General features: G+C 37.9%; 25 protein-coding genes and 2 pseudogenes. 3 read left to right on the top strand and 24 right to left on the bottom strand.

Annotated features, from left to right (window positions below):
- Positions 1-239 (top strand): cation transporter dimerization domain-containing protein (locus tag D7V20_RS20010; protein WP_456236586.1); only part of this gene is annotated, 239 nt, incomplete at its 5' end.
- 186 nt (positions 240-425) lie between these two features.
- On the opposite strand, the gene D7V20_RS11820 is transcribed toward D7V20_RS20010, so the two are convergent.
- The 7 genes from D7V20_RS11820 to D7V20_RS11790 form a co-directional block, all read right to left on the bottom strand.
- Entirely contained in the window at positions 426-2,291 is a 1,866-nt protein-coding gene (locus tag D7V20_RS11820) for a hypothetical protein (RefSeq protein ID WP_087527708.1), read from the bottom strand.
- A gap of 44 nt (positions 2,292-2,335) precedes the next feature.
- Complete coding sequence (gene cap4 / locus D7V20_RS11815) at positions 2,336-3,730, bottom strand: CD-NTase-associated endodeoxyribonuclease Cap4 (protein WP_087527707.1); 1,395 nt, start codon at positions 3,728-3,730, stop codon at positions 2,336-2,338.
- A 2-nt stretch (positions 3,731-3,732) separates the two neighbouring features.
- The gene (locus D7V20_RS11810) at positions 3,733-4,194 is read right to left on the bottom strand and encodes a Mov34/MPN/PAD-1 family protein (RefSeq protein WP_058952365.1); all 462 of its coding nucleotides are present in this window, start codon (positions 4,192-4,194) and stop codon (positions 3,733-3,735) included.
- 5 nt (positions 4,195-4,199) lie between these two features.
- A complete protein-coding gene (locus tag D7V20_RS11805) occupies positions 4,200-5,912 on the bottom strand; it encodes a ThiF family adenylyltransferase (RefSeq protein ID WP_087527706.1) in 1,713 nt (570 codons plus the stop codon).
- Positions 5,912-6,925, bottom strand: a complete 1,014-nt coding sequence (locus tag D7V20_RS11800; protein WP_087527705.1) for an SMODS domain-containing nucleotidyltransferase — start codon at positions 6,923-6,925, stop codon at positions 5,912-5,914. The genes D7V20_RS11805 and D7V20_RS11800 overlap by 1 nt, the downstream gene beginning before the upstream one ends.
- A gap of 114 nt (positions 6,926-7,039) precedes the next feature.
- Positions 7,040-7,219, bottom strand: a complete 180-nt coding sequence (locus tag D7V20_RS11795) for a hypothetical protein (protein ID WP_001141890.1) — start codon at positions 7,217-7,219, stop codon at positions 7,040-7,042.
- A 205-nt stretch (positions 7,220-7,424) separates the two neighbouring features.
- Positions 7,425-8,507 (bottom strand): helix-turn-helix domain-containing protein, encoded by a 1,083-nt coding sequence (locus D7V20_RS11790; protein WP_087527704.1) that lies wholly within the window; start codon positions 8,505-8,507, stop codon positions 7,425-7,427.
- A gap of 428 nt (positions 8,508-8,935) precedes the next feature.
- On the opposite strand from D7V20_RS11790, the gene D7V20_RS11785 reads away from it, so the two are divergent.
- Together D7V20_RS11785 and tnpC are read left to right on the top strand one after the other, a co-directional pair.
- Positions 8,936-10,000 carry a hypothetical protein gene (locus D7V20_RS11785; protein ID WP_087527703.1) on the top strand — a complete coding sequence of 355 codons (1,065 nt, stop codon included), beginning with the start codon at positions 8,936-8,938 and terminating at the stop codon, positions 9,998-10,000.
- A 172-nt stretch (positions 10,001-10,172) separates the two neighbouring features.
- Positions 10,173-10,742: pseudogene (tnpC, locus tag D7V20_RS11780) on the top strand (IS66 family transposase); the annotation flags it as partial.
- A gap of 32 nt (positions 10,743-10,774) precedes the next feature.
- Here tnpC and D7V20_RS11775 read toward each other — a convergent pair.
- From D7V20_RS11775 to D7V20_RS11695, 17 genes and pseudogenes are all read right to left on the bottom strand, one after another.
- Positions 10,775-12,631, bottom strand: coding sequence for a phosphohexomutase domain-containing protein (locus D7V20_RS11775; RefSeq protein WP_005028670.1), 1,857 nt, complete (start codon positions 12,629-12,631; stop codon positions 10,775-10,777).
- Positions 12,632-12,728: 97 nt separating this feature from the next.
- The gene (locus D7V20_RS11770) at positions 12,729-13,211 is read right to left on the bottom strand and encodes a hypothetical protein (RefSeq protein ID WP_005028671.1); all 483 of its coding nucleotides are present in this window, start codon (positions 13,209-13,211) and stop codon (positions 12,729-12,731) included.
- Between the two features lie 8 nt (positions 13,212-13,219).
- The gene (locus D7V20_RS11765) at positions 13,220-14,008 is read right to left on the bottom strand and encodes a hypothetical protein (RefSeq protein WP_005028672.1); all 789 of its coding nucleotides are present in this window, start codon (positions 14,006-14,008) and stop codon (positions 13,220-13,222) included.
- Positions 13,962-14,534: a hypothetical protein gene (locus D7V20_RS11760; RefSeq protein ID WP_005028673.1), complete on the bottom strand. Its 573-nt coding sequence runs from the start codon at positions 14,532-14,534 to the stop codon at positions 13,962-13,964. Before D7V20_RS11760 ends, D7V20_RS11765 begins: the two co-directional genes overlap by 47 nt.
- A 272-nt stretch (positions 14,535-14,806) precedes the next feature.
- Positions 14,807-15,238, bottom strand: a complete 432-nt coding sequence (locus D7V20_RS11755; RefSeq protein ID WP_005005806.1) for a hypothetical protein — start codon at positions 15,236-15,238, stop codon at positions 14,807-14,809.
- Between the two features lie 9 nt (positions 15,239-15,247).
- Entirely contained in the window at positions 15,248-22,474 is a 7,227-nt protein-coding gene (locus D7V20_RS11750; protein WP_227504984.1) for an LPD1 domain-containing protein, read from the bottom strand.
- A gap of 265 nt (positions 22,475-22,739) precedes the next feature.
- Positions 22,740-23,399, bottom strand: a complete 660-nt coding sequence (locus D7V20_RS11745) for a hypothetical protein (protein WP_005028677.1) — start codon at positions 23,397-23,399, stop codon at positions 22,740-22,742.
- A gap of 83 nt (positions 23,400-23,482) precedes the next feature.
- The gene (locus D7V20_RS11740) at positions 23,483-30,769 is read right to left on the bottom strand and encodes an LPD1 domain-containing protein (protein ID WP_087527702.1); all 7,287 of its coding nucleotides are present in this window, start codon (positions 30,767-30,769) and stop codon (positions 23,483-23,485) included.
- Positions 30,770-30,977: 208 nt separating this feature from the next.
- The gene (locus tag D7V20_RS11735; protein ID WP_087527701.1) at positions 30,978-32,219 is read right to left on the bottom strand and encodes a hypothetical protein; all 1,242 of its coding nucleotides are present in this window, start codon (positions 32,217-32,219) and stop codon (positions 30,978-30,980) included.
- Between the two features lie 12 nt (positions 32,220-32,231).
- The gene (locus D7V20_RS11730; protein WP_005028684.1) at positions 32,232-33,422 is read right to left on the bottom strand and encodes a hypothetical protein; all 1,191 of its coding nucleotides are present in this window, start codon (positions 33,420-33,422) and stop codon (positions 32,232-32,234) included.
- A 5-nt stretch (positions 33,423-33,427) separates the two neighbouring features.
- Positions 33,428-34,264: a hypothetical protein gene (locus D7V20_RS11725; protein ID WP_087527700.1), complete on the bottom strand. Its 837-nt coding sequence runs from the start codon at positions 34,262-34,264 to the stop codon at positions 33,428-33,430.
- A 12-nt stretch (positions 34,265-34,276) separates the two neighbouring features.
- A complete protein-coding gene (locus tag D7V20_RS11720) occupies positions 34,277-35,239 on the bottom strand; it encodes a hypothetical protein (RefSeq protein ID WP_005028689.1) in 963 nt (320 codons plus the stop codon).
- A gap of 25 nt (positions 35,240-35,264) precedes the next feature.
- Positions 35,265-36,065, bottom strand: a complete 801-nt coding sequence (locus D7V20_RS11715) for a hypothetical protein (protein WP_024160804.1) — start codon at positions 36,063-36,065, stop codon at positions 35,265-35,267.
- A gap of 9 nt (positions 36,066-36,074) precedes the next feature.
- Complete coding sequence (locus D7V20_RS11710; RefSeq protein WP_005028693.1) at positions 36,075-36,503, bottom strand: hypothetical protein; 429 nt, start codon at positions 36,501-36,503, stop codon at positions 36,075-36,077.
- Between the two features lie 68 nt (positions 36,504-36,571).
- Complete coding sequence (locus D7V20_RS11705; protein WP_005028694.1) at positions 36,572-37,465, bottom strand: hypothetical protein; 894 nt, start codon at positions 37,463-37,465, stop codon at positions 36,572-36,574.
- 2 nt (positions 37,466-37,467) lie between these two features.
- Positions 37,468-41,910 (bottom strand): hypothetical protein, encoded by a 4,443-nt coding sequence (locus D7V20_RS11700; protein WP_087527699.1) that lies wholly within the window; start codon positions 41,908-41,910, stop codon positions 37,468-37,470.
- A gap of 312 nt (positions 41,911-42,222) precedes the next feature.
- Positions 42,223-44,086, bottom strand: a pseudogene (locus tag D7V20_RS11695) (strawberry notch C-terminal domain-containing protein); the annotation flags it as partial.

Genomic DNA, 44,086 nt, shown 5'->3' with positions numbered 1-44,086 from the left:
GTGTACATGATTTACATATATGGAGTCTGACAAGTAAACGTTATATTTTATCCTGCCATATTGTTGTGAGTGAAGAAATGAGTATGCAGGAAGTGCAGATACTCTTACATGATCTGGAGAATGTCATACAAAATCTAGGTATTGAGCATGTCACTATTCAGGCTGAAACATCACTCAACAATCACGATGATATTCATCATTGCATTATTGAAAATATACCAAAGGATTCAGAACACTGAGTTTAAAAAGGTTAAATATTCCTAATATAGGTGCTTATCTAGTCACACAAGTGGTACCCAAGTTTAATGGCACTTAAAAGTGCCATTAAACTATATATAATTCAATTTGATATGTAAAAAATTACCCATAGGAAAGAATTATGGACTAGGCTAAAAGAAGATGGTCACAATTGTAAGATTCGAAAATTATTTTTCCTCCTTTTCCTCCTTTTCCTCCTTTAACTTGATATTCGTAATTCCAATTTTTCTTAGAGCATTCAATAACGTTGATTCACCCTCTGACAAGCCAGCAGATTTTGAATGTCTAAAAACAAATAATTGAGTAACCAAATTGGAACCTAGGAGAGTTGTCGTATAAGAACCCTCTGACGAAGGCAGGTTCTCCATGAGCCCAGAAATATACTGCTCAAATTGTTCTACGGTTCTTGACCTAAATATTAGACCAGCATGCCCACGCTCCTTGAGAACACTATCCCCATCTACAGTGGAAACGTAAGTCGCTGGTTGTATATCGAAAAGATAAACTGGAGGGCAATTTACAAGAGATAATCGGATGATCAATGCTCCACGAAGTGCTGTTTTATTTGAGTTTGCATAACACCAATTTTTATAAGCTTGTTTTTCTCCATCTGTAATATCTTTATTATTTAATGTTTCTGAATTAACGAAAAAGGCCATGAGAGTGGGTTTATCGTTGTAATCAAACTCTTCCTCAAAAGTATAATAGTGGACTGCATTGACAATACTGGGATTTAACAAACGTGCCTTTAAACATGCATTCCATAGGCCCATGATTCTTCCATGATCTGGAGCTTCAAACTCTGTATCTCCATTAGTGGTCGGGTTAATTTGGACATTTAGAACTTCCTTAGAGCTATCAGGTTCTCCTGTACCAACTGTATTGGTTTCTTTAGTATTTTTCTTTCTCTGTGGCTGGGTGATGGTTCTTTCATACTTTGTTTTACTTTTTTCCCCGATAGGGCCTGAACCTAACCATGTAAATTCATGACCTAAAATAACCGATTGTAATAATGGTTTGCGCCCTCCTTGATCTTCAGATACGTTAATCTGACCAGGACCTAGTTGCAACTGAGGAGGATTAGGTGAGTTGACATCTACAGGTTTCTTAATGCGGTGAATTACCTTTGGAACACGTCTGATAAGTGTTTGATCAGGTAGTTCTATTCCAAGAACTGTCAAGGCTAAAAAAGCATTGGTGTCAGGAATACAAAAACCTGAAACCCTAATTTTTCTCGTTTCCTCATGCCATGGCATTACTTTAGGGTATATATGGTTTCTTTGAGTAAAATCATCATGTTTTGCAATACTGCTAAATAATATCCTTACGGCATCCTGGGTATATTCGCTGTATTTATAGTAGGCAATAAATACATGATCATCTGATGTGAGGCTATCACCAATAAGGATCGTCCAGGTATTTTCTTCTTCTGGATGAGGTGTGTAGAGCCGTTCATGTCTTTCGGCCTCATCATATGTTGTCAGAATTCTAGGAAGTTCTGTAGAGAGACCATATCCTCTTACCAGAAACTCAAAACAAGGTACGAGAAGCTCCTTATATTCCTGATCCTTTAAAGAAAAAGAAATACAATTCTCACGTTGGCCTGGGTTAATATAAAATTTATTCCTATCTGAGAAGAAATGATCTATTTTCCCTGTCTTTTCGTCTCGCTTATATGTTTGAATATAGGTATGTTTAAAATCCGTATGGTCAATATCAAACTCCCGTATTTCTAAGGGAAGATAATCAACCAATCGTTCATGATGCCAAACTGTGCCAATGGGCCAAGACACCAAATCTGTCATATTGGCATCAATAAAAATAAAATTATCTGTGGGTGTGTAATCTTCCAGAAGTTCCCTAAAAGCAACATGAACTTTAGGTTGGGTATTTCTACGTTCAGCTTTTGCTAACGCCCCATACCACCACACCATTAAGAACTTTTCAGCATTGGATTCAAGAACTTTGAATGCGGGTGATTTTTTTTTATCTGAAGAGTTATCAGTATTTTCTTCATTAGAATGATTGTTCATGATCAACCTCTCTATTGGTAATATTATCGACTAGTCAATTCTTCTTATAAGTTCAGTTCGGCTGTAGGGATATATTGTCCATCTACCCAATCGTAAAGCTGGATATCGCAAATACCATTCAAGCGATGTCCCAAGACCATTGCAAAAACTGAGGGTGCTTTAATAAAGAGGTGTAATTTAGATAACTTATTTTCGGATTTAAATGAAACTAAAGCAGATTTTGCCTCTCTCACAGCAAGATTTAGAGTCTCCATATTATCAATGGCATGGGAGCTTTCTAAATTCAATCTAGGCAAGTTCTTTACTTCATTAATCGTAGAGTCAATGTCGTTACCTATAGCTGTAGGAAATCCGATAGTGACTATGGCTTCAGTTTCACCCTGTCGTTCAACAGCGTCGATTTTAGTAAAAAATTGTCCCTCTTTTTGCTTATGGTCATCAGTGCGATATGCGAGGCCATTATGTTCTATTTCAAGTAGGAAATTACGTGTGGCACTAAAAACATAGCCAAGCATACATGCGGTGGACATTCTTTGTTTGCCATCTATAAGGAGGGTTCTACGGTCACCACTGCTATGAATGAAATCCCCAATCGATACTGCTTTTTTGATTAGGTTGTTCCAGTCGCTGGAGGTTTTTTGAGCACGATCAGGACCATTGAAATCACTAATATCTAAGTTTAAGTCTTGATACTGACTGGATGATGCTGAAAGATTAATTTTAATAGGATCTAATAGCCACTGGCTTCTATCTTCTTCAAGAGCATGGCAAATAAAATTTTCAAAGTCTTTGCGATATATTGGACCAAAAGAAGAACGAGAAATCAGGTTTTTAAACTGATCTCTTAACTGTTTGGCTTTACGTGTAGTGAGTTCAATATTGGATAATTTCTCTTCAATTTCACCTATAAATACAGAGTCACTATCTTCAGCATTGAAAGACAGGAAATCAACATGATCAAGTGCGAACTCAGCAAGTGAGGTTTCGAATCCTTTATCGCTACACCACTGAATAATATCCTGACGACTTTTTTGTAAAATCACAGAATCTGCACTGTATGAAGAACCAACACCTCTAATTCTCTCAATTTGGGCAAGAAATGGGTGAAGTGTAGAGGTATAGAGTGGGCATACTAAACCAAAGCGAGTATATTCACCTGATGGAATATCAAAAGCCTCCTTGAAGCGCTTAATTTCTTTCCAAAAATCTGTAGAAGTCAGCGGATGATTTTTGGCTTCATACATGACACGCTGTAACTCGTTTTCTGAAGAGAAGTAGCAAACCTCGACATCACCTATTGATTCACTCACAATGTGGCTAAAAGCACTTTCAGATAGCCAGAGAGGCAAGTTCTTTAATACAAAAGCATCCTGATACTCAAACCCTACTCGTGCAATTGCACCACCAGTTGATTGTTTTTCTAACAGACTTGCACTCATTATTATCTCTCTAAATTTAGGGTGGATGGGTAACAGGAACCATCTGGTAGGTAGGTGTGGGCACTGCCCTCAAGATGATTGTTTTTTAAATGAAAAATCAGTAAGACTACGAAATTTGCACCCACTTTTGGGTCGGACACCAATTCCCTCATGGTGTGATGGTCTTTACTGCTGGGTTGTACACTAAAGAGAGGATGGCTATGCCATTCACCTAAATAGTTAAATTTTTGATAATTATTGTTTGTTGATTTATGAAAAAGGCGAATTGCTTTAATAGCATCCGTAATTCCACGTACAAAGGATGCTATCGTTCCACTCTTTTGAACAGTTAATGAGCTAACTCTAAAATGGTTTGTACCTATATGCTCACCCATTAAAACACCGCCACATTCGTGGGTTCCAGACTTCAACAGGGCTTTTATCAGTAAAATTTGTATATCAGTAGGAATGGATATTTTCAGCATTAGTATTAACCTTTCATCGGTTCAGGTTCTTCAATAGAATTGCCATTTTCACTTTCAGATATCTGTTTATCCGTAGGAGATTCTGTTACTAACGCACCTGAACAATCGATAGGATGGGTATCAAAAGGACATTGAAATATCCAATATTTACGGAACCCTATTAAATATGCTGAATATGGATAAGAGGATTGCTCATCAATTGTACATAAAGTATCTAATATGAACTGAGTCATAGACGCTGCAAGAGCCGTTACATCTGCATCTGATGCAATATATGTTTGGTTTTGTGTTTGAAAGCCGTAATTATTAACTTTGCCTTCTGGGATTGGTTCCAACGTTTGTAAGACACCATAAATATGATTGCGAAGCTCTAAAGGTGAGGCATCTAACGTTGGGCGACTACGGGCCATCATTGCTCCACCACCGCCACCAAAGATTTCACCCCATACCATTGGTATATGTTTTCTTTTAGCAATCGCAGCTAAGGTTAGAAATGTATGTGAGCTTGCTGTGGCATCAATAATCAGATTACATGTACTAATGGCATTAGCAATATTGGAATTTAAATGAGGATTTTCCTGTCCACCAATTTGCATTTCATACGTTTCAACCTGCATGTCTAATGCAGTTCGTTTTAATGCTCTTTCAACAGCATGGGTTTTAGCAAAGCCAACATCTAACCAGTTGAGTTCATTACGGACAAGATTCTGGGGTGCCAGAATATCATCATCAATAAGTAGAAAGTTTTTACAGCCAGACCGTGCCAGTGAAATTGCAATTTTACTTCCTAACGATCCAAGACCAATAATTACTATCTTTGCATCATTGATATTGCTAAATTGTGCTGGCAATCTTTGATTCTGATCATCATGTAGATTAATAGCTGGATAACTTACGAAAAGTGGTGCTGTATTATTAATTAAGAATAGTTCCAAGTTACCTTTTAAGTCATATAACAATAGAGGCTTTATGGAACTTGTGAATTCCTCCTGAGTAGGCCATAAATTGCCTAAAAAGGATTCTAACGAAAGTCGATCATTTACAGATTCCTTTAATAAATGAACAGAATCAACTCTTATTGCCCATCCAGACAATTCAAATCTTTCATTAGAAAATGATGGGACGATGTCAGGTAGAGGTTTGTTCTGAATATTTGTTGGAACAATAACAGTCTTGTCCCGAAAGCTTGAGATGGCAACCTTAAAGTCCATTTTTTCAGGGTCACTATTTAAGAGTATGTGACGTAACATTGGTGTTTCAATGAACCTTTCTGAAATACCTCTTAATTTTTGACCTATTGTTTCAGAATGCCTAGAGGGCACAGGTTCTACATCCATCTCCAATACAGTCATTGCGTCTGTTAATAAAAGAATCTGGGCACTTCTAATTAGTTCCACTCCACTGATATTGGTATTCCAATTATCTGGACCGTATTCTAGACACAGCACTCCTGAGCCACCGTACTGGTGCAAGATACTCCATCTTTCACCAGAGTTTTGTGGGCGTATATATGCTGGTAGCTCTGGGAAAAGCTCTGGATATACTAAAACACCATTAAAATCTATAGTTCCTATCTTGAGAGAGAAGTTTAAATGCAGTTCATTAGTGTCTGTTGAGTTCCACTCCTGAATCTTAAAACTGTTTTCCTCATTTTCAAGATCGGTCAATAACTGCCGTTCTTGAATCAAGCGTTCTAATGGTGTTTTTAGCAGTTCCATTACGCAAAGCCTCCTGGTTTATTTGGATAAACAGGGGTTGATGGAAATGTTAATCCTGCACCTAAAGCTGAACGGATTAAAGAGCTGGCCATATCAGCAGAATTTGCACTTTTGTGTGATGCCGAACGAGGAAAACGATTACCCAAGACCTGCCGCCATAGAGCTAATGCTTTATCATCATCTGTTTCATTTAAGGCATTTCGTGCAATAGCAGCTTGTTCTTTTACCTTTTCATAAAAGGTTTTGAACTCATCTGCTGTGACCGCAGAAAAAACATTATTGCCTGCAACACCAGGATCTTCTAAATGTGGAATTATGCCTAGTGACGCATAAATCCCATAAGAATCCCTGATTGTTTCTAAAAGATAAACAAACAACTTTTCATAGTTGGATTCGTAGTAATTCATATGCTTGGCAACCAGGCATTCTAAAATGAATCCTTTTGGTCGTTTTAAATCAGATAAGTTCTCACGACGCCACCATTTAAATAGCTTCACAAGAGGCTTAAATCGACCATTTGCATTTTTATTCACCTCAACAGTCCACTCGGTATGGGCTGGAGGGTTGGTAACTAGCCATTCTTCAAGATGAATGTCTGGAATCAGATAGCCACCATATCCATCTGAAATGATAGGGACAACATCCATATCAACTTTTTTCAACTTAACATTTACTGAACGACGGTTAACGGTAAGATCGGTATATCCAATATCCTTTAATGCTGTATGGACTGCATCTAAGACAATTTGGGGATCATCGTTAATTGTATGGTTGGTGCGAGCAATAATATCTACATCTGGTCTTTGTGTAATCCCGCCTATGGTGGTCGGACGTACTGCCGTATTTCTTTTATAAGAACCTGATAAGAACGTATGCACATGTACTTTGCTGAATTCATTATGCACTTTTAAAGCATCACGAAGCGTATTATGTGCGCTTGAACAATCATTAACCGTTGTTGTAGATGGTTCAATATCGGAAAGTAGGTCAAGAAACTGCTGTTGAGTTGTCATAATTCTCTCTGAGCCCATGTACTAAAATGGGGCATAAAATTAAGTGCGATCAGAAAAATTAAGTAACCTACTGCTGTGAACTTTGTTGCACAGCAGTAGGTTATTTAACCTCGTTTACGATATTGAGTTTGAGTTATCAGGATCATCCGATTTTTTATTACGGATAGCATCCTTTTCTTCTTTCAATGGCCGAGTTCTAGGAAATTTAAAATATCCAGTTGGATGGACAATAATTTTTCCAGATTTATGGCGATAAGATTTACAAAACACGAAGTCTTGATTTTCGGTAGGCATTGTTAGCCCTCCTATTTTGGCGGCTCGTTTTTCAGGACGCATACCAAAATAAGCGGGTAAATCTTGAGATTTACGGGCCTAAATGTTAGAATGGGGTTCTGACAGCCAGATCTAACATGAGGTATGCGTAGGGCTTAGAGCCATATGCCTTTCCTGTGTGAAAATCTATCAAGCCGACTCTACCCAATAGAGTCGGCTTTTTAATTTATGAAACCATCTCGATGGTCTCCATTGAATCTAGGTCAAAATAATATAGTTTTTTAAAGTCATCTTCATATAAGTCAAATAATTGAGATAACTCACTAATGACAGATGTTGATGTTTTTTTTGCGTCTATTGCGTAGTCAAAGAGCATTGAAGCTACTCTATATGTCGCTTCTCGATCCAATTCATTTGGTTCAACTTTACGATAACCACGCATAGCCATTTGCCGCCATAAATTGGCACTTTGACTTGAAGTTATAGTTCCTAACTCTGACGCCCTATAGATTAAGGCCGCCATTGAGGTTTTCCATTCCTTTTTAAGTCTTAGATAATGAGCTAAATTGGTTGAACCTAATTGGTCAATAATTTTTTCTTCTGGCATTAAGAATTCGGCAGCAAAGTCATTTGCTTCTTTTTCCATGAACTCAGATGGCTCTTCATGGAGGACCAAATGCCCAAGCTCATGTGCTAATGTGAAGCGTATTCTGTCATTTGGCTGGTTTGCATTTAGAAATACGCATGGAGACACACCATGAATTTTTAAGGATACGCCATCAACATTGTTATCTTTAAAGTCGCATAAAAAGACTAAAACCCCTGCATCTTCCACAGTGGCAGTTAGGTTTTCAAGAGGTTCATTTCCTAACGCCCACAATGATCTAAGCTTTTTAGCCGCTTCTTGAGGAGTGTTTACATCTAGGCCAATTTTAAAAGTTGGTAAGGAATTTTTTCTTTTTGGCACATTTGTGAACAATTCTAATGTTTGTACATGGCCCATTTTTAACATCATTTCAGCATTCATGCGGCTCAATGCTTTAGCTGTGGTAGAGCTTTTTTTTCTATATGCATGCAAACTAATTGGTAGTGCATTTAGCTTTTCAATATGTTCGAAAAATCGTATAGGGAAATGTAGGGCATTGGATAGATTTTGGATAACTTCATCGGAGGGTTTTAAGTCCCCACTTTCAATTTTAGATAATGAAGCCTGGGTAATAGACTGTCCCATTACAGCAATTAGTTCAGTTTGACTAAGACCACGAAAGTTTCGTGCAATACTAAGCATGTCAGGATTGAAATGAGTCATATTCACCTCCAAGATCATTGACTTACAGATCAAGTTAATCGAATAATAACTGAACAAAAAAGCATATGCAAATTTTTCTTCAAATTATTCCTAAAATGTTTCATTTTTATCTAATCTTGCTTTATGTAGTAGTAGTTTTTTATTCAGGCACAATATATAGTGTTTTTGATTTTACATTTTATTTGATTTTTTTAAATTTACTTGAAATCTTATATCAAAATTTGAGCATGAGAATATTATGGCAAAGATAGAAAATGATCAGTGTTCTTGTGAGAGGTAGCTTAACTTTTGAGTATTTAGAAAAGGCCACTTTATTAAATCTTTGATCATTTTTTGGGAATGTTAAAGTGATTTATTCTTATAAAAATCAGGTTTAAGGGCGATTGGGTTTTTTGGGTAAGTTAATTTTGATTGTTTGAGGCGAGATAATGACTGAAGATGCGAAATGTAAGATTCTAGATATTCTGTTGGAAAAGTGGAAGAAAATTTTACTTGGGCGTTATCCTGGCTGTGAAGAGTTAATTGAATTAGCACTTAAAAGTCTTGAAGCATTAACAGAACGCTTTTATGGTTATGAACTTAATGATACCCAATTCGACACGGCTATTTTATTAGAACAACAATATCATCAAAGATTGGGTGAATTAATTGTTGCTGACCGTCTTTTAAGAGATGGATTTGAATTGAGTAGTAAAGATTTCGGACCTGATTTCAAAGCTACAAAAAACGGGAAAACAGTTTGGTTTGAAGTTGTTACTCCGAATCCAAATGATGAAATGGTGCAAATCTTGGAAGATGTGCAAGGACGGTTATTTCCAAAACATGAAACTAATTGTCGAGAGAATTCTTTAGCATTGTTGAAAATGACAGGGGTTATAGAAACTAAGGCTAATATTATAAAAGGTTATATTGAGAAGAAAATTATTCCTGAAGATGAGCCAGTTGTAATTGTTGTAAATGACTCATTGTTTTATCCACTAGATGTCTATATGGTTGGGGTAACTGAAGAGGTACAAAAAGGGTCAAGTGGTTTACCACTTGTTATAGAAGCTTTATTAGGTTTAGACAGGCCTTATTGGCAGCCTCCAGAATCCCCAACTGAGCCTTATCAACTTAAATGGAATACAAGAACTGATGTATTTAAAGATAATGGCAGCCCTGTATCAACAGATAGATTTCAATCGGACGAATATAAACATATATCTGGTGTGTTTGTAATGACTGCACGAGAAGATTACGGAATTAGCCTTTCTGTATATGGTGATGAAAAAAATGTAGGCTTATTGGTTAAGAACTTAAATAGTAATAATATTCTGCCAGATGGCCTACTTAAGACACGCACTTATGATAGTAATGAATTGCGTAAGTTAATAGATCCAACTATGCGTAAGCCAATAACTAGTTTAGTTACCCGCACTTTACATGGGCAGTATTTCTTCATGGTTCAGCATCTGAACAAACTTTCCCAAGAACATGTAATAGAGGAATCGTAGTAGAAAATAAATTTAATGAAAAATATAAATACAAAAGATATGGCTGAAGTTTTTTAAAAGTTAGGAATACATTTGACTATTTTGAAGCAATTTACTCTTCTTTTAGGTGTTATTAACTTTTTTAATTTTGTCGCACAGTTCTTTGTAATGTCGCATAGTTCATTGGAAATGACAGGTGGGCTGCATGGCGCATGCGCGTCGTAAATTCCATGAACTGCATGTGACCAAAAAAAGTCAGGTCGCTGAACAGGCATTAGTGCTGATTCAGAAACTGTATGCGATAGAAGCAGAACTCAGGAAAAAGACCGATGGTACAGCAGAACACCGCCGCGAATACCGACAACAGCATAGTCAACCGGTGATGCAACAACTGTATGAATGGCTCAACCAACATCATCTGACAGTGCCATCGAGTTCTCCAACCGCCAAGGCCATCAATTACACTCTGAAGCGTTGGCCAGCCTTAAGCCGCTATCTGGATGATGGCAATCTACCGATTTGCAATAACTGGGTAGAGAACCAGATGCGTCCCTGGGCGTTGGGGCGTAAGAACTGGTTGTTTGCAGGTTCGCTGCGCAGTGGTCAGCGAGCGGCAAATATCATGACTTTAATCCAGTCAGCAAAGCTGAATGGGTTGGATCCGTATGCCTATTTAAGTGATGTGCTGAAAAGGCTGCCGACACATAAAGTGACCCAGATTGAAGAATTACTACCACACCGCTGGAAACCTGAACCGAATTAAAAAATAGGCATGGGGTTCAGCGGACGCTTACTCTACGTAATATCTAGCTTCAAAAGTTCAGATGGATCTATGCGCTGACGGAATGAACATGCGAGTTCTTTTACAATTTGATTTTGATATTGTTTGCGGTCGAATGTGTCAAAAGCTGAAACCTCAATTTCAGGATCAGTGATTGCATTTAGAAGATCCTTGGTTGCATTGAGTGATGCTGTAGGACAAACATAGATAAGGTTAAGCACTGAAGTACGAAGCAAAATATCTAATAAGTGATATTTGGGCGGTTCCAGTTCCTTATCTACATTAGAAAAGTAGTTCACAAGATAAATGTCATTTGATAAATGCAGATTGATATTGTCAATGAGATCTTTGGTAACACCGTCAAGAATGCCATTCACCTTCAACAAAAGTTCAGTGTTTTCTATGTCTTTAATTTTTTGCGTATCGACACGTTCATTAAATAAGTTGTTTAGATTTCTCAAAAACTTTGGTTGTGGCGCCGTAGTTTCAAAATACATCTGATTTTTAATACGGTTCTTCATGTAAGTTTGGATCATCTTAGCTTCAGAAGAAAGAAACTCAATCTTAAACGTGTCGTATGACACTAGATCAATAAATACTTGCTGGCCAGCACCCGACTTAATATCAAACCAGTTCATAAAAATACTGGCTTTGAGTGATTTCAATTGTTTAAGAATAGCCGTCTTCTCAAAATCATTCATATTGAAGTAGCTACTTGAAAAAGTATCGAGATAAAACTTCCATTTATCTTGCACTATATTCCACGCTTGATTAATAGAAATGATTGGAGCATCTATAATTTCATCTTTGATGAATTTTGACAGCTCATATAATTCATTTAAACGTGCTTGGTAGTTGAAGTCTTGAGTAATCACATTCTTTTCTGATGTTGTGGACTCAGAATCCTCAAGATCCGCACCAACCAATAAATAAGCATCGGTTACTTTTGGTGTTTCCTTATTTGACGGTGCTGGTACTGGAGCACTAGAAAGTTCAGTGGAAAAAGTTTCATCATCTTCCGCTGGCGTATACGGCGGTGTAGTCTCTTCATTAGGAGAACGTGCGTCTGTACGTTCAGCAAAAAAGTAAAACAATTCTTCTTGCGGTGCAACTTTAAACGGCGTCACATTATTATTGATGATTGCTTTTACAATATGGTTTGCCAGTTTAAGCGTGTAGGATAGGGCATGTATATAAAGCTCTAATGTTGCAAAGTTACTGGTATCAACTTCATTAGCACCAAACCAAGATAGGTTACGCAGTTCAAGCCAGCTCGTGAAAGAAGCGTGAGAGCTATTAAAACTTAGATCTACGGTCTTGGACAAATAGATAAAAACGCAAAACAAAAACCTATTTTTGTACTCATACTTAAATACATCAGAATCGGTCCAGATCTTATTCTCAATGAGAGCAAGAATGTAATTTAAAAGCTCATGGTGTTTAATCGAATCGATTAAGTTGTCTGGTAATACTTTTAGTTTATTAAGGTGTGGTTTTACAGGTGCATCATTGGATGGTTTAAGGAAGTGGTAGAACAAGTTAAATGTTTGCGTATCATCTATATCAATTACAGGTTCATAATCATCTTCATCTACGTTATTTAGATCCTGTTGAATATCGACTATTTGCCCGGTGTGACCTTCTGAACGGTCAATCTGGCAGATACTAAAAAGAACAGGCAAAACCCCGACAATATTACGGTTGTCAATTGTTTGATAGTGGGTATCAAAAAATATCGTATCAGCTAAAAACGTACCTTTATGATAGTTGAGAAAGAAGAATAGTACGTTATTTAAAGAACGGTGATTTTCACCAGAAGAGGTGTTAGAAGTAGCGTTAAAGTCATCGAAAAAAACTAAATTTGTATCCATCTAAAAATACTTTAAACCACACCCTTAAACTATTACTAATAAGCATATAAGTTTTAAGAGAGGGTTTAAAGTTAATTTTAAATATATTTAATGGAGTTTAAGACATGGGGCTTTGTAAGCGCTCTACATTTGATGAAAGGTCAGAAACATCTTGCTCTAAAGTCATTGCCTGGTCTATCGCACGTTTCATTAAATATTCTTGATTAATTTCTTTAGGCTCTTTACGAGTAGCATTCTTTTGTTCTTCTTCTAATTTGAAACGTTCAAAAGCGAAAATAGAACGAATAATACATAAGCTATCTTCAAGTAGGTCTGAATGCACTTTAGGAAAAATTAGATCAGGATCTAAATCAGATGCGACTTGGTTAAACAGCATAAATTGATCGCGATGTTCGATAAGAAATTCATCATATGTACCGAACTCAGATTCGATCATATCTGGACAATTTGCGAGAGTAGAGACTTTCGTATCTTGTGATAACAGAATTGAATCACCTGATGGCGCAACTAAAGCATGAATAGGTTGTTCTGCAATAGGAGCCAACAACACTACAGTAAATGGGCGTGTTTGGTTTTTCATGGTTAGTCCTAATTAATATAAAAAAAGCTTTGGCCAAAAAGTCTATTTTGAAATTTTGGTAGGTTAATGGAATCGAATAGAAGGTCCGTCTCTTTAGTACACTTCTGATTAATTAGATAAATGATATTTTGAAGAAGTGCAATTAATTTAAATGGACTGTTGTATTCATTGAATATGGGTGCAGCAATGCAAAGAGTCTTTTTTCTATCGGTTGATAATGCCCATGGGTTCACCAGGGTAAAGCTCACCTTGGCATTATTATGTTCAATTGGTCGTGCATAAATATCAAGAACATCGGATAAAGTAGATACCTTTAATTCTTTTGAAATGTCAGTAAGAATCTCACTGACTTGAAGCGCTGTTTTATCATGAATATCGCTTATAGTGATGCAAACACCACTATTACTATTCATTAAATTTGCATAAAGAACTTCAATAACCATGGACTCGTCTTTGGATAAATCCTTTAAATTGGCATTGACTAAATCTATGATCCGATCTGATTTTTGTTCAAGTTTAATTTGAAGCAAAAGCGGTTCATTCTTTTTTGAAACAGGGAGTACTTTATAATCGCTAAGATTGTAATTTAACCGCTTCATTTCAGTAATCAGTGTTTCTTTGGCATTATCAAAAAGCTTCTGATCTCTCTTGGTTAAACCAATAACAAAATTTGTAGACATGAGTATATTCATGATCCACAAAGCAGTAGATAAGGATAAAACACTATCCTTAACAACTTCTGAATCTGAATCAGAAAACCCAGATATTTGCTTGATTTTGTCGGTTATCGAAATCATGTGAACCCTTGTTTAATTCGGCATTTTCATCTGAAACTTTGTCAAAAAGATTAGTTTGATTAAGTACGTCTTGGATATTTTTTTGTGGATCATCACTGAGTAAACATTGGAATAGGGCGCTAATTAAAGTAGCAAGTGATGTTCCATAGTCATTGGTACACTTGATTAACTGGCCAGCATCTAAGCAAATTGGTGTTTCATCATCATAAAGCAAGTGTAATTCTGGTGATTCAGCATAAACCAACTTTACATGAGTATCCGTGATGATTAACTCAACTTCTAAGTACTCATTATTTTCAACAAAATATTTAAAGCGCAACATCAATGCATCATCGCCACGTTCTATATATACAATTTGTCGATCGGTCGTATTGGTATGGCTGACGAATCTATTCTCTTTTGTGATCTGATCAATGTAGTTCAAAAAGATGGTTTTGAGTGACGCACTTAAAATACCTTTGGCAGCGAGTTCACTTTTCAAGTAAGGCAGAAAGTTTTCAAGATTTTCATGCAATGGTTTTTGCATTCGATCATCTCCAATGGGATTAATAAAAGGGCATACACATCAAATGTACAGCGACTCAGTTATGACTATTTCGTTACAACAGTTACTTAAAAGACTGCAGACTGTTTGACTTATAAAACTGATACTTTCGCCACACTTTTAATTCAGAAATATCTAACTTGTTTCTAAATCAATATGGATTTATTTGATTATAAAGCCACATTGAAAGTTTAAATATTTAAAAATTATTTTTAGTATATACCTAAATCTAAGATTTAAAATGGATCTAACTTTTAACTGGCAAACTTTGTTGCTTTGGTTAAAAGGGTTAAGTCTTCATGGAATTGATTTTTTAAAAACCCATAGTTAAAAACGTAACTAATAAAGGTGAAAAACTCTAATTGGTTCGGTATTTTGTCTTCAAGAATACTGACCTCTAATTGCAATGTTCCTGTTGCACGTTTCTTAGAATGAAACTTAAGACCATCAAATGTTTGACCGTAATAAGTTGATATTTCCAAGAAAACTAAACGGAAAAAATAAGGGAAGATTTGAGAAACAACACGCTCAGGATCATCAATTTGAGTTAAACGTCTACCGTTGTGATATTTAAACTTAATACCATCAGCCATACTTTTTTCTACCAACAGGCGAATATAGGCATGACTACGAGTAATCATGCTTTTAAGTGGCGTTTTTGCTTCATGAATATTTTCGTATTGCATTTAGTTATCTCACATCTCAAGTCTTAATTGGTCAGCTTCATTTTCTTTTTCAATCGAAACTTCAGCAATAATTTTTTGGGTATTTTCGTTTTGCAGATCTTGATCAAATATTTCATTCACACAAGTTTCGACTAATTGTTCAGTCAAGTTTCTGCAGATCTCAAACTCTAAACCTTTAGGTTGTACGGTAGGGTAGCCGTCAATTAAAAATGAGTTTTTCATTTCATTTTCATTTGAAACTTTAGAGTACAAATAAGTCTCAAAATAACGAGCAAACATTTCGGTACTGGTCGCGTAATACGGCGTTGCACGATTTTCAGCACTGTCGATATTTAAACAGTCCTTTTTATAACGCGATAGATTGTCACTAAAACGAATATCACCTACGTTAACTTCAACGTCTTGCGACTTATCAAAGAAGTTTTGCATTTGAGTATGAGGATTTTTAACTCCCTCAGGCATGTACTTCTCTACCAGGTTATAGAACTTGTATTTAGATGACTCTATCAAGTATTCAGATAGGTTTTGCGATAGTGTTTTTAAATCCACATTCGCTGCGTTCGCAACACCTGTAATTTTTTCTTCCAAACCGGTTGTAGGTAAATGATGTTCTGGCTGGCGCATATCATTAAGTTTTTGCTGATAGCGCTCAAACGACTTAAAGCTTATAGCATTAATGTCAGTGTTAATTTTAGAGACAATGACATCCACCTTGTCTTGAACTGTACTGAAGAAAGATAGGTTTGTATCAGCTTTATATTCACGCTCATACTTCTTCAAGTACTCTTCAATTTTCTCAAACTGACGGCGAATGAGATCTTCATAGTGCTTTTGGTGCCAGTCAAAGAAGCTGTTTAAGGTTTTGCGCGTAGAATTAGGATAATTCTCTTTATTCTTAATCACTTCATCATGCATTGAATCAGCAACAGTGTGGTACGCCTTGATTGCAGTCTCAGCATTCTCATGAAGTACTTGACCGTAATTTTTCATTGGCTGAACTGGCTCATTCATCATCGCACGATGTACCTTTTCAAAAGCACGACCGGACTCAGTAACAGGGGAGTATCCAGCATCCAACATATTTGATAAGAAGTGTCGTGCACCTGGTATCTCAAAATTAGGGATGTCTTCATAATAGTCCTGAAGTACAGAACGATTCATTTGAGCGTGATTTTTATATACTTCCGCTTTTTCCAACATTCCCAAGTGTGCATCTAGCGCATGGCCATACTCATGAGCCAAACTTCCAGATCCGCTATCACGAGTTAAGTTAACCACGTTCTTAGACAGTTCAAAATGCGCTGCAGATCCTTTAATTCCGCGTGAAGCCAAAGCAACACCCAAGTTCAATAAACCATTGTTTGATTTAAAGCCCATGAGTTGTTTTAAGTCAGCCAATGAGTCATACACGGCATTAACCAACTGTTGAGCCACAGGACTAACTTTATTGCCTACTTCAACACCACGGATAGAAAAGTCATCTTTAAGCTTGAATGAATCCACATCGGCACCTTGGCGATGATCAGGACCAGTACGAGAGTAATTTAACAATCCGTAAATACTTGATTGGACTTTTTCAGTCACAAAGCCATTTTCAAGTTTTTTCACTTCACTGGTAAATGACGGCAAACGTGGTGCTTTAGGTGTATTCACAGCTTCAGTCGTTGCTTCTATAACTGGTGCAACAGGATCTTTAACATAAATAGGTGCAGATTCAGCTTTAACTAAACCACTTTCAATCGCACTTTTCAGAACGTATGGTTCAAGCACAGTTGAATATAAGCCAGTACGTTGCATGTTGCTGATCGCATCGCTCACATCTTTAGTGACTTTCGACTTACCGTAAAAATCAAAGATCTTACCTGTTGATAGAATCTCACTGAGTTCTTTATCAATCGTTTTTTCGATGATTTTCTCAAGCTGAACACTGATACCGCCTGTATGTTCTGGCATAATGTAGTACTCATTCAAATTGCTAAGCAATTCGAAGTAGTTTTTGTAGTTGTTCTTGGTACCTTTACTATAAAGCCCGATATAGTCTTTACGTTGGCGATCAGTCATACCAAGACTTTCAGCAGATAAGCTTTTATTGTTTCTTACCGCATGAATCAACTCTTCTTGAGTATCTACCATCAAATTTCTGATGTTAGAAACAACAGCCACATACGCACGTAATTCTGTCGCTCGTTGGCTATCAAGCATCAACGCATTTTTAGAGAATAACGGTTTAGTTGGGCAGTAGTCATACATTGCCTTTACGAATATTTTGTCATCAATACCGAGTGGCGTATTGGTGTACCAAGCTTGGAATTCTTTATTTGCAACGATTTTTGCTTTTCGATAGTCCGTAGCTGTTTGATCGGCTGATGTCGCTGAAATATATTCCAATGAAATGTATTCACCGTAGCGATCTTTATGTGCACCGCCAAACTTGGCACCTACATCACCTAAGTACATAGCAGGGGAGTCACTTGGCTCTACCTTTACATCAACAGGCACATATTTGTCTTTTGGTACCAATTGATCGATAAACGTGAAGTCAGTAAACACACGGTTTTGAAGTTGTAAGACATCTTCAACTGAGCGCATACTTTTAACAGGAAAAACGCACAGAGACTTGTAATCACCGTGAATATCGGACTTATCACCAAAAAGTTTAACCGATGCATATTCATTGTCGGTCGATGGCTTGATGGCCAAAAACAATTTGTGATTTTCAGTTTTGATATACGGCTTTATGTGTGCGGTTTGATCGTATAGAGCACCAAGCGTATTCGTAATCAAAGTTTGGAAATGCAAACTTGCTAACTGTTTATTCTCAAAGTCAGTTTTGTGTTTAATCTGAATTTCAGGCAAGTTAGATAGTGCTAATTGCTCTAAAGTGGTACCGAAATTAACCTTAGATTCGATAGCATTTAAGATTTCGTGACTAAACTGGTCTACATCATCAAAACCAGTAATCAATTGATACTGATAGTCATGAGACGGTATACGAAGAAGCACGGCAGTTAATTGAGGCTCATAGTCCGTATCAACCATAAACAATTGCGGTGTTTCATCTTGTTGAGATGATTTGTTTAGCAACTTGTATTGGTGAACTTTAGGGTTGGAACCTACAAAATGCTCAGCATAAGCCTGTTTAATCGTATCTTGTAATGCTTTGACATGCTCAAGCATGACGGCATTGACTTCATTTAAAGCGGTTAAGGTTTTATATTTTTCTGCAAACGCCTCATTCACGGCGATCTGCTCTAACATAAATCTAGGCTGAATATCCTCAAGTTCTGGATTACCTACACGGTTTAATACAACACTAAATTTGAGCTTATTAATGAACGGATCAGGTTCACCATTGATACCATTGCTAAAAAGTTCTTTAAGATCACTTTTCTGAAGTTTAGAGTTCACCAAATCAAACGGATGAACTTCTTCAAATGCCTGAACATCAAAAACTTTGGTTAAGTTTTTAGGCATGATTGCTGTCTGGCCATCTACATGAGCGATAACATAGGTGTACGCTGGAGAGATGTTGCTCAGAAGCTCAGTGACTTCATTCGGTTTTTTATCGTAGCTAAGATCCTCAAACTTTTCGTATGTTGCAGAATTAAGATTGCTGATGAAATCTAATTTAGAGTTGAAATTAGATGGATGATCAGAAATGTACTGGAACATCTTGTTTGGTAAAGACGTAAACACTTTATTGATTAAAGTTTGCTGACTATCTTTAGCTTTGAAGAAGTTGAGATCTGACTCGTAATATTTTTCAAAAGTGAACTTAGCTGGAGGCATAAACGTCATGCTGTTGCGTGAAGTCGATAACTTAAACAAAGCATTCGCAGACGTTTTAACCGCATCTCTATCATTAAAGCCAGTAGCCTTATGTATATTGGCATCTAGGGAAACTGAATGCCCAATAAACGGCGCATTTTTGTCTTTATGATTGTAGAGGCGTATATACTGAAGATCATTCTTTTGAAACACAGTTATAAACAAATCATGATCAGGGATCTTGATTGCGCCGTGGTGATCTTCATAGTGCTTTACAGCATTTTCTAGCTGAGTGTTAAAGTATTCAGATTCACTATTGAACTGTACGTTCTCTTCTTCAGCTGTTAGAGAAAAATATTTAACGTTATTCTGAAAAGCTACATTAGGTTTGAGAAGATCCTTAATCACCTCAAATTCTTTTTGTACTTCAACATCAAATTTGCCAAAAACTGTACGCTGATTAATATCAATCAGGTTCAGATAGTTGAATAGCTGAATGTTGTTGTAGTTGTGGTTCGGTAGGGCAGTTTTGTTTAACTGGAGCTTACCATCTTCTAACTGCATGCTTTGGACTTGCTTCAAGTCATCTGCAGTCAGCTCTACACCAAAGACTTTCTTAGTTTCTTGTTTGAGCTCTTTATCTTCACCAGCAATCACTAAGGCAGCTAGTTTTTGTGCCTTGTCATAATCGCCATCTTCTAGATATAGGGTTTTTTCAACAAAATACTTGGCAATGTTCGCATACGCTTGATTTGTTGCTTTGTAGCCATCGGTAGACAATGAAAAATGTTTGTTTTCATCAAATTCATTTGATTTAACGGTTTTAACTTTTAAATCGTCAATGTCACCCGTTGGTTTAATCTGAACATAGATTTCATCTGCAGCGAGATCCATGTTCGAGACAAATAAGGTCGAATTTTTAGAATAAAACTGACGTTCGATACTCGACAACAGATCCTTTGCATCTTTACGGTCTTCTTCCATGTCAGACTGCATATCTTCAGCAATCGACTTGATGTTTTCGCCACGGTCATCCTTTGTGATAAATGACCAGTCTTGTTGCGGATATTTGGCTGTTAATGCCTTTTGGAAGCTTTGAACTTCAACAAAGCGATTGAACTGACGGTCCAGACTAAACCCATCTGTATGTGATGAAGTTTTAGCAAGAATATCCTCAGGAACAGAATCAGATTTAGTCTTACGATTGAAGTTTTCACTTGCATTTGGCACCAATAAATTACGGAATAAAATCTCATTTACACCGTTCTTTAAGAATGACGCACTTTTAGTTTGTGATAGAGATTGTTTTAAAAATGCTTCATCAAAGTTTGATTCATCAAGAAGCCGAGTAAACTCTTCAAAATACGCTGAAGCTAATTTATCGTTATTAGCAAGATCAGCCGTGCACAGATCGCTTAACTCTAAACGCTGTACATCTTGCTCTAGCTCTAAAGGCGCAGAAAAATCACCAGCAACAAAATCATTGATATTTTGCTCAACATAATTGTTCGTGCGTGACATCAACATATCAACTGCAGTTTCATTATTCACAAATTCCTGAAGCTCAGGCGTGTTAATTGAAACCAATTGATTGTCGAATTGCTTAGATAGTAATTTGAACAGATCCGCTTTATGTTGATTGCTTTCTACTTCAGATTCAAAACCTACAAATTTGCCGTTTTCATCTTTAGCGTAGTAGAAGCTGTTTTTATTAAACAAAAAGGTATTTGTTGCAGACGTAATGCCAGATACCAAAGTTTCACTTTGCCATAAGACTTTTTTAACTTCATTGTACTGTTTTGAGATCTCAACATTGTGTGTGTCGATTTCGTCAGAGATCGCTTGAATATCATCTACGCTGAAGTTTTTTGTTTGTGTAGCTGAGCGCACGACATCTTGAATTTCAGCATATTTCTGATTTAGATAATCACTATATTGCTTCTCAATTTGTTGAGCTTGTTCAGTAGCCTTAGGAATGACATAGACATCCAAGATCTGTCTAATTTCAAGCATAGACGGCGCGAAATCACGCACCTTGTCATTGCCTCTTGCATCCAATAATTCTTCAGGAAACTTTAAGAGCTCTTTAAGTACGGCAACATCATCAATTTCTGGAGTAGGGAGGTCATTTGCAATGTTGAGTAGATCAGACTCAGTAATAGATGCCTTCTCAGTTGCCTCAAAATTAACATCAAGGTCATTCAAGATCTCGTTAACATTTGATTCATTGAGTTGTTCTTCTAGTTTACGCTGTTTGATTTCAGCAGATTGGTGATCATAGAGCGCATTAAACTTAGGAACGATGTTTACAGAGAATTCAGAGAACTCTTGGCTCAGATCGGCAAAGAAAACTTTACCTGTTGGCATCTGGCGTACCATTTGTTGTAAGACATCATGGCGAAGCATGGCAGCGTCATACACCATCTTATCTACAAGGCGTGTTTCAATACCTTGTTTAGACGCCATCCATGTGCCGTGTTCATCTTTATAAAAAGCTGGAATACCTTGTTTAGCTGATTCTAATAGCTTTGGATACGGCAATTGCTGTTGATTAAACACACGGTCTATCACAACAAGATCAGAAGCTAATTTTTGTACATAAGCATCAACATCTTTAAAGCTCATGTTAAACATTCTGTTGCCACGGCCATGCTCAATCAGCTGATTAAAAGTGGACTCGTATTCATGAGCAAAATGCACCAGGTTAATATTGTCATTTAACCCCAATGCTTCATACGGATCATGAGCAAAGATTTCAGGAATATGGCGCAAGTCATCAATAATCAGTAACGAACCATCTTTTTCGTAATTGACGGGTACTGCAAATGGAGACAACTTAATTTTGGCTAGATTATCTAGACTTTCGCCACTGGCCATCGCCGATTCTTCATCTAGATAGACTTTAGAGAAGATATTTTCATAGCCATAATCTTGAAGACGATTAAAAGGAATTTTTGAAGACTGAAATTGAGCCAAGTAGGATTTGTTCGATTCCTGAAGACTGGTTTTCAGCGTATCAAGGATATTAGATCCATTGTTTAGCTTACTGACATACACTTCAGGGAAAGCAGAAAGGCGTTCGGTCGCTGATGCGAAGTAACTTTTCCAGTTCGGAATGTTCTTCTTAAACGGTAGATTGGTGAGATAAATATCTTCTTGCTTAGTCGGTACTTTCATATCGTTGGTAAACGCTGGAAAGACCTTCTGAAGATCGTTTAGATCGATACCAGACTTTGCCGGGTTCTTATAGTAGTACGCATGAATACCATCATCATTTTGCACTTCATAAAAATGGGCATCCATTAACACTTGTTCAAATTGCTTAGAACTGTTTTGTTCAATAGATTTTTTGAATTGCTCAAATTCATTAACAACAAGCATCGCCGTTTTTGGGCGAAAATTGTTGGCTGGCGATACTACAAGACGCGCACCAAGACCAGTTAAATTAGGCCATTTAACTTCATTCACTTTATAGTCTCCTACTTGGTCACATAGCATGATCCAAGACTTTAAAACGACTCTTACGAGTACTTATATGTGCTTATATTAAACTAAAAAATTAACTTTGAGGGAGGGTTTAGGCGTTATTCTTTAAAATAGTATATACCGAGTAAATAGCACTGTTTAAATACCTATCATTTTTAATAAAACCATCTAAAACCGTGCACTATTCTTTCTTTTTTTATAAATAAAAATGCCACCGTATAGGTGACATCTTGCTTAAAGCTGATGGTTACATTTTAACAAATTCGTTTTTAGCGAGTTCGTCTGGTTGGGTGCCATCTTCTACACCTACAATAATTCCAGTACCACGAATAAAGTAGCCACTATTATTCGGATATTGGACCAAGGTAACATTATGCTCAAGGTTACTTTCTAAAAAGGTAGTGCCGTATCCCCAAAACTTATTTAATCCTTGCCATGGAGCATCCTTAATATAATTGTTTTGGGCATATTGAATGGTGTATTGACCAATTGGAAGAGATATATTGACAGTTTGCTTTTTGGGTACCTGAACAACGGCTCGTAACCTTTTAGTGGCCTTATCTCGAATGATAAACACAGTATCAACATTTTGAGATTCCATTGAAACAGGACCAAAATGTTGTGTGTTTTCCATACTGGAAACATTAATCACTTCTTTTTTAAATGGCATGGCTGCACTATTGGCTACCATTTTTTGATGTTCAGCATAGTCTTTTGCCATTTGTAGACCGTTTTCAGGTTCATTCGGTTGGCCTGGATTGGCTGACTCTACTGATTGAGCTTGTTTCGATATTGCCCGTGTAGCACTTTGAGCAAAGAGATCGACCAATCCGAAATGATTAGCCACAGATATAATTGCAACTGCTAGACCAAAACCAGCAAATTGCTTTGGAATTGCTATTGCCATAGTGCCCCCTGATTCCATTTATAAGATTTAAATAAAAAAAAGATGCCACCCACAGGGGATAGCATCCAAGATCTCAAAATTGCTTATAGTGCCAATTCAGGATCGCTATTCTTTTGTTTGCTTAATTCTGGATCTGCTTGTACTTCAATGTTGGTCATGAGCTTAGTCCAATATTCATCGTATTCAGCTTGTGACATCTCATTAATGACTTCATTCCATTTAACTAGGTTCTCATGTTGATCTGTACCCGGTTGGAAGAAGTGCATTGCATTTCTGACATACTGCTGATGATCAGCAAAACGCAGTTCAGCAATATTTTCCTGAATATAGTCCAGGCCTTTCACCGTAAATTCGCGAATCTCCTTCATGATTGCATCTTTTTCTATACCATGCGGTTGAGTTACAGAAGATGAACCACCTTCAGGACATGGGTAAACAAGCCAATCATTACGCAAGTTCATTTCTGCTAAGGTCACTTGTAAGTACTGCTCACCACTACGGGCAAACATTTCATGTGCGGTCGTCCAATACGGCTTCTTAGCACTTGTTAAGCCCTCTAATACCATCGCATTTTTGTAGAAATCAGTTTTTAGCTGAGATTGATTAGTTGATGTTAAGCGATCGTTCGTCTGTAAGCTTAAAGAAATTAACTTTAAGTGTTCATCTGACAATGGTTTAGGGCTGTTTTCTTTGATGAAGTCGAGTGCACATATCGCAAACTGACTACGCAACATTTGTCGATAATCACGGAATACAACTGATCTAAAGACTGTACTGTTCGCTGCACCAAGTACTTGCGCTGCAAAGACACGATCATGATCAATTTCAGAACGAGATTGCGAGATATATTTGTTGAGCTCAGTCCGTGGGATTGGATACTCATTTTCAGACAAGAACTTATGCAAGCCTTGGGCAACGTGCATATAACGTCTATGTTGTATGGCGTCCTTTTGGAAAAGTTCAGGATCTTCATGACGATTAGCGAAGTTAATCAATGAAGATAGTTCAGTATGCAACTTGCCACGTTCCGCAATAAACGTATTAATTTTCTCTTTTATGCTGTCTCTATCTGGCGTAAACAAATCAACAATGTCAGGTTGATCTACCAATGTTTTATCCAAAATCGTTTTGATGCTGGTTTCATAAAACTTGACTTGATTCTCAAGATTCGTGCGAAGTACTTCTATCGAGTCATCCTTTTTCATTGGCAAGTAATACATCGCTTGATTTACTTTGGCTGCAGCTTGCAACAAATCTTGGTTAATGTTGGCATACTTCTCAGACTTAATGTTATTCAATTCTGCAAAACGAGTTAGATAAGGCTGTACGTTTTCCATCATCATTTTTGGTTGATTGCGTGTCATCGCACTAAAAATGAGATGGTCATAGGCATGGAAAAATTCATGACCAAACGAGCCAAAACCTGAATTCTTGGTTAAGTTAATCACACGGTTAGATGGCTCATAATGTGCCATCGCAGCGGAACGTCCACGCGAACCAAAAGCAACACCCAACATACCGTTAAAGCCAACAAATTTCGGATCTATATCAAGTGCCTTAGCAAGAGCGAAACAACCGTCATATGCGTTATTTAACGCGATTTGACGATCGCTCTGGTTCAAGTACTCGCCAAACTCTACGGCTTTAAATCCAAAGGTCGCTTGCAAGGTATGTGCTGTAACATCTTGGCCATTACGTGAAGCAATGTTTTCCGTCACAACCACATCACTGAGCTTGAATGCCTTACGCATAGTACGAGGCTTAGCATACTCTTTGAATAGGGCATCTAAGGTACTCGCCGTGTCATCTACAATGTGCGATACATTCTTTTCAGATAACGAGACTTCTTGAGTATCATCATTCTCTGCAGTTGCGTCTTTGGTTTTTTTAGCAGTTAACAGATCCATGACCTGTTCAGATAGACCAGCATCAGATCTGCTAAATAGCGTACTCGAATCTATAATGTTGCCACTTCTAAAAGTAACAGTCGCTTTTACTTTGTCTTGGAACGGTTTGGCATCAATCGCACTACGTATTTTTTTATAGATAGAGTAGGTGCCTTTAACTGGCGGTAACTCTTTCCTTAAATGATGAAGTGCTTCAGTGAGCGTTTTACGTGCTTCACTACTATCGGTTTTCGCCAATTCAGAACTAATAATCATGTCAGTGGCAGCATATTCAGCATAGCTTTCTACCAATGAAAATAATGACCGATCTAATGATTTAAACGCCGTGAACAGATCTTTGTCTTCATTCAAACGAACGTATAAATCACATGCATTAGGAATAAATTCACGAACTGTTTTTGCTTCCATTAATGCATCACGCATACTTAAAACAGCGTCATAGTATCCAGCACCTACTTTTTTAAACTGTTCTTCAGTGGCATTTTCAAGCGGATAACGTGGCTGATCATTCGTCATCTTACGTACAGCGTCAGTCAGCAAGTGAATGTAAATATCTCGACCAGCTTCTTTTGCTTGTAAAACCGATTCCTTTTTCCAAATTTTGTCACGCGTAATTAGGTTTTTGACTTGCAAAAGCGACATATCTTGAATCTGACTGAGCGATAAACGTGGACCATACAGATCCTTTTTCGCACCAGGCATTTTCATACCCGTATCTTCAATAAGTCCAACTTCAGAACGTGGCTCAGTGGCTTTCGGTTTGGTTGTTTTTGGCTCTTTTGGTGCTTCAGCTTCAGGCTTACCCTCAGACTCAAACAGTGATGTTTGTTCTGGAGCAACTGGCTCAGTCGGCTCTACAACTTCTACCGTTGTTTCCTGTACTTCTGGTTCAGTAGGCTTTTGAACTTCAGGCTCAGTTACGGTCGGTTCTTCAACCAATGGTTCTTGGGCAACTTCTACAACAGGTGCGCTTTGAACCATATGTTCAGGTTTATATACTTGATCGCGAGACTTAAATAATTCTGCTTTTTTGAATGATTTTGCAAAATCAGTAATTAAGAAGTTCTTAGAGTTCGGGTGCTTTGGCGTAGGAAGAATTTTATAGCCTTGATCAACAAATTGCTGATGTTCGGCATTATTCACAATGGCCAGTTTTAACGGAGCTTGATCATCGGCAACTTTAATCGCGAGATCGAACCGGTCTTTAGATTCAAGTAGCTTTTCACCAAAGGCAAAATCAATTTTATTGACCAATGTTGAAATATTAACAGCCACAATCTCATTAAGGCCTTTAACATCAATATTTTCAAAACTTGGTGATAATGGCACCTTGATTGTCTGCAGTATGTTTTCACGTAACCCAAGATCATTTAATACTTGGTCCACAAGATGCGCTTTTATCCCGTTTAACTGGAAGTCTTTAAACAATCCACCACGCTCGTTGAATTTAGCAAACTGCTCAACATTATCAAAAACCCGTAATTGATCATGCTGTAAAACTGGTGTGTCTTTATCAATGACAGAAATCACTAAATCAGCACCGTCATTGGCCACAATAATTTTGGAGCCGTTTTCAAACGCTTGATCCATTTCTTTTTGATTGATGTAGTCGGTAAAGACGTTCATCAAATCAACATTGGTCATCACATCATTGCTTTTCACAAAATCGATTAGATCTTGTTTCGCCGTTGGATCGATGTATTGATTATCGGCATCACGTAAAGTTAATGCCTTGTAATCGTCCAACTCAGGGTTAAACAATACCTTTTCTTTAAGGTGTAGGTTTTCGATCGACTGGAAGATCTGATAGCGTTTTTCTAATGAGTCGATCAAGTACTGCATTTGCTCTTGCGTACTTAAAACTGAATCATTGCTAAGCGTCAAAGCTTTAAACAGCGCCTTATCGTCTGCAGCTAAGTCATTCAGACTTGATTTAACGATTAAGCGATCGGTAGACGGAATCTGTTCACCGCTGAAATATAAGTTAATCGCACCGTGCTTTTGTTCATCAGCTGGTGAAACCGTGAGATAAATATTTATCTCAGGAAACTCAAACTCTTTAATGCGTTCAGGATTGGTGATAATGCTTAAAAGAGATCCCGTTTTTGTCTCGAGGGATTTATTTTTTAGTGCCGTCCATTCTTCAATAGAACGATTTTCAAATGACTGCAGTAGGGCAGAATTGATTAAATCACGGTTGAGGTTGAATCCATTCTTGAGTGAGTCTGGAGTCGATTGTAATGCTTCAAGCACAAGCCCATGTTTAAAGAGATTGCCAAAGTCATTTTCACTGTTAACATCGGTCTTTTCAAGTGGCAAGAAACTTGATGCATGCTCATAGACATTCTTAACTTCAATATCAAGCTTTAAGCCTTTTTCATATTTCGGTACCGCTTCCTTGGTCAAAATACGATTAAGAATTACATTCTTAAGGTCATCATAGGTCAGCTTGTTTTCGCTGATCGGATTAGAGCTCAGGATATGTTCAAACGAAGAAGCACCATTAATCATAATGGTTTTTTGCTTTTGTAATGAACTAACCTTTTGACCTAGATCCATCGGTAGTAAGCGAATGAAGTTCTGATCAGATGCTATCGTACTGCTATACACCGCCAAAGAACGTGCGCTAACTTCAGGCTCAACCATCAAAGCGTTACCTTCAGCTAGGTAGGTTTTTACCGCTTCTTCAGTCAACGTGACGACATTTTCAATTTTCGAGTTTTTTGGTGCCGTGACTTCATTGTAGGTCGGTGTTAGATAACCTAGTGCCGTCAAAATATGCTTGTGCTCATTATTAATAATGGCAATAACCGCCTCAGATTTAGACTCTTCACCCACGGCATTTTGATAAAAGTCTTGTAGATAGCGCTTATACGCCATACTTACCGCGACCTTTTTATTTAAGGCAAAAAGCTGTTCTTGTGTATTTGAGTTGAAGTGGTCTTTATGTATCACCTTAGGCAGATAGTTTTGAAAGCTGTCTACCACATAGATTTCATCTTTTTCGAGTGTTTCTTTTAAAGACAAAACTTCATTGGTCGCAGCAAAAACAATCGCGTTGGCCAGTGCATTACCAGGATTCGTGCGTACACGTAATTCCTCATTTATCGCATGATTGAGTTGCGACCTAATATCAGGTAATCGGTTAAGGATAGGGGAGTCAGGATTGTTGCCAATATTGCTACTCAGCTCAGAAAGCACATGAGCCACATCGATGCGCTTATTAAAACCCTTGTAGTTACCGTCCTGTTCTAACAGGTTATAGAATCGCTCTAAGCTTTCATCTGATAAATATTGTGATGCAATGCTATGGGCATCACCATCACCAAGCGCCGTAAATTGGCTATTAATACTATGCAGTTGTTGAAGAATACGAGGCATTTGCTGATGAAATGAAAAGTAGTTTTTACCTACATTTTCAGCACTGGTCGCAATCATGTCCTCAATACTGTTATCCAGCACTGATACAGCATTCGAGAACACCATATCGTTAAAATCTGGCATTGCAGATTCTTGAGATGGTGAATATCCCAAAATAGAATATTCAAACTTTTCGACTGCAGATAACTCTTGATCTTGTTCATCATAATAATGAACCACATCAAACTGGTTAACAGCTTCATTCCAAAGCCCGTTAGGTTCTTCACCTAGATCAACGTTGAAATGATAAATGTCAATGTCATTTGAGGTGTGAGTAGCTTCAAACTCGTTCGCCTCATCCAATAGACGTTGCATTTCATCTTGCAATTCATCATCGGTGACAACGCTTTGTAGGAAGTTATCCAGATCCGTGCCGTATTCTTCACGGTCTATCACTGAATCAAAAAAACTATCATAAAGATTGTTCAGACGCGTAGAAGCAATGTTTAACTGACTTAATGCCAATTCCATTTCATAAGCTTGATCGTCATAGGCTTGCTGATCCAAAACATACGCATTTTCAGTAGCAACAGCGACTTGAATCGCAACCGCTTTTTCAATACGCTCACTGATGGTATGTGTTGCTTTCGCTTCAACAATCGCTTGACGTTCTTCTTTGAGCTTTGCAATTTTTTGTAGGTATTCTTGCTTAATTTTTCGCATTAAAGCGAGTTTAGTCAAAGAGTCCTTAATGACTGGTTCTGGAATGTTCGGCTTAAACTTGGTGTGTCTAAAAAAGTGATCAATTCGATTGAACAAACGTTTTACTGGAACCTTAGGTTCAGGCGGTATGGTTTGCTTAATTTGATTGAGATCCAAGCTTTCTAAACTTGTACCGATGTCATCCAAACTTTCATAAATTAATTCACGATCAAAACTGCTATCACCAATTGAGTAGGGATCAAATGTTCTTAAATTATTAATATTATTTTGAACGCTTTGGATCAGGTCCTTAATCTTATCGGCAAGGTCGAATTCTTCTACATCTAAAGTTTGGTTGTTGTATTCCCAAACTTTCCAATCATTGTCCACCAGCTGTAACGCAGTTGTTTCTATACCAAATGGTGCCAATGCTGACGGGATGCTGTTTTCTTCGTATGAATACAAACAGTCATTGATTTTCGTGACTAAGGTTTGAAGCTTGATCAATCCTTGGTGATTAACGGCATGATCATCCGATCTAAGCGCATTCACAATTGGATCAATGCTCGTATTCAGCCCCTTATTCAGCTCTCGAATATCAATAAATTGCTTCGGTAAGCTGTTATACGCTGGCCATGCTGGATGTGAAGATATTTTATAATTGGTCAGCTCAGGAATTTGCGTAATATCTTTTAGGGCAAGTACTTCACCGCCTGAATTAACCGAAATCACTAGCTGTTTGCTTAGTTCAATAGGCTCTATCGTATCTTCTATGAGTCCAGCATTTAGCGCTGCTTCTTTATCAACATAATAACGAGTCAGTGTTTTATCTGCTTGGTACCCGTAATGGTCTAAATCAGCCAACGGCAATGGATCTACGGACTGCAGTAATGTCGGTAGCTTATTCCAGCCTAAATCTGCTTTATTGAATTGTTTAACCGCACCCATAATGGTTGTATTTGGGGCAAACGGTTTTTGCTGTTTTGCTTGGTAAAGCACAACGGACTTTTGATTATTGAGTTCAAATAGGGATTGCCACTGGTTTTTTTCAGCACTACTCATTGGGTTTTGCAGATATATATCTGACATATCCATTTCAATGAGGTCATTTTTAGAGTCGTAAGGAAAAACAGATTTTATGTCAGCAAGAGAGAGACTATCTTGCGAACTCTTATACATAAAACTAAGGTCGTTATTTTGCTCATTGGTGATATAAACAAACTTTCCAGTCTGTTTTAAACCTGTTAAGAAGCTGTTTAAGGATGTGTTCAACTTTTTCTCTAAAAGCTCAACATCTTTAATCTTAATAATGGCTGCTTGGTTTCTTAAATCAGTTTTAGGGGTTACTACAAGTTGAGCGCCAAAGCTACTCAGATCCAACCATTTCTTTTTAGTTGACATATAAACTCCATGGCAATATGTATAAGCATCTTTTAATTAAAATATCAAAGCACCATCGGTTACTTTTGAACGGTATATACTAAAGATTATAAGAGAATTTATATAAAGAAACTATCTAAAAGGGTTTTAAACAAAGAAAGGGATGGCTTAAAACCATCCCTTTTTTTTAAGTTTTTTTCATTATCAGCCTGATAATGAAAAAATCAGGCTATTTACTTGCCATTGCTTGTGAAAGTGCAATCCTACGAATGTTACCCGTAGACTTAGAACGATCAGTCACTTCAATTGAGCCGTCAGTTAATTTGCTTTCAGCAGAAACTAGCGCAGCCAATACCGCTTCTTTACGTTCATTTGACTTGTATTGTTGATATTGCAAGTTCAAGCGTTCAGTACTTTGAATTAAACCATCGACCATCAAACCACGTTCATCTTTAATCGCTTGTGATTTAGCAAAGTCTTTGTAATCTTGCCCTGAACCTAAATAACGAGAGACACTTTTTTCCAAGTGTTGCATCGGTGCAAGTTTGGTACTTGAATCATGACTATTGGTACCACCACCAGCAACAGGGGAGTATTGCGCTTGAATTGCTTTCAAAGAGGTAATTGCTGGAGAAGTTAAAGCATCTTTCGCCAGTTTAGCCATCACATAATCTTGACCAGCAGATGTTTTCGCAATTCTACCGTCAATTGGAGCATCAGGTAGACCAACCATGTTGTTGATCAATGCATTTTGAGCACGAGCCATCGCCGTGTCTGGCGCTGCAGTCGTGAATAAAGTTGAAGCTTGTAAACTTAGACCAGCATTTTCACCAGCAGCACCACATAGTCCAGACGCAGCCTGAGAAGTGGTACAAAACTCATTATGAGCTTGTAACATAGCTTCTTGTGCTTTGTGAGGGTTCATGTAGACACCAGGCGCAGCAACCACTTCAGAGCCAACTTTATTTAAAATTGAACTATCAGCAGATTTATTGTCTTGTTGAGCTTGTTCACGATCGCCTAAAACTTCACACGCTTTAAATGCTTGGCCATGTGCACCAAACTCAAATTGAGCTTTTTTCATTTGCTCACTTTGTTTAACAGCTTGGTACGCCGTTACAAGACTTTGTGCGTTTTTATGTGCGTTATCTGAAATACCTTGAGCAGATACAGCCTCTTGTTTCGTCAGGATCTTAATCGCTGCCGTCACATCATCTTGTTGCTTTTTAATGCCCAAAGATAAGTTTGTGTCCAACGCACGTAACGCAGCGCTTTCCACCGCATCAGCCTGTTGAATAAGCATATTCAAGGTATTTACTGCCATCGGGTTGCCCACGGAAGCACAGTAATAAGCAGATGCAGAACCGCTAGTAATGGCGAGGGTTAAACCGAGTGCACTAATTTTTGAACGAGAGCCGTGCGCTTGTGGCGCTTTCATAACTTTACGTGATGTTCTTTTCGGAGTACGCATTATTTAGTCTCCTTAAAATTGAGGCATAGTTTGTGAAAGCTTAACTTTCACTGACTGGCCGTATTTCGTTTTCACATCATCTTTTATCGGCTGAGATTTCGCTAAAAGTAATGCAGACAATAAACCTTCTTCACGCAAACTTTGCTTGTAAGTTTGAAGATCTAAATAAACAGAAACGCCGTTAATGATATTGGCTTCTTTAAGTAGACCGCGTGGATCTTGCATCGCCATCGCCATTTGCCATTTTTTAGCTTCAGGACCACCGTAGTAACGTGCGATTGTTTGGTCGATCAAATCGTTGGCAGACACCATTTTGCCGTCAATATCTTTGAATGATTTTGTATTTTGCGCGTCAATAACCGCCAAGCTATACGCTGGCATAGCAAGTAAAGCTGTTTTTTGGTTGGTTGCTTGCAAATAATCTCGACCAGCTGGAGTACGTGCCGTTGCATTAGACAATGATTTATCTGGTGTACCTAAAATGTTTTCACGCACGTAATGTCTTGCAAGAGCTTCTTTTGAGCCAGGTGCAACAGACTTAAACAGTAGGGAAGCATTGGTATCGCCACCCGGTAATTTAGACAACGTACATTGACCAGCTTGTGCTTCAGCAACCGTACAGAATTCAGCTTTATGCACGTTTAGGCGTTGATTAATCACTTCCTGTTGAGAGCCAACTAATTTACCGCCGACTTGAGAAGTTTGAGTCGCCATATCAGCTGCTTGATCAATCACTTGACCAGATGCACTCGACATATTTGTATTTTCAGCCAAAACCTCACAAGACTTAAAGCCTTGACCAGTATTGGCGCCATAAGCAAATTGTGCTTTTTTCATGGTATCTGACTGTAAAAGCGCTTGAATACCAGAGGCAATAGTTTGGGTGTTTTTAGTTGTCGCATCGGTAATTTGGTTAGCAGCTTGCGCCTTTTGCTTCACCGCAACTTTAAGCGCTGCAACGATGTTTTCAGTCGAATCATCTAACTTTCTACGGGTACTTTGAGATACTTGTTGAATATCATTTGCTTGGTTGCTTGCATGCTTAGGAATCTGAGAAGACATCTCGCTCATAATCGTACCCAAACCAACCGTAGCCCATTCAGCAAAAACAGGACTACTAATCACCAAAGTTGCACCTAAAATGACAGGTACAAACTTTGATTTTCCTTTAGGCTGTCTTAAAGTATTTTTACGCTTTCTCATAGTCATTACTCAAAGAATTTGGCTGAAGCATTGGAGTTTGGTGTAGTGCGTTGCATCACATTATTAGCCACCGAATAGTTAGCCAGTGATGAAAGAGTACTTCCAGCCATGTATTTATTTTGAAAATCAACGCAAGTTGATGAAGAGCATTCCATCAATCCGACTGGAACAACGTTGTTAGATGCAATTGACGAGTAGTTCAATGCAACAGTCGCTTGCTGTTCAGAAAGTCGAGAACGAGAAAAAACAAAAGCAGTATCAATGTCGCCATACTGCAGACCATTTGGAATCAAATTACAGACACCCATTTTTGCTTCTTCTACGCCACACGAGGTCGCCAAGTGAAACGCATATGGTGAGGTTGCTTCATCTGTTGAATTTGAGAAAAGTTTCCCTGAAACATCTTGCATGTATTTAGAAACGTTAAAGTCTTTTAAGTTTCTATTGAGATCGGTTTGTTCACGTTCTTCAAGAGCCGTACAAAAAGCTGAATCAGGGAGGGCAGCATTCGTATCAGAATTTAAAATCGCTTTTTTGATCTCAATATTTTTATCGACACTTTGAATACCAGCAACGATCATTTCTGAATCACGCGTTTGGTTATCAACAATTTGATTTGCACTGACCGCTGTTTGTTGAGTAGATACACGCACAGCAGAACGTACCATCAATTGCTGAGCTTGTATTGCAAGCTCAGAAAGGATAGTGCCAAGACTAAAAGCATTGGTAAAAAGTGGTACGGATAATAGACCAACCGTTAAAGTACCCACCGCAATTGCTTTAACAGGTGAAAACTGATTAACAGTAATTCTTCTTTTACGCAGATTATTTCTATTTTTCATACCACCCCCAACTTAAGAGAAAAAGTCTTTAATTGATTGGGTGACAGAAGTAGATTCTGAACTTGAAGTTTTTGCGTTAGACGGTGTGCTAGTACTGGCTTTTTGATCAGTTGAATAAGAAACTGGACTAGTCGAGCTACTACCATTGATTGTATAAGTATCTCCACCCTCAAAAGCACCGCTAGGCATAACTAGACCAGGATCAAGTTTACCAAGTTGACCATTCACAGCAGTACCAAGCGCACCCGATACATCAGTATATTGACCCGCTTTGTTGATTTCACCTATAACATCATTCAATGGGCCAACAAGTTCAGTACTTGCAGTTTTCATTGCGTCACACGCTTTTTTAGTCGCGTAATCGACAACCATTTGTTGCGCTGCATTGATGATTGTATCAAGTGATGGAATAGTCACAGAAAGGTCAATGATTTTACCGATGTCAGCAAAACAGCCACCTTGACTAGCTGGACTGAACATTTTGTTAATATCGATTGGACGACCCCAAACCGTCATTTGTAGATCTAAGTTGTCTTTAACGACTTTACCGATCCCATCAGTTGCACATGATTCAATATTGGTTTGAATGTTTTGAGCAGCTGCTTGTTCACCTTTTTTAACCGCCATGAAGTTGTTTTCAGCAGCAGTAGAGTTGAATGACGAATTAGAACTGGTAGACGAATAATATCCGCTATTTGAATTCGACAAAGGCGTATCACCACCAGAGCTACTTGCAATGGTCGATGATGTTGCGATGTTTAAGTTACCCATGTTTTGAGTATTACTGGTAACAGAAGCAACGGAACTTTGTTGAACTGCAATAGCACTTGAACACCCAATAACGGTAGCAACAAAAATGCTTAAAGCACTTTTAGTTTTAAAAGCTGGCTTAACATTTTGTAGATTAGGGTTAGTCCTTAAAGTCTTGCCCCGAACTTGTTGTAGCCTTTTAGCTTTCTTGTGATTGTTACGCATATCTAGCCCTTTAAAAGAGTTATGATTAATGTTTTTTAGAAGCAAGTTCGCAAAGCACTACAACATCTTTTACTACAGCTTCACTACTTAAATATAAGGTAGCTATAAGGTGTTTTAACTCATATATCCTTTTAGCGAACTTATATATAGAATCATAATACCATTCTTCACCATATTGTAGTATATACTTCTCATTGGTTAAACATAGTTTTATGAATTCTTTTAAAATAGGACGCTTAAAAATAATAGCTGTCGTAATATATATAAACTGAGTACTAACCAAACACATTAAAGTATTAATTAGCTCTACTTCCTCTTTTAAGCATTCCTGTAAAACCGATGGCTTTAGGGTTTTAGAAAAACCTTCCTCAGTCACAATATCTTTTAAAAAACCTGAATCCGAGTACTTATTTTTCAGAAAATTACTTAATTCATGCACGTTCTTTAAGTAAATATTGATCTGATCTTTAGACGCAGTTTTGAAATGTTCCTCTACACGTTTTGGATCGTTTAACGTGATGTCGAGCATTTCAGATTCATTATTTTTTTGATTTAAAAGCACAAAAGCGGTGAAGCTGGTAACTTTGCGTGTTTCGCCAAGATAGCCACTACTGCAAGCATTCAAAAAAACAAGGCAATGCTGTTCAGTAAGATACAAGCCGTATTCTTTTGGTGTACCTGGTTCAAAGAAATTGAGTGAACGCTTATCAAAATGAAAAGTGTTCTCTAAGGTCTGACAAAAGTAGTTAATAGAGTGTACAAAAGCTTCTGGTACAAAGGTTGTAGGCTCTTGAGACAATGCTATGTTTTGGCTTTCTATGCTCATTCCCACGATTTAGTCCTCTTTGAGAGGTAGGGCGTAATAGCCCATTTGACTTAAAACACGTAAAGGAATATCAAAGTTAAGACTTTGCGTTAGACCAGATTTAGGGTTAAAGGTTTTAGCTGAAGCTATAAACAAAGTTTGCTCATTAATAAACACTTGAATGCTATTCGTGACTTTTTGTTCATCAAGTATGACGCCACATACAATATCTAATTTCACATCAAACGTATAAGCATCCATTTGAACGTCTATTGATTCCCAATCGATCGTCATGAACAAGTTTTGGTTTTCAAATTCCAAATTACCTTCTTCAAGAGCTTTATGGATTAATCCCTTTTCTAATAATTCCAAGTAAAACGCATGTAAAGGCGTTGCATCTGCAAAACCATGAGGATTAAACGGCGTTCTTGTCGGTTCAGTGATTTTAGTTTGAATCATGTTTAACTCCATTAAAGGGTATTTAGATTCTATCTTAAAACACCCTAAATGTTTTTATTTAAAATTAATTAAAACCCATTGCTATAAGTTGAAGCGCTTTCTTTAGTTTTAACGTTTTCAAGATTGCTTTGCGTAATAGTATCTTTGTAATGCTGACTAAACGTATTTTTACCCGTTTCGTTTATGTTCTTAAGCTCATTTTTAATGACCTTAAGATAGTCTTGATATTTTGGTGACTGTTCTACATAAACTTCGGTCGCTGCAATTGAGAACATGTTCTTATCATTGGTTGCGATCGGAAATAGGGCAGTATAGGAAGCATCTTGCTTGAGCTGGTCTACAGTTGTTTGTTGCTCAATGATCTTCGCCTGATAGTCCAACAATGTTTTATTGATGTTTTCATGACTATGGATAACGAAATTCAACTGTCTGTCATTCGGACGTTCAAGGGTAAACGGCTGATCGATACCAGAAAGCTTATTACAGATCTCCATATTGTATCGGTAGGCTTCAAACGAGTCTGAAAAGTGATTAAAGTCTTTTCGGAGAGCATTATTGTTTTCTAAGTCTTGCTGAAAGTCTTGAAAGCATTGCAATACATATTCATCTTCATTTTTTTCAACGAATAATTGAGCGATGTTGGAGCACTGGTGCCGTTCGCAGAGATCCGCAAGCTTTTGAATGCTTTTAACCTCATTTTTCTTTTCTAAGATATTGCGTAAATGTAGCTGAGTTGCCCGATACTCTTGCATCAACATATTGTGATGCTCGACAAATAGCTCATAATCGCTTTTAAGGTACGGACTGGCACCTTCAATCTCACGCTCTACCTTTTCATGCTTAGAGTTGATTTGAACACGCTCACGCGTGGTATTCACTGTATTTTGACCAAAACCACCTAAGATTTTATCAAAAGTAATCATCGCATCGATGTCGCCAGTTACGTTTTTATAGAGATCCATGATTAACGCCCCAATGTTTGATCATTGTCATGATCGTTTCTACGTGCGACTTCTAAATCTATATGCTTATCAAGGTCACTCAAAAATTGAGATGTCGTATTTTTCTCAAGCTTTACTTGGTCTAAGTAGTTTTTAGTATTGAGATTCAAACCATCTTGGAGCGCTTCTAAGCGTAGGCCAGTTTTATCAAAATCAGCTTCAAGGATCTGATTCACTTCTTTGATTTTTTCCATGTCTTGCTGTTCTAGACGGTGTAACTTCACATCCTCATGAATCGCAGCGATATAGTGATCGGTTAAGATCTCTTGCTTTAAGTGCTGAAGCGCAATTTCCACGTTTCCTGTTTCGGCAATCACGGCGTTGAAGCTGTCAAAGATTTGACCTGTTTCAGCCGAGTTTCTAAATTCAACAATACGAGGCTCAACACTATTAAGGTTTACAAACTTGGCATCACCATACGCAGTAGGTAGTACTAGATGATCATCCATACATTCAAAAAGTTGCTTATATTCAGCATTCATAAGATTTGATGCTGCTTGAAGCTTTAAATCTTGTTGTAACGTGTCTAGGCGTTGGTTGAGATGTAGAAAGCTTTGAACATACATCTCGTTTTGAGAGTTTTCAGGCGCAACAACGGTTGAGGCCATACCTTTAACAACATTTTTCAGTTGCGTATTTTGAATCTGATCAGCAATTTGATTAAGCGCGTTAATGTGATCGGCTTTCACAAGGTTATTGTTTTTCAGTTGTTCAATAAATTGATTTTGTTCAATCACTTTTTCACTTTCCTTTTCGCTGAATAACGAATCTTTAATTTGTTGTTTCACCTGGTCCAAGTTAGAGAAGAGGTGAAGTACTTCTTGTTCATTGCTGTTATTGACTGCATTTAGCAATGTAACAAACACATCATGGCTGATTAGTTGTTGCTGATTATTTTCCGCATTCTGAAATTCAGCAATTTGGCTACGGCTAATGACTTCAACACCAACATCATTGATATAGCTTGCACCAATCGGGGAGAGTTGATTATCTGGAGCTTTTACGGCGTAGTACTCGCCTGATTTGCCATCATCTTTGGCGCATAGACCAATATATGTATTGCCATCTTGCGTAATGATTTTTGAACCGATGCTATTGAGTGCTGCAGAGGGTTGTAACGTACTCAAGGTTTGAATCAATTCTTTTTCGCGATTTTGATGAATTGCATTACTTACTGCTTGGTAAACTTCAGGATCTAAATAAGTCACCTGATTGGCAGATTCTTCATTGAGCGCCGTGACAGTATTCCACTCTAAAATATCTTTACGCGGTATCGTTGTAATACCGGCATTAATAATATCTTCCGTGGTAATTTGACGATCAAGGTTGGTAATGGCCACGGCGTTGTATTCGGGTGCAATTGATTTATGACCTTCCGAATCTGAAGTCAGTACCACGAATTGACCGTAATCCGTTTTCACCATAGCACCTACAACACTGAGCTTGCCTTCCAAAATCATTTTTGAAAGTTCAAGTTCACGTTCGGCAGATCTGGCGTAAGTATTAGTCTGTTCTGCAGTATTGTTGATGGTATCGGCTTTGAGCTTGTCTAAGTATTCGCTTGAAAATTTACCAAGCGTATTTAACTCGTCTATCGGCTCGACAGACTCCAGCTCATACAGTGGAACGGTAGAGGATTCATTCACGATGTCTTTAAGATAAAGCACATCTTTTTCAGTGATATTTTCGAGATCTTCAATCACCGAAAGAGGCACAACGATCGCACGTTTATCCAGATTATCGGAAGCTATATCCAAAACAACCATATTGGTTTGGGTTGTTTCATCTTCATAAACCATACCGACAAACTGTTCAATTTCAGCATTAGAAACATTGTTGTGACGGTCTTTAAAGAATGCTTCTAAGTCAGAATCATGATCAACATAAATACTGTCATAAGGGTTCATTGGTTTACCGTCATTGTTTTGGTCTTGGCTTTGCGGTGCTGATTGAGTTGCCGACTGTTCTGCAGTATTGCCTTTAAACTTACCCAAAAGGTTTGAAAGTTTAGATTTGGCTTTCTTTACTTGATCCGAAATCATTTGACCTGATTGATAGGCACGTTGAATAAACTGATCTTTGTATGAAGCTTTGGCTTCTTCAGTCATTTGTTCTGGATCTTGCCCTAATGGATATTCGGCACCAAGGAACATACGTGCTTGTTCTAAATACTGAGAACAAATGGGTTCAAAAAAGCGACCTTCAAACTCATGGATCTTTTCAGACTTAATGCCTTCATGCAGTTCTTCAATTGAGAGAAACGTTACTTTGTCTTCAATCGCTTCTAAATAGAACGGCGTAATCGGGGTAGGTGCATCGCTACCTTCCACTTGAGGCGGTAAATCTGCTTCTTTAACTAGTTTGATAAATGGGGTAGAGGATTCAACACCTTCGACAGAATCCTTACCGACTACATCAATCACGATGTATTGTTCACCGTCAATGGCATAGACTTTACCGACATTTAGATCGAATTCTTCTAAGGTAACGCCGTCACGGTCTTTATTCAGTTGAGTGGTATATGGATCGTTTAAAAGAGGCAACATTTGCTCTTTAGAGATCGGTTTTAAAATATCGGCATTCTTACCAAGTTCAGTCAATTTTGATTTATCGGCTGTATTGGCAAGCTGTTCGGGTTGTTGTGCGTCTGGATGGTTACTTTTAACGGTAACATCAGGATTGATTGGTTTATCCCAAATGTTTTTCAGGTTATCAAGGCTTTTGTTCTTGTTGAACATGGCCATAATCGCTGCAATGATCAACTTGATTGTTTTCTTAACCAGTTCAATCATGACTGCAATCATTTTTGCACTGAGCGCAGCGAGTTCATCAGCGACCGTTCGTGGATGGCCGTGGCTATTTTCACGCGCTAAAGGAGGACGTTCGTTACCTTCCTCATTTCGCATATCCTTAAAGCTTTTAGAGGCAACGCTACTTGCAGCCAAACTTGCTTTGTCTTGTGGACCACCAGCAATGTTTAATGTGCTCTTTGGTGTACCTTTTGGTGCATTCGGATCAGCTGATTCAACATCTTCCTTTACTGTCTCTTTAGTCTTCTGATTTTCTTTATGTTCTTTCAAAAGTAGAGCAGCTTGTAACTGGTCGCTATGTTCACGGGTTTCTAATAACTGAATTACTTCCTTGGTTAACGTGTCCGTATTGAATTCAAGATAGTGAATCTCAAGTTGTTCAAGTCGAGCAGCTGTATGGTCGCTATTCACACGCCATTGATCCATGACGATAGATTTTGGCACTAAGCCAAGTTCTTCAGCTTCAATCCCACGAATTAAGCAAAAGTCACGCACTTGGCGCATCAATGCGTTAATTTGGTTTTTATCGGTTAATTCACCTGAAAAATAGGTATTCGGTGCACCCGTAACTTCGTTGTAGATCTGCTGTTTTGCTTCACGCACGACTTGGTTTTGGTTAATCAGGCCTTCAATCGCGAATTGACGATTACTCAGGAAGTTGAGGGCATTTTCTTTAGTTGCACCCTTCAGGCTTAAACCATAGTAGGGCTGAGTGATAAAAGATTTTGTCTCAAAGTTAAAGAGGGTTTTTTCAGCCACTTGAACGGCTTCAAATGGATTCTCTTCTTTGGAAAGGAGGAAATCAGGATCATTGTCTGATAGGTATAATTTAGAGTCTGCAGTTGTATAAACACGGTCTTCAACTGGCAATGAACTGTTATTTTCAGCAATATTGCCTAATCCTTGGTCCAGTGCGTTTTTAGTCTGGATTTTATTCAGAGCCGCAATAAACTTAAGATCATCATCATTCTGCAGATCAAGCCCGATGTCTGCAAAGAATTCTAATTGACTGGCTGGCTCTCTTTGCTCAAGTGCATCAAATACTTTACCAATCAGAACAGGATCAAGTTCAGCTAAATCATTGACAGTGACAGCGGAAAGATCAAACGTGTTTTCAGGAATGATGGACCGTTCATTCTCGTAATTCGGGTAACTACTACGCTCATAATCACCTTCGTCAAAAAACATCGGTTCATCATCGTTCAACCGAGTATCTTCAAGAGGGGGAGCGTAATCATAATCTGGGTGCCCAGGAGGTACAGAGTTACCGCCCATAGGCTGATCATATTGTTCATACTGATCATACTGATCATACTGATTATTTTGATACCCATCATCTTGCATGACTGGCGGTTCTTCCATTAATGGAGGTTCAGATAGGGGATCATTGGGATATGGTTCAGACTGGTATTGTTGCGATTGATCTTGTGCAACATTGTTTTGTTGTGGCGTAGGCTGGATGGATTGAAATTCCACGCCGTCCAAACTTAAATCATCCCACTGTTCCAGGCCCTCATTGAAAGTTAATGATTGGCCGTCTTGCAGTTGATCAAGTGTTTGCTCGTCAAAATTATCTTGTTTAGGGCTTTGGTCCATATTTGATCCTTATGACAGGTGGCCTTCCTGGTTTTAAGAGTCCTTTTTAGAATCTGTATCAACATTCCAAATAAAGTCTTCTTTAAAGTCAGAATTAAAACCAGTTGTGATGTCTAATTCACTGTCAAAATCCACTAAATCTGAGTTATTAGAAGATTCCTCTAAGGGATTAGAGTTGCACATAAAATACCTGTATTTGTTTTTTAAAACGTCAATGTGATCGTCACGGATATGATACATGGTATATACGAACTAGACCACACGTAATTGTTATTCACGTATGGTCTGGTATATACCTTTTAAGGGAGGGTTTTAGAAAGATAATTGCTGGATTTCTTGATCGTTATCTAAGGTTTTACCCTTAGGTAACTCAGCCTTATAAGCTGGCTCTTCTGGAGGATTAAGCATACGGTTAATTTCATTTAAAAAGTAATCATTACCATCAGGAAGCTTAGATTTTAAATCCAAAAAGGCAGCTTCAATTTTGGTTGTACTGTCCAGCTCGTCAACAAAGCGTTCAACATCCTTGAGATCAAGCGCAAATCTAAACTCATTACGGCCTGGCTCAGTAAAGTGGATGTTCAACGATTCATCTGTTTTACCGCCTTTAGGATCATGGAATACGTTGGTATTCGACATAAAGCGATTGAACTGTTTTGCAACAGATTTCACCGTCACATTAAAGCAGTCTGACCCGTTGTAGTAGAACTCAATACTTGCTTTCTTGTACGGGAAATTAACCTTAGTACCCACATAGTTATTGCGGTTGAAATCAATGTTTACAGGCAATTGATTAAAGAAGTTCGCAATCTCTTTAACTTGCTTAAACGTCACTTGGTTTTCAAGAGAGCTTTCAAACAAGTCAGTTGGTGTATTTGATGGCAATAATAACGCACGGTTACGCATACCATCAGCATCGGTAAATATAACGGTTGAATGTCGTAGATCTAGTGAGCTGACAATCTTATGTGCCTTGAACATATTGCCCGTTAAGGTAATCGCTTGTCGTGTGACATCACCAGACGGCGCTTTCTCAAAATAGGTACGCGTATAACGGGAATAATTGTTTTGTTCAGTAAATAAGTTCACCAAGGGTTGACGATCCTCAACATGACGTCTATTCACATCAGCATAAGAATAAAATTCAGGATTGAAGCGTTTTAGGATAATACGTCCTTTTTCACTCACTGGAGCTACCCAATCCAAGTCTTGCTTGGCATTTTGCATGGTGTAATTGATCAGTGGAACTTTAAACGACTTCTTATCACCAGGGTAAACCAAATCAAGCTTAACCGCATTCGGTGTGATTGCACCTACACGTAACGGCGGTAGGTCTAGACGTAGCAAAGCACCTGTTTTGTGATCTGGCGTCACTTCATCATCAAAAAGACTAGGTTTTGAGATAAGGAACAATAACCCATGCGCTGAATGACCTTCTTTTTCGTTCCTTTCCATAGAACGAGCCAAGAATTTTAGATCCTGAACAATTCGATACATGCGATCAAAGTTAGAGGTCAAAATAGGATCATTGGCAAGATAAACCGCTTCAGCTACTTTTTCAAAAGCATCTGCAGAGTGATCATCAGGTTTACGAAATTGAATATCATCAATGTGTTTTACATTGGCTTCAACAACACCGAAATGATCAAATACTTCGTGTCGATAATCACGAATCACTTCACCACGCATTTGCCCATTTTTGAAAAATAACTTTTGCTTAGCAAAGCCTTCATATTTTTGGTACATCAATGCCTCAAAGTTATAGGCATAGTGTAGTAGTCCGTGTACCGTTTCATTGATGTTTTCATTGATACGTTTAAATTGACGCACCAGATAATCATCACTTTCTTTGAACATGAGTTTTAGATTGTCAGCACGTAATGGCTCAACATGTTCAATGTATTGCAGACCTTCAAAACGCACAGGTAGATCAAAGGTATTGATCTTGGCTGCTTCTGTTTCTGAAGTCACGGTAAAGAAGTTGTCCTTCACTTCAAACTCACGGACTTTTTTAGCTTTCCAGTCTAAAAAGTTGGTCTTGAGAGGGTTACGACCCAACAAGTCTAATTCACGGATCTTATCGTTATAGTCAACAACCAAGTCTTGATAAACCTGTTCTTGCTGACTAATCGGCATCAAAATCAGTTTAGATAGCAACTGGTTCACATGATAGTTT

Origin of the sequence: Acinetobacter rongchengensis, from assembly GCF_003611475.1 — a bacterium.
GTDB classification, from domain to species: domain Bacteria; phylum Pseudomonadota; class Gammaproteobacteria; order Pseudomonadales; family Moraxellaceae; genus Acinetobacter; species Acinetobacter rongchengensis.
This window is presented reverse-complemented; position numbering and strand designations above follow the sequence as displayed.

Excerpts from the sequence above, each read along its gene's own strand:
- D7V20_RS11735 (WP_087527701.1), bottom strand. The coding sequence starts at position 32,219 with ATGCGTACTCCGAAAAGAACATCACGTAAAGTTATGAAAGCGCCACAA.
- D7V20_RS11775 (WP_005028670.1), bottom strand. The coding sequence starts at position 12,631 with ATGGATACAAATTTAGTTTTTTTCGATGACTTTAACGCTACTTCTAAC.
- D7V20_RS11765 (WP_005028672.1), bottom strand. The coding sequence starts at position 14,008 with ATGATTTCGATAACCGACAAAATCAAGCAAATATCTGGGTTTTCTGAT.
- D7V20_RS11755 (WP_005005806.1), bottom strand. The coding sequence starts at position 15,238 with ATGCAATACGAAAATATTCATGAAGCAAAAACGCCACTTAAAAGCATG.
- D7V20_RS11725 (WP_087527700.1), bottom strand. The coding sequence starts at position 34,264 with ATGAAAAATAGAAATAATCTGCGTAAAAGAAGAATTACTGTTAATCAG.
- D7V20_RS11795 (WP_001141890.1), bottom strand. The coding sequence starts at position 7,219 with ATGCCTACCGAAAATCAAGACTTCGTGTTTTGTAAATCTTATCGCCAT.
- D7V20_RS11760 (WP_005028673.1), bottom strand. The coding sequence starts at position 14,534 with ATGCAAAAACCATTGCATGAAAATCTTGAAAACTTTCTGCCTTACTTG.
- D7V20_RS11805 (WP_087527706.1), bottom strand. The coding sequence starts at position 5,912 with ATGGAACTGCTAAAAACACCATTAGAACGCTTGATTCAAGAACGGCAG.
- D7V20_RS11720 (WP_005028689.1), bottom strand. The coding sequence starts at position 35,239 with ATGCGTAACAATCACAAGAAAGCTAAAAGGCTACAACAAGTTCGGGGC.
- D7V20_RS11710 (WP_005028693.1), bottom strand. The coding sequence starts at position 36,503 with ATGATTCAAACTAAAATCACTGAACCGACAAGAACGCCGTTTAATCCT.
- D7V20_RS11800 (WP_087527705.1), bottom strand. The coding sequence starts at position 6,925 with ATGACAACTCAACAGCAGTTTCTTGACCTACTTTCCGATATTGAACCA.
- D7V20_RS11790 (WP_087527704.1), bottom strand. The coding sequence starts at position 8,507 with ATGACTCATTTCAATCCTGACATGCTTAGTATTGCACGAAACTTTCGT.
- D7V20_RS11810 (WP_058952365.1), bottom strand. The coding sequence starts at position 4,194 with ATGCTGAAAATATCCATTCCTACTGATATACAAATTTTACTGATAAAA.
- D7V20_RS11700 (WP_087527699.1), bottom strand. The coding sequence starts at position 41,910 with ATGGACCAAAGCCCTAAACAAGATAATTTTGACGAGCAAACACTTGAT.
- D7V20_RS11715 (WP_024160804.1), bottom strand. The coding sequence starts at position 36,065 with ATGAGCATAGAAAGCCAAAACATAGCATTGTCTCAAGAGCCTACAACC.
- D7V20_RS11820 (WP_087527708.1), bottom strand. The coding sequence starts at position 2,291 with ATGAACAATCATTCTAATGAAGAAAATACTGATAACTCTTCAGATAAA.
- cap4 (WP_087527707.1), bottom strand. The coding sequence starts at position 3,730 with ATGAGTGCAAGTCTGTTAGAAAAACAATCAACTGGTGGTGCAATTGCA.
- D7V20_RS11770 (WP_005028671.1), bottom strand. The coding sequence starts at position 13,211 with ATGAAAAACCAAACACGCCCATTTACTGTAGTGTTGTTGGCTCCTATT.
- D7V20_RS11745 (WP_005028677.1), bottom strand. The coding sequence starts at position 23,399 with ATGGCAATAGCAATTCCAAAGCAATTTGCTGGTTTTGGTCTAGCAGTT.
- D7V20_RS11730 (WP_005028684.1), bottom strand. The coding sequence starts at position 33,422 with ATGAGAAAGCGTAAAAATACTTTAAGACAGCCTAAAGGAAAATCAAAG.
- D7V20_RS11705 (WP_005028694.1), bottom strand. The coding sequence starts at position 37,465 with ATGGATCTCTATAAAAACGTAACTGGCGACATCGATGCGATGATTACT.
- D7V20_RS11740 (WP_087527702.1), bottom strand. The coding sequence starts at position 30,769 with ATGTCAACTAAAAAGAAATGGTTGGATCTGAGTAGCTTTGGCGCTCAA.
- D7V20_RS11785 (WP_087527703.1), top strand. The coding sequence starts at position 8,936 with ATGACTGAAGATGCGAAATGTAAGATTCTAGATATTCTGTTGGAAAAG.